Source organism: Paramesorhizobium endophyticum, assembly GCF_014640615.1.
GTDB classification, from domain to species: domain Bacteria; phylum Pseudomonadota; class Alphaproteobacteria; order Rhizobiales; family Rhizobiaceae; genus Paramesorhizobium; species Paramesorhizobium endophyticum.
Map to the genome: position 1 here is coordinate 57306 of NZ_BMHH01000014.1, position 57424 is coordinate 114729.

A 57424-nucleotide genomic window follows, 5' to 3' on the forward strand; every position below is an offset into this window, starting at 1 on the left:
TCAGCGAGTTGAGGAACGAGCGGCCAAGCCCTTCGGCGGAAAGCACCTCGCGATAATTGTCGAGCGTGAAATGCGGCGGGACCGAGCGGGTGTAAAAGATGCGCTCGCCACGGCTTCCTTCCATGCGTTGCGGGGAGGAAATGGTGAAGTCGCCGTTCTTCGCCACGGTCAGGGAGGCCCCATCGTCGAGCGGCGCGGTCTCGCCGGCTTTGAACTCATCGGGCGATTGCACCGTGTCGCCAAAGGCAGCCACGGTGCCTGTGCCTCCGTCGAAGACGTTGCCGCGAATGACGTAGCGGCCATTTTCCGCCATTTGTGTTTCCGGAGACGGCGCGCGGTAGACGGCGTTTTCCTGCGACGGACTCAGCGCCGTCCACCAGCCGGAAACCGCGATCTGCTGCTTGTCGCGGATCGAGGAGATCAGGAGCCCCGCCGTTGGCAGCGTCCATAAAAGGACGATGGCCAGAACCGCGAGATGAACGGCGATGGTGAGCGGCGAGCGTCGGCTGGATGTGATCATGTCAGCGCCCCTCCATCTCTTTGGCCGCGTTGCGGATGTTCCAGATCATGATCGGCACTACGAGCACCATGATGACGATGGCGATGGCCGCGCCGCGTCCGAAATCGCCGCCGCCCCGGAACATCCAGTCGAACATGAGGTTGGCGAGCACCTGCGTGTTCCATTGGCCGTTGGTCATTGCCAGCACGATGTCGAAAACCTTGAGGACGAGAATGGTGATCGTGGTCCACACCACGGCGATGGTGCCCCAGATCTGCGGCACCATGATCTTGAAAAAAATCTGCAAGGAATTCGCGCCGTCGATGACGGCGGCCTCGATGGTTTCCTCCGGAATTCCGCGCAGCGCCGCCGCGAGGATGACCATGGCAAAGCCGGTCTGGACCCAGATGAGGATGACCATCAGGAAAATGTTGTTCCAGAAAGGCAGTGTGATCCACGCCTCGGGTGTGCCGCCGAAATAAGTGACGACCGCGTTGAGAAGGCCGATCTGCGCCGTTCCTTCCGGGCGATAATCATAGACGAATTTCCAGATCACCGACGCGCCGACGAAGGAGATCGCCATCGGCATGAAGATCAGCGATCGGGCGATGTTACCCCACCATATCCGGTCCGTCAGCGCGGCGATGATCAGGCCGAGAAAGGTGGCGGCGGTGGGGACGATGAGAAGCCAGAGGAAATTGTTGAGGATCGACTGGCGAAATTCGCTGTCCCTGACCATCCACTGGAAATTGGCGAGGCCAACGAATTCCTGGCCATTTTTGCCATGGAAGCTGAGCCAGACCGATTCGATGACGGGATAGACGAGGTACAGGCCCAGCGCGAGAAGGGCGGGACCGAGGAACAGCCAGGGCCTCACCATATTGGCGATGCGCAAATTGCGAACTTGGTTTTTGCCGCCGCGGCCCCTGGACGGAAATATCCGGTCGAGAGCCCAGTTGCTGGCGAAAAAATAGAGGGCGCAACCGGCGACCCCGGCTGCCATGGTCATGAGGGCGAAGAGAAGCTGCTGCATTCGGGTTGCTCCCTCCCGGTTGAGCGTCTTCCCTCCCTCTTGCGGGGAGGGTGGCCCGAAGGGCCGGGTGGGGGTGGTGACGGCTATACGCTAACGGCATGATCACAGCGCACTGCCTTTACCGCCCCCATCCGCCCGCTGATGCGGGCACCTTCCCCGCAAGGGGAAGGAGGGCGCCTTACTTGATCGCGTCCCAGGAGGTCTGGACTTCCTTGGCCGCATCCTCAGCCGACTTGCCGCCGACATAATCGACCATGCCTTTCCAGAAGGCGCCCGCGCCGATCTTGCCTGGCATCATGTCCGAGGCGTCGAAGCGGAAAGTGGTCGCTTGCAGGAGGATATCGCCCTGCTTCTTCAGGGTATCGTTGGCGTACGCCTCCGGATTGACGGTCTTGAGCGGCGTCAGGAAGCCGGATTGGGCCATCCACACTTCATGCGCGATGGGTGTTTTCAGGAAGTCGATAAAGGCTCGCGCCGCGGGGCTGTCCTTGGTGATCATCGCCAGCGTGCCGGCGCCGAGGACCGGCTTTCCGAGATTTTCGCCGGCATAGGGCGGGAAATAGAAGAAGTCCGCGTCTTCTCCCAGCTTTGTGCCCTCGGGGAAAAAGGACGAGATGAACTGTGCCTGATGCATCATGTAGCATTTGGGCGGCAGCGCGAAGAGGCCGTTCGCGCCCTCGCGGAAATCCGTGGTCAGCACGCCTGCGGTGCCCCCGGCGACGAATTTCTCATTCCTGGCGAACCAGCCGAATTCCTCGATGGCCTTGATCACCGCCGGATCGGTGAAGGGAATCTCGTTGCTGACCCACTTGTCATAGGTTTCCGGCGAGGCGGTGCGCAGCATCATGTCTTCGACCCAGTCGGTTGCCGGCCAGCCGGTGGCGCCGCCTGAGCCGAGCGCGATGCACCAGGGCGTTTCGCCATTGGCGGCTATCTTCTCGGTAAGCGCTTTCAACTCCTCCATCGTTTTGGGCACTTCATAGCCCGCATCCTCGAAATTCTCCGGGGAATACCAGACGAGCGATTTCAGATCCGCCTTATAAGGGAAGGCGTAGAACTGCGTCTTGCCGTCCTTGCCCTTGTACTGTCCGAGCTGCGTCCAGGAATCGCCCGCCGCGTAGTTGTCGCGGACGAATTTCTCCGTCTCCTCGCCGAGCGGCGTCAGCAGGCCCTTGGCGGCGAGATCGGCGATGAGGCCGGGCTGCGGCAGGACGGCGACATTGGGCGGGCTGCCGGCCTGCGTGTCGATGACGATCTGCTGTTCGTAATTTTCCGACGAGGAATAGTTGAGTTTCGCGCCGGTCGCCTCCTCGAAATAGGCAGCGACGGACTTGAACAGCGTCTCGTCCTCCCCGCGCCATGGGCCGAACACGGTCAGGCTCTGGCCTTTGAGATCGTGGGAGGATTTGAACTCCTCATAACTTTTCCAGTTGAACCGCTGGTCCTCGCCAGGCTTGAACTTCAGGTCTGCCGCATGAGCGGAAATGGCGGTCATGAGAGCCGCAGCAACACCCCAGAGAATTGTTCTTCGCATCGAATGTCCTCCCCTCTTCGATCCACAAGATTAAGGACATATTGTCCGCAACCGAAAGTCAATGCAACGGCCGAAGAATGGTTCCCAAGCGAAGCCGACATTTTGCTACGCCGCAAAAATCTGTAACGTTACAGATTCAGGAGCAGCGCATATGCAGCAAATTGCCTTGGAAAATTTATTCAATAATTTCAACATATAATGGGAAAATTGCGTTCAAAACGCCTTTCAAAGCCAATTCTTCCCTTGCATGTGCGGCTGTTTTCAATACGATAACCTGAAACGTTTCAGATTTTGGGAGGATCATCGGATGCGTTATGGTTTGATTGCGGCTTTGTCCGCTTCGGTTGCATTTTCCAGCATTTCGCTTGCGCAGGCGGCCGACCTTGAGGTCACCCATTGGTGGACCTCGGGCGGTGAAGCCGCTGCTGTTAAGGTGTTGGCGGAAGAGTTCAACAAGCTCGGTGGCGACAAATGGGTGGATGGCGCGCTGGCCGGCAGCGGCAGCGGTGCGCGTCCGATCATCGTCAGCCGTATTCTCGGGGGCAACCCGATGGGGGCTACCCAGCTTAACCATGGCCGCCAGGCAGAAGAACTGGTGCAGGCGGGCCTGATGACTGACCTTACCGAACTTGCGGAAAAGGAAGGCTGGCGGAATTTCATTCGCCCCTCCAGCCTGCTCGACTCCTGTACCTTTGAGGGCAAGCTCTATTGCGTGCCACTCAACATCCATTCCTGGGACTGGATGTGGACCAATCCGGAGGCCTTTAAGAAGGCGGGCGTCGAGCCGCCGAAGAACTGGGAGGAGTTCGTCGCCGCCGCGCCGAAGCTCAAGGAAAAAGGCATCACGCCGTTGGCGACCGGCGATGGCTGGCAGGTGAGCGGCATGTTCAACGTGATGACGGCTTCCCTTGGCGGCAAGGACCTTTATTTGAAGGTCAACAAGGACAAGGACCCCGAAGCCTTGCGCGGCCCGGAATTCAAGAAGGTCATCCAGGCGCTCGCCGATGCGCGTTCCTTCGCCGATCCCGGTTATGTCGGACGCTCGTGGAACGAGGCGACCAACATGGTCATGACCGGCAAGGCAGGCGGCCAGATCATGGGCGACTGGGCGCAGGGTGAGTTTACGTCCGCCGGCAAGGTCGCGGGCAAGGATTATGACTGCCTCCCGGGACTCGGCGATCACCCCGTGGTGGAATCCGGCGGCGATGCCATCTATTTCCCCAAGAACAAGGATCCTGAAGTCACCAAGGCGCAGCTGAAGCTCGCCAGCATGCTGGTTTCGAAGCAGGTGCAGGTTGCCTTCAATCTTGCCAAGGGATCGATCCCGATCCGAGGTGATATCGACATGGCTTCCGCCAGCTCCTGCATGAAGAAGGGCATCGAGCTTCTCAAAAACCAGGACAATATCATCCCTTCCGGCGATCAGTTGCGCGCGCCGGACACGCAGGGCCAGATCGAGAGCCTGATGGCGGAATTCTTCTCCAATCCTGACATGACCGTCGACGACATGCAGGAGCGCTTCGCCGAGATCATGGAATCCGCTCACTAAGGTGAAGGACGGGCGCGCGTTTCCGTAATCGCGCCCCCAAGCATTTCGGGGAGACCGCCGATGGCTGGCAGAAGCCTGCTTTTCCGCAATCTTAACGCCAAGGTGGCCGCGCTGCCGATGATCGCGACGGTGCTCGTGGTCTTTATCGGCTGCACGCTGTGGACCGTGCTCTATTCCTTCACGTCCTCGCGCTCGCTGCCGATGCTGAATTTCGTCGGCTTCGACCAGTATACGCGGCTGTTCGGCGCGTCGCGCTGGGAAGTTTCGATCAAGAACCTTGCGATCTACGGGATTTTGTCACTGATTTTTTCCCTCGTCATCGGGTTCCTCCTCGCTGCGTTCATGGATCAGAAGATCCGCTTCGAGAACGCCTTCCGCACGATCTTCCTCTATCCCTTTGCGCTGTCGCACATCGTCACCGGCCTCGTCTGGCAATGGATATTGAACCCGCTCGGCATCGAGAAGGTTGTGCGGGATTTGGGCTTCGAGAGCTTCAGCTTCGCGCTTCTCTCCAACCGCAATCTGGCGATCTATGCCATCGTCATCGCGGGGCTGTGGCAGGGAACGGGCCTCGTCATGGCGCTGATGCTGGCGGGCTTGCGCAATATCGATGAGGAAATCTGGAAGGCCGCGCGGGTCGACGGTATTCCCACATGGAAGACCTATGTCTTCGTCGTCATTCCGATGATGCGCCCGGTCTTCATCACAACACTGGTGTTGATCGCGACGGGCATCGTCAAGCTCTACGACATAGTCGTCGCCATGACCAATGGCGGGCCGGGCATCTCCACGGAAGTTCCGGCGAAATATGTCTACGATTTCATGTTCGGCTGGGCCAATCTCGGCCAGGGGCTCGCCGCCTCTACCGTCATGCTCACCACCGTGCTGATCATCCTCGTTCCCTGGGCGATGCTGGAGTTCGGCGGAAAGAAGGGTGAACGCCGTCAGATCGCCAGGTTTCTCCCTCGACGGAAAGTGGTGCTAGAGCTAGGCGCCAAGAAAGCAGGGAGGGCCTGAGATGGCGAACGCAACAATGGTTCAGGAACATACACGCTCCCATGCGGAGCCGTGGGGCACGCGACCCAAGCGGATGTTCTCGCCCCGGACCGTCATGGTCTATGGCGTCCTGATCGTATCGGCGCTCTATTACCTGCTGCCGCTCTATGTGATGGTGATGACCTCGCTGAAGGGCATGCCGGAAATCCGGCTCGGCAATATCTTCGCTCCGCCGGTCGAAGTCACCTTCGAACCGTGGGTGAAGGCGTGGAGCCAGGCCTGCACCGGCCTTTATTGCGAGGGCATTCGCACCGGCTTCTGGAACTCGGTGAAGATCACCATTCCAAGCGTGATCATCTCCGTCCTCATCGCCTCGGTGAATGGCTATGCGCTCTCCAACTGGAAGTTCAGGGGATCCGAAGTCTTCTTCACCATCCTGCTTTTCGGCGCGTTCATACCCTATCAGGTGATGCTCTATCCGCTCGTCATCATCACGCGTGAGTTGGGCATTTTCGGCACGCTCTCCGGGATCGTCGTCATCCACACCATCTTCGGCATGCCGATTCTGACGCTGCTCTTCCGCAATTACTTCGCAGCGCTGCCACCAGAACTGTTCAAGGCTGCGCGGGTGGACGGGGCGGGCTTCTGGCGCATCTTTCTGCAGATCATGCTGCCGATGTCGCTGCCGATCTTCGTCGTCGCCATCATCCTGCAGGTGACCGGCATATGGAACGACTTCCTGTTCGGCGTGATCTTCGCGGGCACGCAGAATTTCCCGATGACCGTGCAGCTCAACAACGTCGTGAACTCGGTTCAGGGCGTCAAGGAATACAATGTCAACATGGCCGCGACGATCCTCACGGGCGCGGTGCCGCTTCTCATCTATTTCTTCTCCGGCCGCTATTTCGTCCGGGGCATTGCGGCGGGAGCGGTGAAGGGATGATGCTGATGAAGACCGATACAAACTCCGGCACGAGCGTTTCGATCCGGGACCTGTCGCTGAATTTCGGCACGGTCAATGTGTTGAAAAAGCTCGATCTCGACATAAGCGAAGGCGAGTTCCTCGTGCTGCTCGGGCCCTCCGGCTGCGGCAAGTCCACATTGCTGAACTGCATCGCCGGGCTGCTGGACGTTTCCGAGGGGCAGATATTCATCAAGGGCAAGAACGTCACCTGGGAGGAGCCGAAGGACCGTGGCATTGGCATGGTGTTTCAGTCCTATGCGCTTTATCCGCAGATGACGGTGGAGAAGAACCTTTCCTTCGGCCTGCGCGTCGCGGGCGTGCCGAAGGATGAAATCAAGAAGCGCATTGCCCGCGCCGCCGAAATCCTGCAGATCGAGCCGTTTCTGCAGCGCAAGCCCTCAGCGCTTTCCGGCGGCCAGCGCCAGCGCGTGGCGATCGGGCGCGCACTGGTGCGCGATGTGGATGTTTTCCTCTTCGACGAACCGCTGTCGAACCTCGATGCGAAATTGCGCTCCGAGTTGCGCGTCGAGATCAAGCGCCTGCACCACAAGCTCGGCAACACCATGATCTACGTCACGCACGACCAGATCGAGGCGCTGACGCTTGCCGACCGCATCGCCGTCATGAAAGGCGGCGTGGTGCAGCAATTGGACGACCCGCTGACGATCTACAACAAGCCGCGCAATCTTTTCGTCGCAGGCTTCATCGGCTCACCGTCGATGAATTTTATCTCCGGAGTACTTGGCGATAAGGACGGCAAGCCGGTCTTCCGGTCCGACGCGCTTGAAATTGGGCTCGACGGCTATGAGGCGGGCGAGGCGCTGGCGCCGCGGCGCGAGGTGGTGTTGGGCGTGAGACCCGAGCATATCCGCATCGGCGGGGAGGGGGACGGTCACGATGCGACTGTCGATCTCGAAGAACCTATGGGGGCGGACAGCCTCGTCTGGCTGAAGGCATCAGGCAAGCCGCTCTCCGTGCGCGTCGAATCCGGCAAGCGCTACCGCGCGGGCGATCAGGTCAAGCTGCATTTCAACGCGGGGATGGCTTCGCTGTTCGATGCGAAGACTGAGGAGCGGATTTGATGGCGCTGCGTACCCTTCATCCGACCGCGCTACGCGCGGCCACCTTCTCCCACAAGGGGAGAAGGCCGAAGCACTGCATTTACCGCTCCCGCCAATCGCAGAGGCTTGTGGCTGGCAGTAAGGGCCGTGCCAAGCACCACCCTTCTCCCCTTGTGGGAGAAGGTGGCCGCGAAGCGGCCGGATGAGGGGTAGTGAGCAAGCCGCCTCGATGGCGGCGCAGCGAACTGGTTGATTATCGTGAACATACCCGCCCACCCAAACGCCAAAAACACCATCGACCTCGCCGGCGAGTGGCGCCTGCGCGATGCGAGCGGTCGCCATGGCCTGTCCATGGCGTTGCCGGGCGATGCTATATCGGCGCTCCACGCGGCGGGGGCCATCCCCGACCCCTATTTCGGCCGCAACGAATATGATCTGCGCTGGATTGCCGAGGAGGATTGGCTGGTCAGCCGTACATTCGAAATACTGGCGGATGCGCCGCTTGATGAATGGGTTCTCGACCTCGACTATCTCGATACGGTCGCCGAAGTCAGGATCAACGGCAAAACCGTGCTGGAGGCTGCGAACAGTTTCCGGCGGTTCCGCGTGGACGTCTCCCATGCGCTCCAGCCGGGCGAAAACCGCATCGAAATCCTCTTCCGCTCCAATGTCCGGGCTGGACAGGCACTGCAGGAGGCGCAACCATTCTACGTGCCGTATCATGCGGGAAACTCCCCGATCCCGAACGGCAATATGCTGCGCAAGGTCCAGTGCCATTTCGGTTGGGACTGGAACATCGCCCTCGCGCCCTTCGGCCTTTACGGGGCAATCCGGCTCGAGCGTGTCGAGAATTTCCGTATCGCGCGGGTAGAGGTACAACAGCATCATGAGGATGGCGCTGTAAGGTTGGCCGTCGAGATAGAGGTGGATGCCCGGCGGGGCGAGACGATCCCCTATGTCATAACCTTTGATGGGCAGGCGATGTCGGGCCATCTGGATGGTTCTCCCGGCACGAACTGTCTGAGCGAAACCTTCACCATCCACGAGCCGAAGCTCTGGTGGCCGGCGGGGAGCGGCGCGCAGCAGCTTTATCCGCTCAAAATTCACCTCGGCGGGCTGACCGAAACCCGCCGCATCGGCCTGTGCCGGATCGAACTGGTGACCGAACCCGACGAGGCGGGCCATCGTTTTCTCTTCCGCGTCAACGGGCGGGAAATCTTCTGCCGGGGCGCGAACTGGATTCCGCAGGACGCGTTGCCGTCCCGCATAAACCCTCAGGCGACGCGCGATCTCCTCCAATCGGCCGTTGACGCCAACATGAACATGATCCGCGTCTGGGGCGGCGGGCTCTACGAACCGGATTGGTTCTACGATCTTTGTGACGAGCTGGGATTGATGGTCTGGCAGGACTTCATGTTCGCCTGCAATCTCTATCCCTTCACGCCGGAATTCCTCGCGGAAGTGGATGAGGAAGTGCGCTATCAGGCGGCGCGGCTTTCGCACCACGCCTGCATCGCCCTCTGGTGCGGGGATAATGAGCTGATCGGGGCGCTCAACTGGTTCGAGGAATCGCGCAAGAACCGCGACCGTTATCTCGTCAGCTATGACCGGCTCAACCGCACCATCGAGAGCGCGCTTAAAGAAACGCTGCCCGACGCCATCTGGTGGCCGTCCAGCCCGTCGCCGGGGCCGATGAGCTTCGGCGATGCCTGGCATGACGATTCCTCCGGCGACATGCATTTCTGGAGCGTCTGGCACGAAGGGAAATCCTTCCACGAATATAGGAACATCAATCCGCGCTTCTGTTCGGAATTCGGTTTCCAGTCCTTCCCGTCCATGTCCGTCATCCGCAGTTTCGCGGGTGATGACGATCTGAACATCGCCTCGCCTGTCATGGAGGCGCATCAGAAGAATGCGGGCGGCAATGCGCGCATCGCCGAGACGATGTTCCGCTATTTCCGCTTTCCGGAAGGGTTCGAGAATTTCGTTTATCTGAGCCAGATCCAGCAGGGTCTGGCGATCCGCACGGCGGTCGAATATTGGCGCTCGCTGAAGCCACATTGCATGGGCGCGCTTTACTGGCAATTGAACGACACCTGGCCGGTGGCCTCCTGGTCGAGCCTTGACTATGGCGGCGGCTGGAAGGCGCTGCACTATATGGCGCGGCGCTTCTTCGCGCCGGTGACGATCAGCGCCATTCCCGATCCCGATGGACGGGAGGTGGTCTTCCATGCGGTCAACGACACGGCGCAGCCTGTCGATCTCGATCTGGAAATCCTCGCGCTCGACATGGCGGGCAGGGCGACGCCCTTGCAGCGCGCGCATCAGACGGTGCCGACCGACCGCGCGGTGGACATTGCCCGTGTCGCGCTCGATGCTATCCCCGAAGGCGCGATCCTGTTCTACCGCTGGTCCGCCTCTGATGGCAACGCTGGCTCGGATCATTTCGCGCCGGTTCCCTATAAGGCGCTGGCGCTGGAAAATCCCGGCATCAACATCTCCGTGACGCCTATCGGCGAAGGGCTGTTGATCAGCCTTGAGGCATCGGCCCTTGCGCTCTTCGTCATGCTCGAATGCGAAGCGCAAGGCCGGTTCTCCGACAATGCGCTCACCCTTTATCCCGGCCACGGCGCGACGGTGAGCTTCACCGCCTCTCCGGAGGAAGCCGCCAAGGCGGCGGCGACGCTCGTGGTGCGCGATCTCAAATCCAGTTCATCGAAAAGGACGTGAAAAATGGCAGAATTTTCCTATCAGCTTTATAGCTCGCGCAATTTCCCGCTGGGCGAAACCTTGTCCATGCTCGCCAAGGCCGGCTATCGCAATGTCGAAGGCTATGGCGGGATTTACACCGATCTGGCAGGCCTCAAGAAAGGCCTCGACGATAATGGCCTTGCCATGCCGACCGGCCATTTCGGCATCGACATGCTGGAAAACGAGACGGACCGCGCGCTTGAAATCGCCGAAACGCTCGGCGTGAAGGCGATCTATTGCCCTTATCTGCTGCCGGATCTCCGCCCCACCGATGCGGCGGGCTGGAGCGCCTTCGGCGAGCGGCTGCAAAAGGCCGGGGAGCCCTTCCGCAAGGCGGGTTATATTTTCGGCTGGCACAATCATGAATTCGAGTTCCTGCCGCTTGCGGACGGCTCCGTCCCTCAGCAGCGCATTTTCGACGCCGCGCCGGACCTTTCCTGGGAGGCGGATATCGCCTGGATCATTCGGGGCGGCGCGAACGCTCTCGAATGGATCGCCGCCTATGGCGACCGGATCACGGCTGCCCATGTCAAGGATATCGCCCCGGCAGGCGAGAACACGGATGAGGATGGCTGGGCCGATGTGGGCTACGGCACCGTCGACTGGGCCGGCATCATGAGGGTGCTGCACAAGACGTCAGTGCAATATCTCGTCATGGAGCACGACAACCCCAGCGACGCCACGCGCTTCGCCACGCGCTCGCTCGAAACGGCGAAGCGCCTCTGGGCGGCGCCTCACTGAACTGAAGACCGGAGCGGTTCTCACAGAAGGCAGGGCCGTTCCACTATTTTGTGAATCTGGAGAGTTAAATGGGAAAGACCCTCGGAGTCGGCATTATCGGCTGCGGTAATATCTCGACCACCTATCTGAAACTGGCGCCGCTGTTCAAGCGCATCGAAATGCGCGCCTGCGCCGACGCAAACCCCGCCGCGGCAGAGGCGCGGGCGGAGGAATATGGCATCAAGGCGCAGAGCGTCGATGAGCTGCTTGCGAATGATGACATCGACATCGTCGTCAACCTCACCATCCCCGATGCGCATTATGCGGTGACGAAACGCATCCTCGAAGCCGGCAAGCATGCCTATTCGGAAAAGCCGCTGGTGCTTTCACTGGAGCAGGGGCTGGAGTTGCAAAAGCTTGCCGACGAGAAAGGCCTCAAGGTCGGCTGTGCGCCGGACACCTTCCTCGGCGGCGCGCACCAGCTTGCCCGCAAGGCGATCGATGAGGGCAAGGCTGGCACGATCACGTCAGGCACGTGCCATGTGATGAGCCATGGCATGGAGCATTGGCATCCCAACCCCGACTTCTTCTTCAAGCCGGGCGGCGGGCCGATCCTCGATCTCGGACCCTATTACATCGCCAATCTCGTCAACCTGCTCGGCCCGGTGAAGCGCGTGGCGGCAGTCACCTCCATGGCCACGCCGACCCGCACCATCTCCTCCGAGCCGCGCAAGGGCGAGACGATCACGGTCGAGACGCCGACCACCATCCACGCGATTCTTGAGTTCGTGGAAGGCGCGACGGTCACGCTTTCGGCAAGTTGGGATGTCTGGGCGCACCGCCATGGCAATATGGAGCTTTACGGCACGGATGGTTCGCTCTACCTGCCCGATCCTAATTTCTTCGGCGGCGATGTGCTGTTCGTCGGCTCCGACAAGGCTGAACCTGCGCCGCTGGAAACCTGGGAGCATCCTTTCGGCGTGCCCAACCAGGAGCATCCGCAAGGCGCGATGGCGAATTACCGCACGGCAGGCCTCGCCGACATGGCCGCGGCAATCGTGGAAGGCCGCGACACGCGCTGCTCGCTCGACCGCGCGCTGCATGGGGTAGACGTGATGCTCTCCATCCTGCGCTCCGGCGAGGAAAAGCGCTTCGTTGAGGTCGAGACAACCTGCACCCGGCCCGAGGCGCTGGGGATCGAAGAGGCGCAGGCGCTGCTGCGGTAATAAAAGCTGGGGGCGCATCGGGCAACGCCGGCGCGTCCCTTCATTCCTCTTCAGTACGCTCAATCCCAATAATCAGTTTCCGCAATAGCCCGGCCAGCGTCTCACGCTCCTCTGGATCGAGCGCCTGCAAAAACCGCAATTCGCTCGCCATGTCCGCGCGGAAAGCCTTTTCTGCGAGCGCCGCGCCCTCTTCCGTCAAAACCACTTGAACGCTGCGTCCGTCGCTTGGTGATTTCTCGCGCCGTATCAGCCCTGCCTTCTCCAGCCGGTCGAGCCGGTGGGTGAGGCCGCCGGACGAAATCATCAGCGACGAATACATTTCCGTTGGGGTCAGGCTATAGGGCGGTCCGGAACGCCGCAAGGTTGAGATGACATCGAATTCGCCACGGTCCAGGCCGAAGCCGGCGAAGGTTTCCTCAATGCTGGGGCGCACGAGGTCTGTCAGGCGCAAGGCGCGGCCCAGGATCGTCATCGGTTCCGTGTCGAGGTCAGGCAATTCCCGCGCCCATTGCCGCCGGAGCCGGTCCACATGGTCTTCTCCGGTGCGCTTCCCATTTTCATCGGTTTCGTTTGTCATTCTCTCCTCGATAGTCAGCAGGCGGACCATACAGAACGCGGCGGTCTTCGCAAAGATGTCTTGGCATGAAGATATTTATCTTGACGAGAAGACAATCGTCTGAGATATCTTCTCAAGAAGATAGTTTTGCAGGTGAGGAGCGCAGCCATCATGTTCAGGATGCTTCGTCATAAGGGGTTGCCGCCACTTCAAAGCGGAGCAGTCCGCTTCGAGGGGCGCGAACTTGGTGGCCCCGTATCGTTTTTCCTCATCGATGCAGCGCCGGGGCGGGGATCGGCGCTGCATGTCCACCCCTATCAGGAGACATGGGTCGTGCGGAAAGGCGAGGCGGAATTCACCGTGGGTGGGGACAAGACCCATGCCTATGCGGGGGATATCGTCGTCGCGGCGGCCAATGTCCCGCATCGTTTCGAGAATGTCGGCATCGGGTGGCTGGAAATGATCTGCATTCATCCCAGCGACACGATCAGGCAGGAAAACCTGTAATTGAATTCAACCCAGGGACCCAAAGGAGAGCCCAATGTCAAAGATGATTTTTGTTAATCTGCCGGTGAAGGACCTCGCCGCCGCGACCCGCTTCTACGAGGCGATCGGCTGCACGAAGAACGAGCAATTCAGCGACGAGAAAGCATCCTCGATGATGTGGTCCGATACCATAATCTTCATGTTGCTGAAGCATGAGTTTTTCGCGACCTTCGCCACCAAGCCCATTGCCGACGCGCATGAGGCCACGGGTGTGCTGATCGCGCTTTCATGCGACAGCCGCGAGGCTGTGGACCAGATCACCGAAGCTGCTGCCGCCGCCGGAGGCAAGGCCGATCCGCGCGCGCCGCAGGAATTGGGCTTCATGTACGGGCGTTCCTTCGAGGATCTCGACGGCCATGTCTTCGAGCCGGTGTGGATGGACATGAGCGCGGCACCCGCACCCGCGGCGGGAGAGTAGTCACACTCCCCAGACACATTGCAGTGGTCGGGGTCAGTGTCGCCGGACCGTACCACTCCTGCCGTAGAGATTGCCGACCACGGTGGGTTGTGGCTTAGCCCTTGATTATATCGGATTGTCTGATACGGATCAGCTAAATGATCCAAGGACAGTCCGATGAGCAACCGGTTCCTGCTGCTGACGCCCGAGAGCGGGAGGGAGGTTTTGAAGTGCCTTTCCGCCCCGGCACGCCTTTCCATGCTGGAACTGCTGCATGCGCGGGGGCCGCTCAACGTCAATGAAATCGCAGACCTTCTGGGCCTGCCGCAATCGACGACGTCGAGCCATTTGAACCATCTCGAAGAAGCCGGGCTCATCCGTACGGAAGTGCAGAAGGCGAAGAAGGGCAGCCAGAAAATCTGCCACGCCGTGCATGAGGAAATCGTGCTCTCCTTCGCCAGTCCGGCCCGTGCAGCTGACGAAGCCATCGAGGTCGCGATGCCTGTCGGGCTTTACAGCGGCTATGATGTCGCTGCGCCCTGCGGAATGTGCGCGCAGGACGGCATTATCGGCTATCTCGACAATCCCGACACCTTTCTCACCCCGGACCGGATGAAGGCCGGGCTGCTCTGGTTCACGAGGGGTTATGTAGACTACCAGTTCCCCAACAATGCCCGCATCAAGGGGGCGGAAGTGCGGGAACTGGAATTGCTCCTTGAGCTCTCCTCCGAAGTGCCCGGCACCTCCGACAACTGGCCCTCTGATATCACGCTCTCGATCAATGGAAAGCCGATCGCCACCTGGACCTCGCCCGGCGATTTCGGCGACCGGAGGGGGAAATATACGCCCGACTGGTGGAAGCTCCGGGGCAGCCAATATGGTGTGCTGAAAAGTTTCCGCGTCACGCCGGCCGGCACGTTCATCGATGGCGTGCGGGTGTCCGATACGCGCCTCGAGGATATCGATCTTCTCGGCCACCGCTCGATCCGCCTGCGCATCGAAGTGCCGGAAACGGCGGAGCATCCGGGCGGGATCAATATTTTCGGGCGCGGATTCGGCAATTACGATCAGGATATCATCCTGCGGCTGAAAATCTGACGCAGTGCTTTGGTATGACTTTAGCGTTGGACCTGGTTGACGCCTGTTCGCTTACGTGTATCATATCCTCAATAATGATATATATCTGAATTTGAGATATAATGGGAGGACAGCATGCGGGCAGCCGGAACCGTTCACAGCGGCTACGTCATCAGCACCATCGACCCACGCCTTTACGGCTCGTTCATCGAACATCTGGGCCGGGCGGTTTATACGGGCATCTATGAGCCGGACCATCCGACAGCGGACAGCAACGGCATGAGGCGAGATGTCATCGATCTGGTGCGCGAGCTCGGTGTGCCCATCGTGCGCTATCCCGGCGGCAACTTCGTTTCCGCCTATGATTGGGAGGACGGTATCGGCCCGCGCGACCAGCGTCCCGTGCGCCTCGATCTTGCCTGGCATAGTTCCGAATCCAATCATGTGGGCATCCATGAGTTTGCCGATTGGGTGGAGGCGGCGGGCGCGGATATGATGCTTGCGGTCAATCTCGGCTCGCGCGGTCTCGATGCGGCGCGCGCCTTCCTCGAATATGTCAACCATCCGGGCGGCAGCTATTGGTCGGACTTGCGTCGCAAGAACGGCCGCGAAGCGCCCTGGGGCGTGAAGATGTGGTGCCTCGGCAATGAGATGGACGGTCCCTGGCAGATCGGCCAGAAGACCGCCGACGAATATGGCCGCATCGCCTTCGAAACCGCCAAGGCCATGCGCGCCTTCGACAAATCCATCGAGCTTGTCGTCTGCGGCTCGTCATCGCCGAAAATGCCGACCTATCCGGCCTGGGAGGCGACGGTTCTCGACTATACCTATGATTCTGTCGACTATATCAGCCTGCACATGTATTTCGACAATCATGCGGGCAACACGGCGGACTATCTGGCGCAGAATGCCCGTCTCGACGATTATATCGCGACGATTGCCGGGGTGATTGCTTATACCAAGGCGAAGAAGCGCTCGAAGAAGAACGTCTATATCAGCTTTGACGAATGGAACGTCTGGTATCATTCCCGCGAGGCCGACCGTAAGGTTCTGGAAGGCAAAGAGGGCTGGCCTCATGCCCCTGCGCTGCTGGAGGACATCTACAATTTCGAGGATGTGCTGCAGGTCGGCTGCATCCTCAACACCTTCATCCGCCGGTCCGACGTGGTGAAGGTCGGCTGCCTCGCCCAGCTCGTCAATGTCATCGCGCCGATCATGACCGTGCCTGGCGGTCCGGCCTGGCGGCAGACGACGTTCTTCCCCTATCTCTTCGCCTCGCGTTACGGGCGTGGCAAGGCGCTGCAACTGGCGCTCGACTGCCCTGCCTATTCCACCAGCTTCGCGGACGATGTACCTTATCTCGATGTGGCGGCGGTGGAGAGCGAGGCGGATGGGGCGCTGACGTTCTTCATCGTCAACCGGCATGAGACGGAGGCAATCCCGCTGGACCTTGCCTTGCAGGGCTTCGGCGAGCGCAGGGTGATTATGGACAAGGTAATTGAGGGCCATGGACTGCGTGATGTCAACGGGCCGGGAGAGGAGAGGGCCGCGCCGCGGGACGGAACGGGCGCGGCAATTTCGCATGGCAGGCTCAGCGTGACGCTCGCGCCGCTGAGTTACCGGATGATCCGGCTCGGCACGTAAGACGTGACGGACGGCAGGGAGGAGGGACCATGTCGGCATCGATTGAAATAAACAATGTCACCAAGCGCTACGGCACGGTGTGCGTGCTCGACGATATATCGCTTACCATACAGCCGGGGGAGTTCGTCGTCTTTCTCGGCCCGTCAGGCTGCGGCAAGTCCACGCTGCTCAGGATGATCGCGGGGCTGGAGGATGTGACGGCGGGGACGATCTCGGTCGGGGGCGAGCGGGTCGATACGCTTCCGCCGGGCAAGCGCGGCGTCGCCATGGTGTTCCAGTCCTATGCGCTCTATCCGCATATGACGGTGCGGGAAAATATGGCCTTCGGGCTTGAGAACATCAAGGTACCGAAGCCGGAGATAGACCGGCGCATCCTGCTTGCTGCCGAGACGCTTGAAATCGCCCATCTCCTCGACCGCAAGCCGCAGAAGCTCTCGGGCGGCCAGCGGCAGCGCGTGGCAATCGGGCGCGCCATCGTCAAGGAGCCGAAGGCTTTTCTCTTCGACGAGCCGCTCTCGAATCTCGACGCCGCCTTGCGCGGGCGCACCCGGCTGGAACTGGCGCAACTCCACGCGCGTCTTGGCAGCACGATGATCTTCGTCACCCACGATCAGGTGGAGGCCATGACGCTGGCCGACCGGATCGTCGTCATGCACGACCGGAAGATCGAGCAGATCGGCACGCCGATGGACATCTATCATCGTCCGGCGACCCGTTTCGTTGCGGGTTTCGTGGGCTCCCCGGCGATGAATTTCCTGCCCGTGCGGGGTGTCGTACGGCAGGGGGGCGGCATTTCCATCGACATTGCCGGGCTTGGAGCCATCGATGCAGCCAATCGCCTCGCGCCCACCTTTTCACTGGATGGTGCGATGCTTGGCATCCGTGCGGAGGATGTGTCCATCCTTCCCGCGGGCCAATCCGGCATTCCGCTTCATGCGGAGGTGATCGAGCGTCTCGGTGATCGCTCGCTGATCCACGGCCGGCTTGCCGATGGCGAGAAATTGACGGTGGAGGCCGATGGCCGCCGCGAGGCCCGGCCCGGCGACCGGCTGCAAATCGCGCTCGACCCGAAGGCCATCCACCTCTTCGATGCCGGCGGCACTGCGCACCATGCGGAGGGGCACTGACATGGCCGAAAGCTGGCGTCGCAGCCAATGGAGCAACGCGCTCTTCATCCTGCCCTATATGGCGGTGTTTGCCGCGCTGCTGGTCTTCCCGCTGTTCTGGAGCATCTGGCTCAGTCTTCACAAGGTCGATCTGTTCGGGCCGGGTCGGTTCGTCGGCCTCAACAATTATGGACGGGTTCTGGCCGATCCGGTCTTCCTGCAGGCGCTCCGCAACACGGTCGTGTTCGTCGCGGTGAGCGTGCCGGTGCTGGTGGCGCTCGGGCTCTTTCTCGCCCTTGCCTTGAACCGGGCCACCCGCGCTACCTCCTTCCTGCGCGGGCTGTTCTTTTCATCCTCCGTGCTGTCGGTCGCGATCGTCACGCTGATCTGGCGCTTCGTCTTCGTGCCGGGCGATGGGCTCATACCGGTCCTTGCAGAATATCTCGGTGTACAGCCCATCAATTTCCTCTCCACCGCCGGCTGGTCGATGTTCTCCGTCGGCGTGGCGACGGTGTGGTGGTGCCTGGGCCTGCCGATGATGCTGTTCCTGGCGGCGCTTCAGCAGATACCGGCGGACCTCTATGAGGCCGCGGCGCTCGACAATGCCAGCCCCTGGCGGGTCCTGACGCGGATCACCCTGCCGTCGATTGCCCGCACGGTCATGCTGGTGACGGTCATCCAGATCGTCATGCAGTTCCAGCTTTTTGGTCAGGCGCATCTGATGACCAATGGCGGCCCGAACGGCACGTCCCGCCCGCTCGTCATGTATATCTACGAAACGGGCTTCGTGCGGTGGGATGTGGGCAAGGGGGCCGCGGCGTCGGAACTCCTGTTCCTGATCATCCTCTGCGCGGCCATGGCCCAATATGTGATATCGAGCAGGAAGCCGGGGGTGGCGGGATGAGCCGGGACGAAACCTACAAGCCGGAAAGTTTGAGAACCAACCGCCCGCTTCTGTGGATCGCCGCGCTGCTGTCCGTCGTGATGATGGCGCCCGTCGCCTGGCTGATCGGGCTTTCGATCAAGCATAATGACGAGCTGATGATGGGCACGGAATCGGTGTTCCGCTTTCCTTACACGCTCGTCAATTATGCCAATATCCTGCATTCCTCGCAGGCCTTCGGCTGGTTCTTCAACAGCATGGTGGTCGCCATCGGCCAGACGCTGAGCGTCCTCATCCTGTCCTCGCTTGCCGGATATGCCTTTGGCCGCCTCGAATTTCCGTTCCGGCGGACGATCTTCGTCATCGTGCTGTTCGGGCTGGCGGTGCCGGAGCAGGCGGTCATCATCGCGCGCCACCAAATGTTCAACTGGTTCGGCCTTCACAACACCCATCTCGGCCTGATGCTGCCGGGCATGGCGTCCGCCTTCGGCGTCTTCCTGATGACGCAGTTCTTCAAGGCGATCCCCAAGGAGATCGACGAGGCGGCGCTGCTCGACAATGCCACGCAATGGCGCATCTTCTGGAAGGTGATGCTGCCCCTGACCCTGCCGGCGCAGGCGACGCTCGGCATCTTCACCTTCCTCCATGCGTGGAACGATTACTGGTGGCCGCTGATCTCGGCCACGAAGAAGGAAATGTTCACGATCACCATCGGCATCGCGTCGTCGCAGGAGAATTTCGCGCAGAGCGAAGGCCTCGGCTTCCTCAGTGCGCAGGCGGTCGCCGCCAGCCTGCCGGTGGTGATCGTCTATATCCTTTTCCAGCGCCATATCGTGACCGCGGTTTCCGGCGGCGCTGTGAAATGACTACCGCCCCAAGCCGGAAGAGGAGCCGGCGAGGCGGATTTTACGATCATGACTTAACGGGAGAGAGGCATATCATGCGACGTTTTCTACTTTGTACCGTAGCAGCAGCGGCCTTGAGCTGGGCAGGTTCCGCCGAGGCCAAAACGACCATCGAGCTGCAGCGCTTTTTCGGAGCATGCGAGGCGGATTATGGCAAGGCGACGGACGTTTCCGCCGCTGTCGGGGAATGCGGCATCATCACCTCGCTCATCAACAAGTTCGAGGCGGATAATCCGGACATCGATGTCAATGTCACCACGGTCGAATGGCCTGGCTATGACCAGTTCAACGCCCAGCTTGCCTCGGGCGCCGCGCCGGATGTGGTATCCATGCATTATTCGGCGATTTCGGACTACCAGGCGCGCGGGCTGATCGAGCCGGTCGATGAAACCTTGAAGTCGCAGGGCATCGATCCGGCCAGCTTCACCGACGCGGCGCGGGGCGGCGTTACCAAGGAAGGGCAGATGTATGGCCTGCCCTTCGACAACTGGACCATGCTGTTCCATGTCAATTTGAACCTGATGAAACAGGCCGGCCTCGTGAAGCCGGACGGCACGCCGGTGCTGCCCGCCTCGGTCGATGAGTTCTTCGCACAGGGCAAGCAGTTCAAGGAGAAGACCGGCAAGCCCTATCTCGTGCAGATCCTTGCCAATGAGACGGCGGCCTATGCCCGCATGCTCTATACCTTCCTGCAGCAGCAGAATTCAGATTTCTTCGCCGATCCGACCAATCTCAAGCTCACCACGCCGGAAGCCAAACGCGTTGTGGAGTTCATGAAGCGGATCAATGACGAGGGCCTCACCACGCTTGGGCTCGATTATGCCTCGGCGGTTTCCGCCTTTGCCGGCGGAGCGGGCGGCATCGCCATCAACGGCACATGGCTCATCGGCGATTTCGTCGCGCAATCGCAAAAGAGCGGCACGGCGCTGGCGGGCGGCTACACGGTCTATCCCGTTCCACAGCTTTTCCCCGGACGCGACAGCACCTATGCTGACGGCCATAGCTGGGTGCTGCCGAAGAAGGATCGCACGCCGGAACAGGTCGCAGCCATCGGCAAGCTGTTCAAATACCTCGCGGACAATGATTATCAATGGGCGCACACCGGGCACCTGCCGGCGGTCAAGGCCGTCTTCGATACGCCGGAATTCAAGGCGCTGCCCTTCCGCGACAATATCGCCAAAATTGCCGAAACGGGCCATTCGCTACCCGGCGCCGTGCAGCGCCAGTTCGCCATACAGGATATTATCGGCGAGGAAGTCGGTGCTGCGGTCAATGGCGACAAGTCGATCGATGACGCGCTTGGCAGCGCCGAGAGCCGCATCAACGATCTCCTGGCCAACCTTTGACGAGACGCCTCGGGGATGGGCTATTTCGTCAGCTGCCGGTAAATTGCCGGCAGCGCCGAAGGCAGCCGCCCGATCTGGCCGACGATGGCGAAGCCGCCCGGGCCGAACAGCGCCGGGAAATAGGCCTGGGCCTGCGCATCGATGGTGACGCCGAAGACGCCGATGCCCAGCCGCCGCGCCTCGGCCACAGCGCGGCGCGTGTCCTCGATGCCGAACCGGCCTTCATAATGATCGACATCGTTCGGCTTTCCGTCCGTCAGCACGACCAGCAGCCGCTTGCGGTTCGGCTGGGCGGCGAGCCCCGCCGTGGCATGGCGAACGGCCGCGCCGATGCGGGTGTAATAGCCGGGCTTCAGCGCGCCGATGCGCCGCTCAACCTTCGCGCTCATAGGCTCGCCGAAATCCTTCACCGCCTCGACGCGCACCCATGAGCGGCGGCGCGAGGTGAAGGTGAGGATCGAACTGTTGTCGCCACAGGCGGCAAGGCCATGCGCAAGCGTCAGCAGCGCTTCCTTCTCCACATCGAGCACGCGGTGGCCGTTCACCCAGGCATCGGTCGAGAGCGACACATCGACGAGCAGCGTCACCGCAAGATCGTGGCGCAAGGGGCGGCTCGCCTGATGCACCCGGTCAGAACCGGCCCCTCCGGCGCGGATTTCGCTCAAATGACGCACCAGCGCGTCCATGTCGATTTCCTCGCCATCGGCCTGCGCGCGCAAAGTCTCGCGGCGGGGCCGCAGCGCCTCGAACTGCCGCCGCACGCGCCGGATACGCTGCAGCGCTACGGCATCGGGCGACCATGCCTCGCCTTCCTCGCCCGCCAGCGAAGCAAGCACACGGCAATGGGCAGGCAGATAGGCTTTGCGGGTGTAGTCCCATTCGGGATAGGTGAGAAGGCCGGTGAGGCTGGTCGTATCCACCGCCTCGGGCGGTAGGTCGAGGTCAAATTTCAGCCGCGCCGCAGGCCTGCCGGGCTGGCGGCGGGAAATGGTCAGGTCTTCAAGATCGTCGGCGGCCTTCTGCGCGTCCTCGTCCTCTTCGTCATCGGACGGGCGGTTGACATTCACCATCTCGGCGAGGCTCAGCATCTTTTCGAAGCGGTTGAGCACGAACGGGTCCCGCCTCTGCGCCTGATCCGCTTCCCGGCGGTGAGCGAGGCGCTTGCGCCTATCAACCACCGGCGCGAGCTTGCCTGACTCCGCCGGCTCATCCTCATCAGCCGGTGTTTCGGATGCGCGGTGCGCGGCGTCGACCCATAGCGGCACGGGCAGGAAGGGCTGGTAGCCGAAGGGAGCGGTGAGGCGCCCGTCGCGCACGGCTGCGGCGAGTTCATCGAGCCTTTGCGTGTCCGCACCTTGCAGCAGCGCGGACACGATGTCCTCAATGTCCCGTTCCACGCCCGGCAGCTTCCGTAGAGGCCGCGCGGCGGCAAGCGCCTTGGCGAGCTGACGGTAGGAGGGGTCGAGGCCGGGATAGGCGGTAAGAATGTGGGCGACCGTGTCCCGCGCGCGGACAAGCGCCGCCACGTCGCGCCGCAGCGGATCAGCCTCCTCGCTCGCATCCAGCGGCACATGGGCCGCATAGACCCCGAGCCAGAAATAGAAAAGCCGGTTCAAGCGTTGCGAGGGGAAAATATCGATCTTCGCAGGCAGGAACAGTGTTCCAAGATCGCGGCGCGGCTGCTCCAGCCGCTCCTCCGCCATGCCGATGCGCTGGCGGAAGTTGAGACGATGACGGAACGAGCGCCCGACGCTTGCAGCAAGCTGTACGCCCGCTTCGCCGCCCATGCCGCGAAAGAAGACGCCAAGCGGCCCCCGCACTTCCTCCAGCACTACCGCTTGCTCCGGATGGCGCGGATAGCTCGCCGCATCGCCCACGACACGATGCCAGGCACGACCGACGGTTTCTTCCAGTTCGAGGAAATCAAGCATGGCTACCCCACCACCGCCCGCGCAATTTCCGTCAGCGCCTCTCGCACATCCGGCTCGTCCGTCAGCGGCTCGATCATCGCCGCGCGGACGGCTTCCCCCATGGGCAGCCCGGCGGCAGCGAGCGTCGCGCAGTAGACGAGGAGGCGGGTAGAGACGCCTTCCTCCAGATCCTGCCCCTTCAATGCACGTAAACGCCCCGCCAGCCGTACCAGCGGGTACACCTTGTCTTCCGCAAGCCCGCTCTCGGCGGCGACGACAGCCACTTCCTGCTCCGGTGGCAGGAAATCGAAATCGATAGCGATGAAACGCTGGCGAGTGGAAGGCTTCAGCGCTTTCAACAGGTTCTGATAGCCGGGATTATAGGAGACGACGAGCATGAAGCTTTCGGGCGCATGGAGTTCCTCGCCGGTGCGCTCCAGGGGCAGGATGCGCCGGTCGTCGGTGAGCGGATGGAGCACCACTGCCACGTCCTTGCGCGCCTCCACCACCTCGTCGAGATAGCAGATGCCGCCCTCGCGCACCGCCCGGGTGAGTGGGCCGTCCATCCATGCCGTTTCGCCGCTCTTCAGAAGATAGCGCCCGGTGAGATCGGCTGCCGTCATATCGTCATGGCAGGAGACGGTGGTGAGCCTCAAGCCCAGCCGCGCCGCCATATGGGCGACGAAGCGGGTCTTGCCGCAGCCCGTCGGGCCTTTCAGGAGAACGGGCAGATTCCGCCGCCACGCATGCTCGAAAAGCACGCATTCATTGCCGGCCGGGACGTAATAGGGAATATCCGGTACTGGACTGTTCATAAGTCTCTCCTATTCCGCCGGTTGCAGGGCAGGGGTCTGTCGCGCAGAAGCCTTGCCGGGAACAAACAAGGCCCAGAGGAACATTAGCACCGAAAGGAGCACCGCCACGCCGGAGCCGAGCCTGATCCAGTAGAACAGCGCCAACTGGTCCTGCACGTCCATGTAGCTCTCGCCCAGCACGCGCTGGAGATGCACCTGCACCACGCCGGCGAAGGTCAAGGCGAAGGTCATCACCATCATCGCCGTGCACATCAGCCAGCAGCTGGCCATGGAAAGCCACTGGTTATAGGGCGCGCGGCCTTTAAGTTCCGGCCAGGCATAGGCCATGACAGCGAGGTTCAGCATCACATAGGCCCCGAAGAAGGCTAGGTGGCCATGGGCGGCGGTGACCTGCGTGCCGTGGGTGTAGTAATTAACGGACGAGAGCGTGTGCAGGAAGCCCCAGACGCCCGCGCCGAGGAAGGCCATGATCGAGCAGCCGACCGACCAGAGCAGCGCGGCGCGGTTGGGGTGGCGGCGTCCGGCTTTCCATGTCGTCGTCACGGCGAAGGCGACCATGGTGAAGAATGGGGCGACCTCAAGGGTGGAGAACAGCGAGCCGATCCACTGCCAGTAGCCGGGCGCGCCGATCCAGTAATAATGGTGGCCGGTGCCGAGAATACCGGAGAAGAGCGCCAGCCCGACGATGACATAGAGCCACTTTTCCACCACCTCGCGGTCGACGCCGTTAAGCTTGATGATGAGAAAGGCGAGGATTGAGGCCATGATCAACTCCCACACGCCTTCGACCCAGAGATGAATGACATACCACCAGTACATCTTGTCGAGCGCGAGGTTGGCCGGGTTGTAGAAGGCGAAGAGGAAGAACAGCGCCATGCCCCAGAGGCCGAACAGCAGGATATTGGTCACCGTGGTCTTGCGGCCCTTCAGCGCCGTCATCGTCACGTTGAAGAGGAACATCAGCGCCACGACGACGATGCCGACCTTGATGGCGAAGGGCTGTTCCAGAAACTCGCGGCCCTCATGGATGCGGAAGAGATAGCCCACCACCGCGACGCCCGCGGCGGCGAAGAACAGCCAGAATTGCAGGATCGCGAGTTTCGGGCTGTAGAGCTCCGTCTCGGTTTCCTCGGGCAGGAGATAATAGGTCGAGCCCATGAAGCCCATCAGCAGCCAGACGACCAGCGCATTGGTGTGGATCATGCGCACGATGTTGAAGGGCAGGAGCTCGGAGAGCGTGTTCGGCAGGACATAGATCGTTCCCGCCACCACGCCGAACAGGATCTGGGCGACGAAAAGAGCGAGGGCGCCGTAAAAATAGAGAAGCGCGATCCGTTGGGTCTTGTATTTCATGATAGTTCCTCCATCAGCCCGCGTTGTTGGGAGGCCATTTCTGGGTGTTGATGCGGCTCGTCCATTCGAGGAAATCGGCGAGATCGGAAACGTCGCCGTCCGTCAGATGGAACTGCGGCATCTGGCGCCGGCCCTCGATTCCGGAGGGCTGGGATTCCATCCATGCCTTGAGCATGTCTCGTGCCGCCGCCGGGTCCTTGTCGCCGCCCCAGCGCACCCAGAGATTGCCGAGTTCCGGCGCGAAATAGGCGCCTTCGCCCAAGAGTGTATGGCAATTGATGCAGGAATGTTTTTCCCAGACATGCTTGCCGCGCGCCACCGAGGCGCTCAGGGTTTCCTTGTCGGTGGAAGTGTTCACCATGTAGAAATGGCTGTGCGCGGTGAGCGCCACGAATATGATGAAGAAGAACAGCGAGCCGCCATAGAAGACGTTTCTCGCCGCGGATTTGGTGAGGCTTTCCGCCATCGCGACCCTCTCCCGGAGATGAAGGATTAAATTGCTGCCAAAGGGCTAGAGAACGGTAGCCGCCGCGTCGTCCGCGCTCTTTGTTGGGGAACAACCACGCTGAGAAAAGGCGTCAGTTCGCGTATGCCGTCCAAAAGGAGGTGGCCAGTGCAGCGGCGCAGATCAGGCACAGCCACCACCAGAAGAGCGCGCGCCAGTAGGCGGGCACATGGCGCAGTTCCAGAAAATCGAGGAGGATGAACCGCGCCTTGGCAATAGCAAGCGCGAGAATCACGATATTGGCCACCGGCACAGGCCAGCTGGAAAAGCTGATCGTCAGGGTGAAGAGGCTCAAGGCGACGAGAAGGCCCCAGACGCGCGCGAGATCGAACGGCATCGCCTCACTCCACCAGATAGACGAGCGGATACATGACGATCCAGACCAGGTCGACCATATGCCAGAAGGCGGCGCCGGTCCTGATATTCTCGGCTTCGGCGGAAATGGCCACGACGCCCAGGATGACGATGCCGAGGGCCACATGCATGAGGTGGAACCCCGTCATCAGGAAATAGAGCGTGAAGAAGATATCGGTTTCGATGCCGATGCCCGCCTCGAACTTGGCCATGTATTCGAAAAGCTTCACACCCACGAAGAGGAGACCGAACAGCATTGCGCCCATTAGAAGAAGCCGGGATGTTTTGCTCGGTTCAGCCTCTGCCGCCCGTACCGCCCATGCCGCAAACCAGCCGCTGGTTACCAACACCATCGTATTGAGGCCACCTATGGCGGGATCGAGCCTCGCCTGTCCCGCCGCGAAGACCTCCGGATAAGCCGCGCGTGCGACGCAGAAGGCGATGAGCATCGCGCCGAAGGCGACGATTTCGCTGAAGATCAGGATCCACATCATGGGGTGGCCGGGCAACTCCGAAAGCGCGCCCCAGCTATCCGTCACGCCGGCCCCCGCCGGGCTCTCCGTTTTCATCCGTTTGCTCATTGCGCCCTGATAATCCCCGGCAGCCGCGCCTTTCATTGTCGGGGCGCAAATAGTCCGCAATTGCTTCCAGGCATATTAGCGGCGTGAAAACAGCAGGAGGCGCGTTCGTTCGTGAGTGACGCACAGTTAGGACTGGCGGTGGCAGCGCCGCTCATCATCATCTTCGCCTTGGCGATGCACCGCATGGGCGTGCTGCGTCCGAGCGCCACGCTCACCGCTGTGGTCTTGTCGGTCGCGATTGCCGCCGTTCTTTTCTTCACTCAGTAAGAAGACGTTCCGGCAGCGGATTTCCCTTCGCCAGCGCATCGGCGAAGGCGTGATTGATGTCGCGGTGGATCGCTTCATCCTCGCGCATGGCCTTGATGACATCGGCGAGGCGCGCTTCTGGCTCCAGGTCCCAATAGGCGATTGCTGCGGATGGAGCGGGAATATCCGCCTGCTCCCCCCGTTCGATAGAGCCGAGCAAGTGTGAATAGCCACGCACCGCCGCTTCCGAAAGATAGCCCGCCAGCCGGTGGGCGGTGCGGGGGGAGAGAAGATAGAGCAGGAAGAAGGCGTTGTAGAACGCGCCCTGCGCGAGGACGATCAGCAGCCGCTCCAGAGGGCTTGGACGGCGAATCGCGACAAAGACCATCAGATGGGCGCGCTGGTTTTCGGCTTCTTCCATGAACACCCGGACCCATCCCCGGTCGTCGATCATCCGGCGCAGGCATTTCAGATGCAGCAATGTCGCCGCCACCATTCCCGGCACGGCGGAGATCGTCTCCAGAACGATGGCATGGCCGCCATAGCGCCGCCCGAATAACGCGCGTGCGGCGGCGGACATCATCCGTGAAATTCTCGCTGCCGCCCGGTCGGCGAAGGTCGCCGGTTCGCGATGGCGGACAAGATCCAGCTTGTTGATGTCCAGCATCATGGCACTCCGTTCGGATCGAGGTTTACGAACGAACCTATCCATCTTTTCATTCGAGTCTTTGGCCAGGGACAAAGAGGAAGCCCGGCGCCGGTGCCATGTGTATGCCGAACCCTGCCGGTGGGGGCAGACATGGGTATATGGGGCGCAAATGGAGCGTCGTTCAGCTCTCGACATCCTAAGAGAGGCGGAGCTCTTCCGGAATGTTCCGGAGGAAGCGCTTCAACGCCTGCACACGCTCGGCTTTGCGGTTCACGTCGCGCAGCATGAGCCGCTCTTTCACCAGGGCGACGAAGCGGCGAGCCTATATATCGTGCTCGATGGCTATTTGCAGACGACACAAATGACATCCTGCGGTCATCAGATGATCCTGCGCTATCTCGGCCCCGGCGGCCTCGCCGGCCATGCCGCACTGAGCAGCGATCCGCATCACCCCGCCACCGTGGTGGCCGTCCGTGAAAGCCATCTCATCGGCTGGTCGCGCAAGGCCATCCGCCAGATCATGGCCGATCATCCGCCGATCGCCATGAACGCCCTCAATATCCTCAACCAGCGCTATCAGGAAATGCAGCAGCGCCTGACGGAACTTTCCATCGAGGGCGTCGAGCAGCGTATCGCCCGCACTGTCCTGCGGTTGATCCGCCAGGCGGGACGGCGCACCGCGCGGGGCATCGAGCTGGCCTTCCCGCTCTCCCGGCAGGATCTGGCGGAGATGACGGGGACGACGCTCTACACCGTCAGCCGCACCTTCAGCAGTTGGGAGGAGAGGGGCTTCGTCGCCAGCGGCAGGCGGCGGATGATCGTGCGCGAGCCGCACCATCTCGCCACCATCGCGGGCGAGGACGCCTGACCTATTCGATCCTCGGCCAATCATGCCATGAGCGGCTACTCCTTATGCTCGCCAGCAGGCGCGAGAAGAGCGAGCCTTCGCTATCGTCCCGCACCAGCCTGAAACCGAGATTGGCCGGCGGCGTGCCGACCGAGCAGCCGCCCGAGCGCGGGTCGCGGATAAAATCGGGAACGTAGGAGCGATGCTCGCCCGCCACGACACGCACGCCGCAATTGACCGTCAGCTCGCCCTTCGGCACGCCGGCTGGCCCGAGCGCCTGGCGGGTGAAGCAGCTATCCGTCCATTCCCAGACATTGCCGGCGATATCGTGCAGGCCATTTTCGTTCTTCCCGAAGGAGCCGAAAGAGCGCGGCGCTTTTTCCGCATTGCTCTTGCGCAGCGCTTCCTGATCGTATTTCGCAAGCCAGCGCTCGGCGAAGCCGCCATTGGCGCTTGCCCCAAGCGCTTCGTCCTTCGCCCGCGAGCCGGCGGCGAGCCACCATTCCTCATCTGTCGGCAGACGCCAGCGCTGGCCGGTTTTCCTCGACAGCCACTCTGCATAGGCATTCGCATCCTGCCAATTGACGCCGACGGCCGGAAAGTCTGGGCGGCTCCCACCGCCCTCCCGCGCCTCACATGCCGCATCCGCGACGCAGCGATCATAATCCGCCTCGCTCACCTGCGTTTCCATGATCGAGAACGGACGCGTTATCTTCATGCGGATGAGAGGGCCATCGACCGGCTGCCCCTCCACCGTGAACTCGCCCGCGACCCGGTAGCGGAATTCGCCCGGCTCGATACGCACCAGAACAGGCGCTAAAGGCGCTGCGGTCGTGGATTTGCCTTGACCGGATGGAACGCCTGCACCGAGCAGTGCTGCCGAGGCGAATATGTGCACCGAAACGGAAATTACACGCATTTTGTCGCTCCACTGGCGCGCAAGGCGTAATCTGCCCTTCACCCTTCACCCTTACCCCTTTCCCCGCGTGCGGAGAGAAGGTGCCGGCAGGCGGATGAGGGGCATTCCACCACATCCGCCGTTGCCGTTACTGCTCCTACATCGTGCCGTTTTTTCCTCCGATCGGGCCAGCCGGGCGCACCTGCTTCATCAGGTCGTCGTTCCAGGTGCCCTCCACCTTGAAGTGCGCCGCCGCGCCAAGCTCGAAGGCTTCGATGAGGTTGTGGTTGACATAGGCGTAGACGCCGGGCTGGAGGAACGTATAAAGCGCCGCCCCTGCCGAGCCGCCGCGGATGAACCAGGTCTCCAGGTCCTTCTCAGGCGAATTGGCGAATTTGCCGGTCTCCCATACATAGTCGCCATGGCCGCCGATCAGGTGCGGGCGCGTGTCCCTGTTAGCCTGCGAATGGACGATCAGCACCGTCTCGCCGACCTTCGCCTTGAGCGCGTTCTCGCCGGTCAATGCTCCAACCTTGCCGTTGAAGACGACATGGGTCGGCGTTAGCTTGCGCATCACCTCCAGCGTGTCCTCATAGGCCTCGCCAGGCGAGCCATAGGCCTTGTACTTGCCGTTCTCGTCCTTCGGGACATAGAAGTCGTTCTCGCCGACATAATAGACGCGGTCATAGCGCAGCGGGTTGCCCTTCTCGTCCTTGAGGCCGTCCCGTGGCAGCACCATGACGGTTCCGCTCATGCCCGAGACCACATGCCAGGGCACCATGCCTTCTGGCGCACAGTGATAGACGAAGGTGCCGGGCCGCGTCGCTTTCCAGCGCAGCACCACCTGCTCGCCCGGATGGACGACCGTCAATCCGCCGCCCCCGAGCGCGCCGGTCGCCGAATGGAAGTCGATATTGTGCGGCATGGTGTTGGTCTCGGGGTTGACGAGGGTAAGCTCGACATAATCCCCCTCATGCACCACCATCATCGGGCCGGGGATCGAGCCGTTGAAGGTCATGGCCTGAAGCTTCGTGCCCTCCTTGTCGATGACGATTTCCTTTTCCTGAACCGTCATCTTGAACTCCACGATCTTCGGGCCTTCCTTCGCCACCTGTTCGTGCGGGTGGACGAAAGGCGGGACGGCCAGCTCGACCTTCTGCCGCGGCAGGCTGTCCACCGCCGTAGGCGTTGCTTCCGCCATGGCGGGCAGGCTCCCAGCCACGAGCGGCGTTGAAATCGCCAGGGCCGCGAGTGCCGAGCTTGTCAGTAGATTGCGCCGGTTTAACATGGGTCGCCTCCAGTCGTTGTTGATGACCTGAGGATGCGCCGATGCCGATGCCGTATTTTGCGGGCCAGCAATTAACGCGGACGAATGGCTGTTTTTTTGAAGGGCGCGGAGATAATGTTCGTTGCCTCCAGGCTCGGAAATCAGCGCTGCAAAAAAATCGGTTTTGACGTGAGGTAAGATTCTCCATAAACACGGCCTATAAGAAAGCAGCCTGTCGGAAAGCAGTGAGCAAAAATAAATGAACATATCGATGATCGGGACGGGGTATGTCGGGCTCGTCTCGGGTGTGTGTTTTGCCGAATTCGGCTTCTCTGTAAGCTGCGTCGATTTGAATGAAGCGCTGATTTCGCGGCTTTCGGCAGGCGAAGTGACGATCTTCGAGCCGGGGCTGGACGAGTTGATGGCCCGTAATATCCGCGACGGCCGTCTGTCGTTCACCACCGATCTGGCCGCCAGCGTGGCCGATGCCGATGTCATCTTCATCGCGGTTGGAACCCCGTCGCGCCGTGGCGATGGCGAGGCTGACCTGCAATATATCGAGGCGGCGGCGGATGCCGTGGCGGCGGCGATGAAGCCCGGCGCGGTGATCGTTATCAAATCGACGGTCGTGGTCGGCACCAATGCGCGCATTCGGGACCGCATTCGCGCCGCGCGGCCGGGCGTCGAATTCTCCATGGTTTCCAACCCGGAATTCCTGCGTGAAGGCTCGGCTATCGAGGATTTCATGCGGCCTGACCGTGTTGTGGTCGGCGTGGAAGATGCGCGTGGGCGCGATGCGATGCGCCGTGTCTATCGTCCGCTCTACCTGCGCGAGACGCCGATGGTCGTGACGACGCTGGAAAATGCGGAGATCATCAAATATGCCGCAAACGCCTTCTTGGCGATGAAGGTGACCTTCATCAATCAGGTCGCCGATCTTTGCGAGAAGGCAGGCGGAAATGTTCAGGAGGTGGCGAAGGCCATCGGCATGGACAATCGTATCGGCTCGAAATTTCTCCATGCCGGTCCCGGCTTTGGCGGCTCGTGCTTTCCGAAGGATACGCGCGCATTCGCAGCGACCGGCCGGCGTTTCGGCGCGCCGCAGAGGCTGATCGAGGAGGTGGTGGCGGTCAACGAAGCGCGTAAGCAGGCCATGGCCGCGCGTATCATCGAAGCTGCGGCAGAAACGGGAGCCAAGAGCGTTGCGATTCTCGGCATTGCCTTCAAGCCGAACACGGACGATATCCGGGAGTCCCCGGCGCTCGATATCGTGCCTGCGATCCAGAAGGCGGGGCTGACGGTCCGGGCGCACGATCCCGAGGCGATGGGAGTGGCGAAGAGCGCGCTTCCGGGCGTAGTCTGGTGCTCTTCGGCCTATGAGGCCGCGGAAGGCGCCGGCGTCGTGGCGCTCCTGACGGAATGGAACGCCTACCGCGCTCTCGATCTCAAAAAGATCGCCCGTCTCATGGACGGAAACGTGTTGATCGATCTGCGCAACGTTTACAAGCCCGAAGATGTGGCCGATACGGGCCTTGATTACCGGTCGGTAGGCAACGGGGCCGCCAGGCAAGCGGAGATGCAGCCATGAGCGGCTTGAAATTTGGAACCAGCGGCCTGCGCGGCCTTGTCACCGAACTGAGTGACGATGTCTGCGCGGCCTATACGGTCGGGTTTTTGCGTCATCTGAAAGATTGTCACGCCCTGCCGGAGAAAGGCCTCCTTCTCGTCGGCCATGATCTGCGTGCCAGCAGCCCGCGCATCGCGGCAGCCTGTATGAGCGCCGCCAAGGCTTTCGGCATGTGCGTTGAAAATTGCGGGGCCCTGCCGACCCCGGCGCTGGCCCTCCGGGCATTGGAATTGCGCGTGCCCGCCATCATGGTGACGGGCAGCCACATCCCTGCCGACCGCAACGGCCTGAAATTTTATCGCCCGGATGGCGAGATCGACAAGGCGGACGAGGCGGGCATTCTGGCGCATCTCGATCCGCACCAGCGCGTATCCGCCGCCGGCAGCAACGTCGATGTGTCCAACAAGGCTTTGCGGGCCTATGTCGAGCGTTATGCATCATTCTTCCCTGCCGATATGCTCGCAGGCAAGCGGATCGGGGTGTATCAGCATAGCTCCGTTGCCCGCGATATGCTGATAGAAATCTCGGAAATGCTGGGGGTGGAGGCCATACCAATGTGGCGCTCCGATGTTTTTGTCCCCGTCGATACTGAGGCGCTGCGCCCGGAAGATATTGCCTTTGCCAAGGAAGGCTGCCGCGCCATAAAGGTCGATGCACTCGTCTCGACCGATGGCGATGCCGACCGTCCGCTCATCGCCGACGAGAATGGCGATTTCCTGCGCGGCGACATGGTAGGTCTCCTGACTGCCCGCTTCCTTGGCGCCGATGCGGTGGTGACGCCGGTCACTTCCAACACGTCCATCGAGGAATGCGGGTTTTTCGAGCGTGTCTACCGCACACGCGTCGGCTCACCCTATGTCATCGAAGGCATGGAGAGGGCTCGCGCCGAGGGTTGCCGCCGCATAGTCGGCTTCGAGGCCAATGGCGGGGTCCTGCTTGGTTCGGCTGTAGAGATGGAAGGCAGAACAGTCGCTGCCCTGCCGACGCGCGATGCTATGCTGCCAGTCCTTAGCGTGCTTGGCGCGGCGGCGAAGGAAGGGGTATCCCTTTCGCAACTCGTGGCGCAATTGCCCGCCCGTCATACCGGCAGCGGGCGGTTGGAACATATACCTGCCGAAAAGAGCGCCGCCTTTCTGAAAAGCCTCGAAGACGATCACGCTGTGCAGGAATTCTTCGCAGATGTGGGTTCCGTGCGTGACAGCGACCGTATCGACGGCACGCGCATCGTCCTCGAAAGCGGCGAACTCGTGCATTATCGTGCCTCGGGCAATGCGCCGGAATTGCGCTGCTATACGGAAGCCGGCTCGCGCGAACGCGCCGCCGAGCTTCTCTCATGGGGGCTGGAAAGGGCGGCGCGTGCGTTGGGCGGCTCAATTCTTTCTTAGTTGCCTGGTCTTATTCGTAGGTCAGCAATTGTTCGGGACCACGCCTAGGGAGTTCCACGATGACAAAGATCATACCCGCGATCATGAGCGGCGGCGTCGGCGCCCGGCTGTGGCCCGTTTCGCGGGAGGCGCATCCCAAGCCCTTTATCCGTCTTGCTGACGGACAGAGCCTTTTGCAGCATACGTTTTTGCGTGCGGCCGCTCTTTCCGGCGTCGAGCAGGTGCTGACGGTCACCAATCGCGAACTCTTCTTCAAGACGGAGGATGAGTATCGTGAACTCGACGTTGCCGATGTCGGGTCGACCTACCTCCTGGAACCGGTAGGGCGCGATACCGCCGCAGCGGCTGCCATCGTTACACGGCATGTGCAGGAGGTTTACGGGGACGAAGCCATCATCGTGCTCTTTCCGGCCGATCACATGATTCAGGATGTAGCGGCTTTCCGCGTGGCGGTGGAAAAGGCGGTCACGCTTGCGCAAACCGGGCGGCTGGTCACGTTTGGCATTGCTCCTGAATTTCCGGAAACCGGCTATGGGTATATTGAAGCCGATGGCGAGGATGTCATCCGCTTCGTGGAGAAGCCCGATCTTGAACGCGCCAGGGAATATCTCGCCTCGGGCCGCTTCTATTGGAACTCGGGCATGTTCTGCTTTTCCGCCGGCACGATGGCGCGGCTCATGCAAGAGCATTGCCCCGATATCCTCGCCGGAAGCGGTGAAGCGCTCGCGCGGGCGCGGCAATCTTCAGTGGCTACCGGCACGCGGATCGAGATCGACACGAAAGATTTTTCGCAGGTGCCGAAGAAATCGATCGATTATGCGGTTCTGGAAAAGGCCGGCAACATCGCCGTGGTCGGTTGCGATATCGGCTGGAGCGATATCGGCTCATGGAATGCGATCGCGGAACTGACTGCGCAAGACGGGACGGGCAACCGGATCATTGGCGATGCAGTACTTCATGATGTGGAGAATTGTTACATCGACAGCACAGAGCGGCTCGTCGGCGCTGTCGGTGTGAAGGACCTGATCATTGTCGATACGGCAGATGCCTTGTTGGTTGCGCACAAAGATGAAGCGCAGAACGTCAAGCAACTCGTCACACAGTTAAAGGCAACTGGCCACGAGGCGTACAATCTCCACCGGACCGTGCATCGGCCTTGGGGCACTTACACAATCCTGGAAGAAGGCGAGCGCTTCAAGATAAAGCGCATCGAGGTGAAGCCCGGCGCAAGCCTGAGCCTGCAGATGCATCACCACCGTTCGGAGCATTGGGTGGTGGTGAGCGGCACGGCGAAAGTCGTCAATGGCGAGCGTGAACTCATTCTGGCGACAAACGAATCCACTTATATCCCCTGCGGAACGAAACATCGTCTTGAGAATCCCGGGATCATGCGCCTTGTGATGATCGAGGTGCAAAGCGGGGAATATCTGGGCGAGGATGATATAGTTCGCTTTGAGGACGTTTACGGACGTCGCTGATCGATGCGAGGGTTTTTTCTTTGGCGAAAAGATTTTTATTGGTGTATTTCGGTGTATTTCACTAGCAATTCCCAATTGCATCGATTGAGTCGACGGAAAAATACATCGATATTATTTGCCGTGTAGAGTTTTTATTATGTGGTTACTTTATCGTTGCGGTCGTGGCCAAAATTGTGTTACGCGTTAATGTTGTGCATTAAGCTATTTCAAGACTCTCGTGAGCGTGATAGTTATAAGTTCCCCTGGCAGGAAATGAGGGTACTGCTAGGGGCTGGGGACAGGCCGGCCTTGCGCAAGACTGGATATGGCGGGGATACCATGTGGCAAGAACGGAGTATATTTTGATGCCGACTCAGAGCTTCGTGCTTTCAGTGCTAGCCCTTCCCCGATTGGCGAAACGTTTGATAGCACTGATGGTCGATGCCAGCCTATGTGTGCTCACCGTCTGGCTGTCCTATTGCTTCCGGCTCAATGATTGGGTCATCCTCGAAGGGGTGCGCTGGCTTCCGGTCTTCATCTCGCTTTGTCTGGCTCTTCCTATCTTTGTGATCATGGGGCTCTACAGGGCCATTTTCCGTTATGCCGGCCTATCTGCCTTCATAGCTGTCTTAAAGGCCGTCGCCATCTACGGCGTGGCTTTCATGGCCGTGTTTACAGCTATCAGCATCCCGAACATTCCCAGAACGATCGGCATTTTACAGCCGCTGCTTTTGCTGACCGCTATCGGGCTTTCACGGCTGGGTATCCGGTATTGGCTAGGAGATGCTTATCAGCGCATCCTTCGGAAAAATTCGCTTTCCAAGGTGCTTATCTATGGTGCCGGCCTGGCAGGACGACAATTGGCGGCTGCCCTGGCGAACAGCGCTGAATTGAACGTCGTCGGCTATCTCGACGACGACCCCAAGCTGAAGGGCGGCATTATGGGGGGGTTGCCTATTTACGATCCCGCCGATTTGCCGGATCTTGTGGCTACGCGCGGCATTCGCGATGTGCTGCTCGCTCTACCCGCAGCGAGCCGGCAGCGGAGAAACGAAATCCTCGAAGAAATGCGCAAGGCAAGGGTCACGGTCCGGACGCTGCCGGATTTGACGGCGCTGGCGCAGGGACGTGTGACGGTCTCCGATATCCGTGAACTGGAGATTGACGACTTATTGGGACGTGATGCCATCGCGCCATTTCAAGGCTTGCTGGTCAAGAACATACGCGACAAGGTTGTCGTCGTGACCGGGGCTGGCGGGTCGATCGGCAGCGAGCTGTGCCGGCAGATTTTAAAGAGCGGCCCCTCGCAGCTCATTCTCATAGAGCATAGCGAATTCGCGCTGTATACGATTGACGGCGAATTGGGCAAACTGGCGAAAGTTTACGAACTCCGGCAAACGCAAATTGTGCCGATCCTGTGCTCGGTTCGCGACGGCCGCCGAATGGCACAGATCATGCGCAGCTGGCGCCCACACACCGTTTATCATGCCGCCGCGTACAAGCATGTCCCGCTCGTTGAACACAATCCGGCGGAAGGAATCCGCAACAACGTTCTGGGAACAATGGAGACGGCGCTCGCGGCGCAAGCTTGTGGCGTTTCCGATTTCGTGCTGATCAGCACGGACAAGGCCGTGCGGCCGACAAATGTGATGGGCGCGAGCAAGAGGCTGGCCGAAATGGTGCTGCAGGCGCTCGCGGCAGAGCAGCCCGCCGGTAGGGGACTCACGAATTTCTGCATGGTCCGGTTTGGTAATGTGCTCGGATCTTCCGGATCGGTGGTGCCCCTGTTTCGTCAGCAGATCCGGGACGGCGGTCCCATCACACTGACCCATCCGGAAGTAACCCGCTATTTCATGACGATTCCAGAGGCCGCCCAACTTGTCATTCAGGCTGGAGCCATGGCCGAAGGAGGGGATGTTTTCCTTCTCGATATGGGCGAGCCCATCCGTATCGCAGATCTGGCCCGGCGAATGGTCGAACTTTCCGGCCTGACGGTGCGCGACGAAGCCAATCCGGATGGGGATATCGAACTTGCCATCACGGGGCTGCGGCCTGGCGAAAAGCTTTATGAAGAGCTGCTAATCGGCAATAATCCCAAGCCGACGGAACATCCCAGAATCATCAAGGCCAAGGAAGATTTTCTCCGCTGGCCCGAATTATCGCAACGGCTGAAACTGCTCGATGCGTCGCTCGACCGCAACGACATGGCCACTGTCCGCAGTACGCTGGCTGATCTTGTGTCCGGTTTTACCCCCGCCGCCATTATCGAAGACAACGCGCTCCGCGAGTCGCAAACCGATGTGCAGAGCGCGTTTGTCCTCGATGCGCGAATAGTGGCCTAACGCCTGGCGATCCGCCTCATGCATGCAAGGCAGATCTCGCTCCACCTCATGATGGGATGGAGCCGATGGCGGCTGGGCTGACTCGATTTCAGCACACCTGCCGCCGACAGAATCACCGCGCCGCCCAATTGGCTCCCCGGCGGAAGATGGTGCGCATCTGCGGCACGTCGAACTCGCTCGCCACATGGCCGAGCGAGGAATAGAAGACCCGCCCCTTGCCGTGCCTGCGCTTCCAGACGACAGGCATCACCACACCGTCGATCCACCAGGCATGGTCGCCGTTGAAGGTGGTCGTTGCCAGCACTTCGTTCGAGGGGTCGACATGCATGTAATATTGCTCTGATTTATAAGGGAAATCGCTGATCCCCTCCATCAGCGGATCGTCCGGGCGGGTGATGTTGACGGTGTAGTCGATAATATTGCCGGGATGGGCGACCCATTGGCCGCCGATGATGAACTGGTACTCCACGCTCTCGCGGAACGCATCGCCCGCGCCGCCATGATAGCCGGCGATGCCGACGCCGTTCTGCACGGCCTCGGAGAGGTTCTTCACCTCTTCCTTCTCGATCTTCGACATGGTCATGATCGGCACGATCAGCGAGAGGTCGTGGATCGACGGATCGGCGAAGGCTTCTGTCGAGTGCTCCAGATAGACCTTGAAGCCGTCCTCCTCGAGCATGTCGCGGATGATATGGGCGCATTCCTGCGGCTCGTGTCCGCTCCAGCCGCCCCAGATGATAAGTGCTTCACGCATGGTTTCCTCCTCCTGATTTAGAGCATGATCCCGAAAAGTTGCAGACTTTTTGGTCAAGATCATGCGGCGAAAACAAAGAGTTAGAGCAGGATGCCTGATCCTGCTCTAACGTGCGATGCGCCCGTCTTCGAGCGATTCCGCCAGCGGCGCGGGGCGTTCCGTTTCGGTGGCGATACGGATCGTTGTTCCGGTTTCCGCCGCCTTGTGGACCGCTTCCATCACTTCCAGCACATGCAGCGCAAGGCTGCCATTTGCCCGGTGCGGGCGACCTGCGCGGATGGCATGGGCCATGTCGGCGACGCCGAGCGAGCGGTAATTGCCGTCGGCATAGGGTTCAGTTGTTTCCTGTGGCTCGAACGCGCCGCCTTTTTTGAGCAATTGGATTTCGCCGCCGAAATAATTCGGGTCCGGGACGATCAGCGTTCCCTCAGTGCCGTAGAGTTCGAGCGGCACATGCTTGTGGCCCGCCACGTCGAAGCTCATACTGATCTGCACCACCGCGCCATTCCGGAAAGCCATGACGCCCGCGACGTGGGTGGGCACATGCACGGGGATGCGCTCGCCATTGCGGGGCTGGCTGGTGATGATGCGCTTGTTGCGTGGCGTGGTGGCGAAGCCTGCCACTTGCGCGACCGGGCCCAGCAGGTTGACGAGATCGGTGATGTAATAGGGGCCCATGTCGAGCATTGGGCCGCCGCCGATTTCATAGTAGAAATCCGGGTTCGGGTGCCAACGCTCATGTCCGGGGCACATGAAGGTGGCCGTGCCGCCGACGGGGATGCCCAGCGCACCGGAATCGACGATGGCGCGCGCCGTCTGGTGCGAACCGCCAAGGAAAGTATCGGGCGCCGCGCCGATGCGTAAATTCCGCGCGGCGGCGAAGTCGGCAAGTTTCTTGCCCTCCGCGAAAGTGATGCCGAGCGGCTTTTCCGAATAAGTATGCTTGCCCGCCTCCAGCGCCTGCATCGCCACCGCCACATGAGCCTTCGGCACGGTGAGATTGACGATGAGTTCGATTGCAGGATCGGCGAGAAGCTCGCTCACCTCGCGGGCGGGCACATTGAACTCCGCCGCGCGCTGTTCAGCCAAGCTGCGGTTCAGATCCGCAACGCCCCTGATGTCCAGAATGGGAAAGGACGCCATCGCCTTCAGATAGGCCGACGAAATATTGCCGCAGCCGATAATGCCTATGCCTAGTTTTTCCATCAGTCTCCTCCACTGGAATGCTTCAGTTTTAAAATGTAAGCGTCGGCGTGACAGTACCCCCTCTGTCCTGCCGGACATCTCCCCCTCAAGGGGGGAGATTACGCCGTTATGAGCGCTCGGTATCAATCGCATACGTTGCAGAATGTGCAGGGAGAGGCGTATCAGCCAATCTCCCCCCTTGAGGGGGAGGTGCCCGGCAGGACAGAGGGGGTGACCGGGCCGATGTGTTCATTTCATCCTGACTCGCCTAAACCGCCGGGGCCGGCCCGGTCGTCCCCCAGGGCGACTCGTAGAGCTCGCACAGCGCCACCACCGCCGCCCCTTGCGCCCATGTCCCATCAGCGGATTCGTCAAAAACGAGTTCCGCGACCGTCTGGATCGATGGGGGAATCGCGCGGCGGTAGGTGTCACGCAGGCTGTCGAGAAACACTTGTCCCAGCGACAGGCTGGACCCGACGAGGATGACGCGCGGCGGCCCGAACAGCGTGACGATATTGGCGACCGCCAGCCCCACCGCCTCGCCCGCGCGGGTCGCAGCTGTGATGAGCGTGTTGTCATCCGCCGCGATCAGCGTCTGCGCCATCGCCATGCCACGCCCGAGCCGCATCGCTTCGGCGAGGCGCCCGCCGCTGTCCGGCTGGTCGCCGAGTATGGCGCTTTCGCCCGCAAGCGCGGAAAGGCGCACGATGTCCTGCGGGCCGATACCCAGCACGAGGTCGCCGAGATTGTGGCTGAGGCCCCCCGCGCCGCGAAAAAGCTGGCCGTGATGCAGGACACCGAGGCCCAAGGTCTGCTCCAGCGAGACCAGCACCATGTCGTCGAGGTCGCGCGCCTTGCCGAACCAATGATGCGCCAGCGCGATAGCATGGGCGTCGCTCTCCACAATGGTCGGGACATTAAGGCGGCTGGTCATTTCACGCGCGAAGTCCACATCCGTCTCGCGGAACACCAGGCTCGAGCGGACAATTCCGGTGCGGTGCTCGATGACGCCGGGCAGGCCGATGCAGATGGAATCGATGTCGCCGAGCGCCAGCCCGGCATCGACGACGCAACGCCTGACGCCATCCTCAATCAAATCGGTGATGACGGAAATCGACTGGCGGTTAACCCGGATGGGCAGTGTCAGTTGCGACAGCACTTCGCCGCAAAAATCGGTGACGACGAAAACCATCGAATGGGCGGCAATCTTGACGCCGACGACGCGCGCGGCGTCGGGGTTCAATTCCAGCATCACCCGTGGCCGCCCGCGGGCGGCGGCATTGCGCAAATCGCCCTCATGCCGCGTCAGGATCAGCCCGTCATCGAGCAGCGCGCCTGTTATCGCCGAGACCGTGGTGGTGGAAAGCTCCGAACGCTCGCTGATCTCCACGCGCGAGATCGGCCCATGCCGGCGGATCGTGTCCAGCACGTTGAAGCGATTGATCGCGCGCATGAGTTCGGGGTCGGCTGTCTTCATCGGGCTGATTAAGGGAGTAGGGGAAATCGGGAGTAAGTGAGTAGGGATGAGTTATTCTCTTATCCCCTTTTAAGCAGGGGTGCGAATTAAATAGCCGATATGGACGGCCGCCTGTCAAGCGGATTTGCTGAAAATATCGATTTACCGTTGACTCTTGCGAAAGTGTCAGGTGAATTAATCCGCATTGGGGAAAAATTGGTTGGAGGAATTTCCCCTAGGGAGGAAATCGCAATGAACCATATAATTGGGGAGGCGCCCCGTCGCGCCAGGAATTTGTGTGCCCTTGCGGGCATGACCGGCATGGCCTTTCTCTTCTCGATTGCCGGCGCCAGCGCGGCCCAGACGGTGGTCAAATGGCTGCATCTCGAAGTCGTGCCGGCGCGGGTCCAGATGTGGGAGGATATCGCCAGGAAATACGAAGCCGAGCATCCGGACGTCGATATCCAGATGCAATTCCTGGAAAACGAGGCTTTCAAGGCCAAGCTGCCGACACTGCTTCAATCCAATGATGCGCCGGATTTCTTTTATTCCTGGGGCGGGGGCGTCCTTAAACAACAGTCCGAAACCGGGGCGCTGATGGACCTGACGGACGCGATGAACGCCGATAATGGCGCCTGGGTGAACAGCTACAATCCCGCTGCCGTGAAGGGCTTTACCTTTGATAACAGAATTTATGCGGTTCCTTTCAAAATGGGAACGGTCAGCTTCTTTTATAACAAGGCGCTTTTCGAAAAAGCGGGCGTGAAGGCCGAGGATATCAAGACCTGGGATAATTTCCTCGATGCGGTCAAGAAGTTGAAGGCGGCGGGGATTACGCCTATTGCCGGGGGCGGTGGCGACAAGTGGCCACTGCATTTCTACTGGAGCTATCTCGTCATGAGGAATGGCGGGCAGGAAGTGTTCGAGGCGGCCAAGAACAAGGAGGGCGAGGGTTTCCTCGATCCCGCCATCATCAAGGCCGGCGAGCAGCTTGTGGAGCTTGGCAAGCTGGAGCCTTTCCAGGGTGGCTATCTCGGGGCCGGCTGGACGCAAACGCTCGGTGTCTTCGGCGACGGCAGGGCGGCGATGATCCTGGCGTTTGAGCAAACCGAAGGCGACCAGCGCGCACAAGCGTCCGACGGCAAGGGGCTCGCGCCGGAAAATCTCGGCCGCTTCGCTTTTCCCATTGTCGAGGGTGGCAAGGGCAAGGCAACCGACACGCTGGGCGGTCTCAATGGCTGGTCCGTCACCAAGAAAGCGCCGCCGCAGGCGGTCGATTTCCTGCGTTACCTGACGAATGAAGAAAATGAGCGGCTTCAGGCGGCTGCGGGCCAGATCATTCCCGCGGCCAAAGGCGCAGAGGATGCAATCACCAACCCGCTGATGCGCGCCTCGGCGGACCAGCTTGCCGCCTCGACCTGGCACCAGAACTTTTTCGATCAGGATCTGGGACCAGCGGTGGGACGCGTCGTCAACGACGTCTCCGTGGCGATCTTGACCGGGCAGATGTCGCCGGAAGAGGGGGCGAAGATGATCCAGGACGCGGTGGAACTGGAGTAGGCGCCCTTTCCCTCCCCCTTGCGGGGAGGGTGGCCCGGAGGGCCGGGTGGGGGTGGTGACGTTTACAACCACGGTCTTCGGCAAAAGCGCAAACGTCAGCACCCCCATCCACCCGCTAGCGCGGGCACCTTCCCCGCAAGGGGGAAGGAAGGCGCCATTCCTCCAATGCAGGAGCCAACGGCATGACCGACGCAACCGCCACGATGCCAGCCTCACCGGCCGCGACGGGACGAGCGCGCCACACCAACCCGATGGCGCAGGGGCGTCTGCCGGTGCTCATTCTCTTCCTGCCGCCGGCGCTGCTGCTGTTCACGCTCTTCGTCATCCTGCCGATGGGGGAGGCGGCTTGGTACAGCCTGTATCGCTGGAACGGCTATGGCTCGCCCGAAAATTTCATCGGATTGCGCAATTTCCAGGTGCTGTTCAACAACGCCGCGTTCTCCCGCGCGCTGGTCAATAACGGCCTCATCATCCTCGCCTCGCTGCTGCTGCAAATCCCGCTGGCGATCTGGCTTGCCATGATGCTGGCGCACAGGATCAAGGGCGTCGTCACCTTCCGGCTCATCTTCTTCCTGCCCTATGTGCTGGCGGATGTCGCCGCCGGGCTTATCTGGCGCTTCGTTTATGACGGGGATTACGGTCTCTTCGCCGTCATCGCGGGATTTTTCGGAGTCGCTACTCCCTATGTGCTCGCCGACAAGGACCTCGCGATCTACGCGGTTCTCGCTGTGGTGATCTGGAAATATTTCGGCTTCCACATGATGCTGTTCATCGCCGGTCTGCAGTCGGTGGACAGGAGTGTGCTGGAGGCTGCTGAAATCGACGGGGCGACGGGCTGGCAGAAGTTCCGCTATGTGACGCTGCCGATGCTGGGGTCCACGGTGCGGATTTCCGTCTTCTTCGCCATCATCGGTTCCCTCCAGCTTTTCGACCTGGTCATGCCGCTGACCGGCGGCGGCCCGCTCGACGCGACGCAGACCATGGTCACTTTCCTCTACACTTATGGCGTGATGCGCATGCAGGTGGGGCTGGGCAGCGCGGTCGGCGTCGTCCTTTTCGTCATCTGCGTCACGCTCGCCTTCGGTTACAAACGGATTTTCATGCGCCATGACTGATGAAAGCACATCGCTCCGCATGAGTGCGGCCACACGTCTTTACCTTTATGTCTCGCTGTCGCTGGTCGCCGCGCTGGTGCTCGTGCCCCTCATCGCTACCGCCCTCGGCGGCTTCAAGTCGCTGGGAGAACTGCGCGTCAATCCCTTCGGCCTGCCGCGGGAATGGCTCTGGTCGAACTATCTCGATATATTGTTCGGAGACCGCTACTGGCGGCAGATGGTCAACTCGCTGTTCATCGCGGTCATGACCGTGTTCCTGACTGTCGTGGTTTCATCCATGACCGCTTTCACCCTGGCGCATGTGCGGTTCTTCGGGGCCAGTTTTCTGCTCAATTATTTCCTGATCGGGTTGATGTTCCCGGCAGCGACAGCCATCCTGCCGCTCTTCATCCGTATCCGCGATTTGGGGCTGCTCGATACCTATTGGGGCGTGATCCTGCCGCAGGTCGCCTTCGGCCTGGGCATGAGCATCCTTCTCTTCCGCAATTATTTCCGCAATCTGCCGGGAGAATTGTTCGAGGCGGCTTTCGTCGACGGCTGCGGTTATATCCGCTTTTTCTGGCATGTCTCGCTGCCGCTTTCGCGTCCGATTATCGCTACGGTCGGCATCATTTCCTTCGTCAACAGCTGGAACAGCTACATCGTGCCGCTGATTATGCTTAACTCGGAGTCGAAATATCCTTGGCCGCTCGGCATCATGGTCTATCGCGGCGAGTTCGGCACACAGTGGCAACTGGTCCTTGCCTTCATCACGCTGACGATCCTGCCGACCGTCATTGTCTTCTTCATCGCCCAGAAGCACATCATCGCGGGCCTGACCGCAGGTGCGGTGAAAGCCTGAGAAGACCTGCCGCCCCCGCGGGCTGCCTGCTTCATAGTTCCCGACACTCCAGCCTCCTGGCGCCCTCCGGCGCCGGGCGTTTGGCGCATGCCGATCTTTTTGGATTGACAGGTCCCCCGGCATTTGTTCTTATTCCATTATAAAACATAATATTCCGTTATTATGTAATAAAAGGGGAACTGTCATGAAATCACTGAAGGTCGCGCTGCTTCTCGGTTCTGCATTGGTTGCCTTGTGTCCCGCCGCATTCGCCCAGACGAAAGGCGGGGTCATCAATGTCGCGACGATCGGCGAGCCGCCGACGCTCGACGCCATGGCTTCGACGGCCGATCTCGTCGGTATCGTTTCGCAGCATATTTTCGAGACGCTCTATACGTTCGACAAGAACTGGAACGTCACGCCGCTGCTGGCCGCCGGCCTGCCGGAAATCACGCCCGATGGGAAAACCTACACGATCAAGCTTCGCACCGGCGTCAAATTCCATGACGGAACGGATATGGATGCCGCCGATGTGGTGGCTTCGCTGAAGCGTTGGACGGAGGTCGCCTCGCGCGGCAAGCAAACGGCGTCGATGATCACGTCCATCGAAGCGGTCGATCCAGCGACGGTCAAGATCACGCTCAACGCGCCTTACGCGCCGCTCGTTTCGCTGCTTGCCTTCAACAATGCCGCCGCGATCATCCTGCCGAGCGAGAAGCAGCAGAACCCGATGACCGATCCGGTCGGCACCGGCCCCTATAAGCTGAAGGAGCGCAAAGCGGATCAATATATCCAGCTGGTGCGCTACGACGGCTATAAATCGCCCGAGGGCGAGGAGAACGGCTATGGCGGGGCGCGGCATCAATATCTCGATGAAATCCGCTTCGTTCCCGTGCCCGATCCCAATACGCGCGTGGAGGGCGCTATTTCCGGCCAGTTCGATTATGTGGACAGCCTGCCGGTGGAAGCTTTTGAACGCTTAAAGGGTCAGAATGCGGCGGAACCGGTGATATTGAAGCCGTTTGGATGGCCAGTTTTTGTCATGAATATGGCCATGGGCATCACCAAGAACCAGGATATCCGGCTGGCGATCCGCGATGCGCTCAGCATGGAAGACATGATGGCGGCGGCCTTCGGCAGTCCGGATTTCTATTCGCTCGACCCATCCATGTACCCTGACGGCTATGTCTGGAAGACGGATGCCGGCACCAAAGGCGCTTATAATGTCGCGGACCCCGAAAAAGCCGCCGAGCGGGCAAAGAAAGCCGGCTACAATGGCGAGCCGATCCGCATCCTAACCAGCCGCCAGTACGAGTTTCATTATAAAATGGCGCAGGTTGCCGCGGAATATCTGAAGGCGGCGGGCTTCAAGGTGGATATGCAGGTGGTGGATTGGGCGACGCTCACCCAGCGCCGCGCCGACCCGAAGCTTTGGGATATCTATATCAGCCACAGCCCCTTCCTGCCGGAGCCCGCGCTGATCGGCGCGATGTCGACGAGCGCGCCCGGCAATTGGGACACGCCTGCCCGCAAGGCGGCGGTCGATGCTTTCAATGCCGAAGTCGATCCGAAGAAGCGCGTCGCCCTTTGGGCCGAGGTGCAGAAGGTGATTTACGCCGAGGTCCCCATCATCAAGATCGGTGATTTCAACGCTCTCTCGGCCAAATCGCCTAAGCTTGAAGGCTTCACGCCCGCGCCGTGGCCGTATTTCTGGAACGTATCGCTGAAGCAGTGACGGTCTGAACCGTTCGGACGCGGGCGGCTTTTCGTCCGCGTCCATTTCCCGATAACCGGAACGATTCCATTTAGATGCTCCGCTATATCCTTCAACGTTTCATTGGCATGATCGTCGTGATGTTCCTGGTGGTGACGATCGTGTTCGTCATCGTCCGCGTCACGCCGGGCGATCCGGCGGCGGTGATGCTCGGGCCGGAGGCGACCGCTGCGGATATCGCAGCTCTGCGCCAGCAATTGGGGCTCGATCAGTCCATCCTGCTGCAATATGTCTACTACATCGGCAATCTTCTGCGGGGGGATCTGGGACAGTCCATCTTTCTGAACCAGCCGGTCCTTGAGGCGCTGGCGCAGCGCGCGGAACCGACCTTCTTCCTCACGATCTTCTCGCTCTTCATCGCCAGCGTCATCGCCATCCCCATCGGTGTTTATGCCGCGTATCGGCGCGGTTCGGTCTTCGATCAGGCGGCAACGGCGGTCGCGATGCTGGCTGCAAGCATTCCAAGCTTCTGGCTCGGCCTTATCCTCATGCAGATATTCGCCGTGCGGTTCGGCCTGTTCCCGGTTTCCGGCTATGGCGGGCCGGGCACGTCGCTGATGGAACGCCTCGGCTATCTTGTCCTGCCGGCCTTCGCGCTCGGCATCGTCTCCTCGGCGCTGATCATGCGGTTCACCCGCGCCTCTATGCTCGATGTGCTCGGCGACGATTATGTCCGCACCGCACGCGCCAAGGGCGTGGATGAGCGCCGCGTCGTGCTGAAACATGCCTTCAAAAACGCGCTGATCCCGATCCTGACGGTGCTCGGCCTGACGGCGGCCGTGCTCATTTCCGGCGCGGTGGTGACGGAAACGGTGTTCGGCCTTCCCGGCGTCGGCAGTCTCGTCGTGTCGGCGGTGCTGCGGCGCGATTATCCCGTCATCCAGGGCGCGCTGCTTGTCATCGCAGCGCTCTACGTGCTCATCAATTTCGCCATCGACATGCTTTATCTCGCTGTAGATCCAAGGGTGCGCTATTGATGACCGGAACCACGGCCACTATCTCTCCGCGCGCCAGCGAGCGTTTCAGGTTCTTCCGGGTGCTGATCCGGCGCAAGACTGTTCTGTTCGGGCTCATCGTGCTCGCAATCTTCATTGCCCTTGCGGTCTTCGCGCCGTTGATCACTCCCTATGCACCAGGCAAGCTATCGGTCGTCAACCGGCTGAAGCCGCCCAGCATGACATGGTTCTTCGGCACGGACGAATTCGGGCGCGATGTGTTTTCGCGCACCATCTATGCGGCGCGCCTGTCGCTGCTTGTCGGCTTCTCGGTCGTGGTGCTCGCCTCTGTGATCGGCGTCACGCTCGGCATCCTCGCCGGCTTTTTCCAGAAGCTCGATGCGCCGATTACCCGGCTCATCGACGCGATGATGGCCTTTCCCGATATTCTGCTTGCCATCGCGCTCGTTGCGGCGCTCGGTCCCTCGCTCACCACGGTCATCGTCGCGCTCAGCATTGTCTATGCACCAAGGCTCGCGCGTGTCGTTCGCGCCTCGACGCTGGTCGTCCGCGAGCTTCCCTATGTCGAGGCCGCGACCTCGCTCGGCATCTCCACGCCGCACATCATCACCAGGCACATATTGCGCAATCTGCTCTCGCCCATCCTGGTGCAAGGCACGTTCCTGTTCGCCAATGCCATGCTGGCGGAAGCGGGCCTGTCCTTCCTCGGCCTCGGCGTCAGCCCTGAAGTGCCGACATGGGGAACGATGATTGCCTCCGGCCGTCAATATATCGGCACGGCCGACTGGATGACCCTCTTTCCCGGCATGGCCATCGTGCTTGCCGTGCTTTCCCTCCAGATGGTCGGCGACGGTTTCCGTGATCTTCTGGACCCCCGCCTCAGAAAGGACCTTTGATTATGCCTGCCTCATCCCAAGGGCGTTTGCTGCTGACCAACGTCAAGCCGGTTTCGTTCGGACCGGGAACGCCCGCGAATGCCATCGACGTTCTGATCGATGCTGACGGAAACATCGCCGATTTCGGCCCGTCGCTTCAGGTCGAAGGCGATATCATCAGGATAGACGGCAAGGGCGCGTGGATTTCGCCCGGCTGGGTCGATCTGCACACCCATATCTGGCACGGCGGTACGGATATTTCGGTGCGCCCGCAAATGTGCGGCGCGGAACGCGGCGTCACCACCATTGTCGATGCGGGTTCGGCAGGCGAAGCCAATTTTCATGGGTTCCGCGAATATATCATCGATCCGTCGCGGGAACGCATCAAGGCGTTCCTCAATCTGGGCTCCATCGGCCTTGTCGCCTGCAATCGCGTCAGCGAACTCAGCGACATCCGCTCCATCGACATCGACCGCACCGTCGCCTGCGTCAATGAGAACCGCGACCATATAGTGGGTCTGAAAGTGCGGGCGAGCCATGTCATCACGGGTTCCTGGGGCGTCACGCCCGTCAAGGTTGGCAAGAAGATCGCCAAGATCCTGAAGATTCCGATGATGGTTCATGTCGGCGAGCCGCCTGCGCTCTATGACGAGGTGCTCGAAATCCTCGGCCCCGGCGACATCATCACCCACTGCTTCAACGGCAAGATCGGCAGCAGCATCATCGAGGATGACGATCTCTTCGAACTGGCTGCGCGCTGCGCGGGCGAGGGGATACGGCTCGATATCGGCCATGGCGGCGCGTCGTTCTCCTTCCGCGTCGCGGAAGTGGCGATCGCGCGGGGCCTGCTGCCCTTTTCGATCTCCACGGATATTCACCTGCGCAGCCTGAACTTCGCCGTGTGGGACCTCGCCACAACCATGTCGAAGCTATTGAGCGTAGGCATGCCGTTCGAAAAGGTGGTGGAAGCGGTGACGCTCTCGCCCGCTTCGGCCATCGGCCTGCCCACGGACAATCTGCTCGCCGTTGGGACGCGCGCGGATTTCACCATTTTCGAGCTGGGCGATGCCGATCTGAGGGTTATCGACTCCATGGGCTACGAGGCGAAGCTCGACAAATTGTTCGAGCCGCGTTGGGCGATCCTCGGCAACGAACCCGTCGCCGCCAGCCGCTATCAGCCGGAAAAGCCCGAAACCTCAGGCGCCATCGCGTCTTATTCCTATCGCTGAGGATCAAGCCTTGAGCCATCTTTCAAGCCCGGCGCTCGATGCCGCTTCTTCTCCCTATGACCGTCTTAAGGCGCTAAACATCGTTCTGCCGCCTGCTCCCAGTCCCATCGCCAATTTCGTGACCCATATCCAGGAAGGCAAAATGCTCTACCTGTCAGGGCAGGGGCCACGCGAGGACGACGGCTTCATGCATACGGGCAAGGTCGGCGGCGCCGTAAGCGTCGAGGACGCCTACAAGCACGCTCGCCTCACCGGCATTAATCTGCTTGCAGTAATGCAGGCAGCGCTGGGTGACTTGAGGCGGGTGAAACGGGTTGTGAAGCTCCTCGGCATGGTCAATGCCGTGCCTGACTTCACCGACCATCCGCAGGTCATCAACGGCTGCTCGGACCTACTCATCGAGGTGTTCGGCGAAATCGGCAATCATGCCCGCTCCGCCGTCGGCTTCGGCTCGTTGCCGGGTAATATCACCGTCGAAATCGAAGCAATCATCGCGGTGAAAGATTGAGCTCACGAATGGCCGCGCCAGCCCATCACGGTTTCGATCCGCTCCGCAGCGGCTTTGACCTCGTCTGCGTAGCGGCCGGGATTGTCCGTGATCTTCTGTTCCGGCAGGACGATGGAAATGGTGGCGATGCACGCGCCCTTGTCGTCGCATATGGGCGAGGCGATACAGGCGACGGCATAGTCGGATTCGCCGGCCTGGATGGAGATGCGGGCCTCGAGCGCCTCTTTCGCCGAGGCGGAAAGGACAGCCGGATCGACCACCGCCCGGCCGGTCGGCGAGGATTTGGCGCAATGCTCGAACAGGGCCAGCCTTTCCTGCTCCGGCAGATGGCCGGCGAGAAGGCGTCCCGACGCCGTCCAGTTGAGGGGAACCCGCGTTCCCACGCGCGACGTCACCTGGAAATGCCCGGGACCATCGGCCATGGCGAGCACGATCATATGGTCGCCCTCGCGTCCGCATACCTGCACCGTCTCGCCCGAAATGCGGCTGAGATTGTGCATCTCATGCGTGGCGACGTTGAGGAAGTCCAGCGAGCGGGCATAGGCAAGGCCATAGTGATAAAGCCGCGCGCCAAGCCAGACCGTGCTGTCGCCGGCGTTGCGCGACAGGAGGTTCTTCTCCACCAGATCGTCGATGATCACATAGACAGTGGAGAGCGGCGCTTCGATCGCCTTGGCGATGGCATAGGCGCCAGCCGGATTTCCCGTTTCATAGAGATAGTCGAGCACCTGAAGGGCGCGGTCCATGCCGCTGACCCGCGAGCGTTTCGCAATCGCCGCGCGTGGCTGATCCATGTCCGATGTCTTCGCGTCCACTTTCGGGCTCCTGCAATGGGGGTAAGGTCTCTCGACTCCCTATTACATTATAATGGCACATAGGCCAATAAACTGGAACCTCACGAGGAGAATAACAATGGCCGATTCACTTCCCCCTTTCGATATACGCGCAGAGCGCGGCTTGCGTCCCGTCATCAATGTTTCAGGCACGATGACAGCGCTCGGCGCATCCATTGTGGTGCCGGATGCAGTCGCCGCCATGAGCGCCATTCTGCCGCAATTCGTGGAGATCAACGACCTGCACAAGAAGGCAAGCCCGGTCATCGCGAGACTGACCGGCGGCGAGGCGGGCTTCGTTACCGCCTCCTGCTCGGCGGGCATCACGCTTGCTGTTGCCGGGACAATGACAGGGGACGATCTGGCCGCCATCGAACGGCTGCCGGATGCGACGGGGCTGAAGAACGAAGTCATCGTCCAGACCGGCCATGTCGTCAGCTATGGCGCGCCGGTGGATCAGGCGATCCGGCTTACGGGCGCCAAGGCGGTGCTTATTGGCCAGGCCACCTCCTGCTATCCCTATCATCTTGACGGGGCGATCAATGAGCGGACGGCGGCGGCGGTCTTCGTCGTCTCCCACCATACGGTGCAGTACGGCCTGATCGCGCTCAAGGCGTTTGCCGAAATCTGCCATGCGCGGGGCGTGCCTGTTATTGTCGATGCTGCGTCGGAATATGATCTGAAAATTTTCCTCGCGCAGGGCGCCGACATCGCGCTCTATTCCTCGCACAAATTCCTCGGCGGCCCGACCGGAGGTATTGTGGCCGGGCGAAAGGACCTGGTTCGCAGCGCCTTCCTGCAGAATATGGGGATAGGCCGCGGCATGAAGGTCGGCAAGGAAAGCATCCTCGGCGCCATTGCGGCGCTTGAAGTCTGGGAAAAGCGCGACCATGCGGCCATTCGCGAAAAGGAAACCGGCTACCTTCACCTGTGGAAGCAGACGCTGGCCGACAAGCCCGGCATCACCGCCCAGATCGAGCCGGACCCGACCCACAATCCGCTGGATCGCCTCAGGGTGACTGTGGATACACAGGAAGCGCACATCACCGCATGGAATCTCGCCGATGCGCTGGCGCGAGGGCCTCAACCGGTCATCGTGCGCGACCATGAGGCGGAGCATGGGTATTTCTACATGGACCCCTGCAATCTCCATCCGGGCGAGGAAAAGATCGTGGCGCGCCGCTTGGAAGAGGAACTTTCCAAGGCCCGCGCCTCCAACGAGATCATCGCCACGCCGTTCGAGGAGCGCTATGCGCGGCGCATCGCTGGCCTGATGCGTTGGCCGGATTAAAGGGGGAATAGATGGAAGCTGCTGCCGCCCCCGTTCTTTCCGTTTCGAACCTGACCACGTCCTTCCTCGCCGATGGGAGCTGGCGCCCGGTCGTGCGCAATGTCTCGTTCGATGTCGCGCCCGGCGAAACCGTGGCTGTTGTCGGCGAGTCCGGGTCCGGCAAGAGCGTGACCTCGCTCTCGATCATGCGGCTTCTGCCCAAGGACAAGAGCCGTATCGAGGGCAGGATTGTGCTTGATGGCAAGGACATTCTCGCCCTGCCGGACAGGCAGATGCGCCATGTGCGCGGCAATGATGTCGCCATGATCTTCCAGGAGCCGATGACCAGCCTCAACCCGCTGTTCACGGTAGGACAGCAGATCAGCGAGGCGCTGCTGTGCCACCAGAATATTTCGCGGGCGGAGGCGAGGGCCGAAACCATCCGGCTTCTGGAGAAGGTGCGCATTCCGGAAGCGAGGGCGCGGTTCGACGAATATCCGCACCGCTTTTCGGGCGGCATGCGCCAGCGCGTCATGATCGCGATGGCCCTGGCGAGCAGGCCGAAGCTGCTGATCGCCGACGAGCCGACAACGGCGCTCGATGTCACCATCCAGGGCCAGATTCTCGATCTCATCAAGGTTCTTCAGGAGGAAGAGGGCACATCCGTCCTCTTCATCACCCATGACATGGGCGTCGTCGCCGAAATCGCCGACCGGACGGTGGTGATGTATAATGGAGAGGCGGTGGAGACCGGCGCGACGGAAGATATCTTCGCACGGCCCAGCCATCCCTATACCCGCTCCCTGCTATCGGCTGTTCCGGTTCTGGGCTCGATGCATGGCCATGCGCGGCCTCTGCGCTTTCCGGTGGTTGACCGCGCCACCGGCACATCCGACATGCCGGAGGAAACCGCCGATACGGTGCAAACGGACAAGTCGCCGCTGCTCGAAGTGCGCAATCTCACCACGCGCTTTGATATACATTCAGGAATGTTTGGCCAGCTTGAGGGGCGCGTCCACGCGGTCGAAAACCTCTCCTTCACCCTCCAGCCGGGTGAGACCCTGTCGCTCGTCGGCGAATCCGGCTGCGGCAAATCCACGACCGGGCGCTCCATCATGGGGTTGGTGAAGTCGCAGCAGGGCGAGGTTCTGCTCAATGGCCGGAACGTGCTGGCCATGGACAAGCAGGAACTGCGCGAAATGCGCCGTACCATGCAGATGATCTTCCAGGACCCGTTCGCCAGCCTCAATCCCCGCATGACGGTCGGCGCGGCGATTGCCGAGCCGTATCTCGAACATAAGCTGGGTACCCGCGCCCAGGCGTGCGAGCGCGTGGCCGAACTCATCGAGCGCGTCGGGCTCACGGCGGATATGGCCGCCCGCTATCCGCATGAATTCTCGGGCGGCCAGCGCCAGCGCATCTGCATTGCGCGCGCTCTGGCGCTCGATCCGAAAATCATCGTGGCGGATGAATCGGTTTCCGCCCTCGATGTTTCGATCAAAGCGCAGGTCATCAATCTGCTGCTCGACCTGCAGACGAGCCTCAACCTCGCTTATCTCTTCATTTCGCATGATATTGCGGTCGTGGAGCGGGTCAGCCACCGCGTCGCGGTCATGTATCTGGGCGAAATCGTTGAAATCGGACCGCGCGCCGCCATCTTTGAAAATCCGCAACATCCCTATACGAAGAAGCTTCTTTCGGCGGTGCCGGTGCCCGACCCGTCGCGCCGCGGCATAACGCGCCCCGTTTCCAACGACGAAATCAAAAGCCCGGTCCGCCCGCCCGACTTCGTTGCTCCTGTCCGCCAATATACGGAAATCACGGCGGGCCATCTGGTTCAGGTGTAGGTGCTGCAGGAATACCCAATCAGGCTGCATCGCCGTCTCCTGTCGAAGACATCGTGCGTATCTTGTGGCCTGGCTGCTGCTTTTAAAGCCGCTTCGACGTGGGTGTGGCTCATATTCCAATTAGCTAACGACGGCTCGGAGTTGGTTCGCGCCCGGGGAGCATTTCCAAACCTGTTGCGAAATGATCGGCGTCGCGGCAATCATCCGCATTTTATCTTCAAATGACTGACTGGGAGAAGTGGCTCAAGCCTATCCCATCTATCCAGGGATCATGAATCTTTACTTGGAGGTGATGAGTGAATCGTCTTTGTCCAAGCCTCCGGAATGTCGCATCCCGTCGGTCCAAAGCTTTACATCTTGGTTCGAACGTTGATAAAAGAGTGCGGGACATTATACGGCGGCTCTAGAGGATCATGGAAGTATATCAAGTATTAGTGAGAAACCAGAAGGATATAGCTATTTTTGCGTCGGTATCCATGTTTTGTTTACACGTCCTTCGCAATTTATCGCCAATTTTTCCGACGTTAACGTGGTTGGTTGCTATTTGGGTAATCATATTATTTAAGTCATATAAGGACATAAATATATCAGGGGGGGTGGTATTTCTTCTGTTCATTCTGTCTATGGCGTATTCTGTTGTTATTTCATTTATCCAAGTCCAGGATGAGGAATACATTGGTGCTATATTGCGATATTCTTTTATGATTCCGTATGTTACAATTTTTGCTCTTGTAATAAATGACGCGCGGTCTCTTAATCTGGCCATTAAGGTTCTTGTATTATGGGTGGCTATTAGTTCTATTACCATTTTGGCTCAGACACTAACTGGGCCGGTATCGTGGTTTGCCGCACCAGCCGAGCGTTCAGGTTCGATAAGATATGCAAGTTTGGCAGGAAGCCTCACGATCATTGGCGTAGTTGGCGGAATCGCTTTACCGCTCGCCTTTTGCCTGTTCCGCACCAGCCTTCTTCAACGCAGCTTGCTCATCGGGATTATCGCAGCGGGAATGCTCGCTAGCCTGCAGAAAGCATCCATCATTAATCTGGTGATATGTTTGGTCGCTGTCTTAGTTTATTATGCATATGTATTAGTTAGAGGGGATAAAAGGGAAATATTGCTTGAGACTCGCGCTCTTTTAGGGATTGTTTCGGTGTTTTTGTTTATTTCTGTCCCGTTTTATTTTATTCCGCCAAAGAGTGGCGCGGTTTTTGCCTCGAGTATCGGAGTAGGCCAGGAGGTAGAAACATCGATAAGTGCGGGAGAGGACAGAGTTTATCTTCCACCCATGAAGGTCGCCTTCGACAGCATCTATGCGAAAGCCGAATCTGGTACGCGCCGGGCAAAGGAGATGTTGATCAGCCTGTATGACGGCACGCCGTCTACCCCCCCACAGCAGAATTCCCAATCGGCTCAACCCATGTCGGATATTGATCCCAGCAATACAAAGTCGGTTACCGCTGAAGGAGAATCGAAGGCCAACAAACCGATCTTTGCGGGCGACGTATCGATTGGGCAAAGTATCCATGACCGCTTTTTTCAGTTGCCGGGAAAATTGTTTGAAAAATATGGAACGCGCTCTATGCTGGTCGGCGTAGGCTTGGTAGGTGGAGCTGGCTCATTGGGCTTCCTGGCCTCTATATGTCCGCCCAACGGCATTGACGCCTGCACGTACAAATATCCCATGGCGCATAACGGTCTGGTTGAACTGATCGCAATGGGAGGCGTACCTCTGCTCCTCTCTTTCCTGCTGGTTTGTGGTTTGTCAGTTGTCAGGCTAACGGCTTTCACTCTTAATGGTGGCGGCGGGGCCGAGCGTACCGGAGTACTTTTCGCACTCCTCCTTCTTCTCATTAACATTCCCATGACCAGCGCAGTTATCATGCAGCCTTATATTGCAGGTTTCCTGTACGCATTGTCGCTCCCCGTCATTTTAAGGCCGCAGATTTTCAAGCCATAGAACTTGCGTCGCGGAGCCTGACGGTCCGCGGCGGGCGCCGTCGTTAGCCGCTGCCAGCGTTAGGAGGGTTTAGAGCCCGTCATTGTTTTGATGAAACCGTTTGGAACTATTCATGCCGTCGTGGTGATTGAATGGGTCGCGGCGTAGCCCTGTGCCGTGAGTGCTCACAGAATCCCCACCTTGAAGGTATGCAAAATCTGGAATTATTTGTAACTACCGCAACTGCCCTGTCTTCGCTTCCACGGCATTGCCAGGAACGGCGACGGAGGCCTCCTCGACAGCGTCATCAAACAAAATGCGTTCAGCGGCGCCGTCGAGATCGTCATACTGGTTGTTCTTGAGCGACCACAGGAATGCGAGGAGACCAAGGCCGCCGAGAAAGAGCGCGATGGGGATAAGAACGGCGAGACTGGTCATTTGGAAGCCTTCTGGGGCATGGGCGCCGGAAACGCCTGGGTGAGTTCCGCCAGCATGCCCGAATCTTTCCGTGCGTGGCCGGGCTTTGCCCACAGCCGCATGGCGTTGCCGACGACGATGATCGACGAGAGCGACATGGCGAGCGCGGCGACGAGCGGCGTCACATAACCCATGACGGCAATGGGCACGGCGAGGAAGTTGTAGCCGATGGCGAGGGCGAAATTCTGCCGGATGAGTTTCTTCGCCTGCCGCGAGACCTCCATGGCGAGCGGCACCGCGCCGAGGCTTTCGCGCAGGAAGACGAAATCGGCGGCGTTGCGCCCGATATCCGCGGCGGTGGCCGGCGCCATGGAGACATAGGCGGCGGCGAGGGCGGGGGCGTCGTTGAGCCCGTCGCCCACCATCAGCACCTTGCGGCCTTGCTGCGCCAAGGCTTCAATGCGTGCCACCTTCTCGCCCGGCAGCGCGCCCGCGATGAAGGCCGGGACGCCGAGCCGGGCAGCAAGATCGGCGGCGGCGTCATAGCGGTCGCCTGAGATGATTTCCATTTCGACGCCGCGGACCTTCAGTTCGGCCACGGTCTCCGCAGCGTCCTTGCGTGGCCGGTCATCGAAGCGGAAGGCGGCCATGAGACGTCCGTCAAGGGAAAGAACGGTTTCGAGCCCGCCATGGGCCGCATCGGCGGCGGTGTTCCCTTCCACCGCCCATTGACGCCGTCCGAGACGCCAGGTCTTGGCCCCTGAAACAGCTTCCATGCCGCAGCCCGGCACTTCTTCGAAATGGTCGAACCGTATGCCTTCGGCGCGCACACTCTTGCCCGCCTGCGCCAGCGCCTTTGCCAGCGGGTGGCTGGAATAGGAGGCGATGAGGGCCGCCTGCGCCAGCATCTCTGGGTCCACATCGCTCGCATTGTTCAATTGCGGCTGGCCCAGGGTCAGGGTTCCCGTCTTGTCGAAAACGACCGTATCGGCGTCGGCCAGCCGCTCCAGCCCGGAGCCATCCTTGACCATGATGCCGTTCTCGAAGAGCCGGCGCGCGGCCATCACCTGAACCATCGGCACGGCGAGGCCCAGCGCGCACGGGCAGGTGATGATGAGAACGGCGATGGCGATGAAAATGGCGCGGTACCAGTCGCCCGTCGCCACGATCCAGCCCAGCGCCGAGAGGAGCGCGATTATGTGTACGGCGGGGGAATAGAATTGCGAGGCCCGGTCCGCGAGGCGGCGATAGCGCGCCCGCCCGCCTTCGGCGGCTTCCATCAGCCGCACCATATCGGCGAGGAAGGATTCGTTCGGCGTCGCGATGGCGGAAAGTGTCAGCGGCGCAGTCAGATTGAGCATCCCTGCGCGGATGACCGAGCCTTGGCGGACCGCCTGCGGCGCGCTTTCGCCCGATACGATGGAGCAGTCGAGCTCCGATGCGCCTTCCTCGACGCGGGCATCCACCGGAGCCCGCTCGCCGGCGGCCAGGATGAGCCTGGTGCCGACCCTGATCTCCGAGACGGGCCTGTATTCCCGTTCACCGTTTTCAGCAATGATGAGCGCACCGCGCGGCACCAGACGCGACAGGCCCTTGACCGCCGACCGCGCCCGCTCCCGCATCATGTGATCCAGCGTGCGCCCGATGAGCAGGAAGAAGAGCAGCGAAACCGAGGCATCGAAATAAGCGTGCTGGCCGTGGTGAATGGTCTCGTAGAGGCTCATGACGAAGGCAAGCGTCACGGCGAGCGAGATCGGCACATCCATGTTCATGTGCCCGCCCTTGAGCGCCGCCCAGGCCGAGCGGAAGAAGATGCGCCCGGAATAGACGAGCGTGGGAGCCGCGATCATGCCTGATAT

At 60.7% G+C, this 57424-nt stretch carries 50 protein-coding genes and 1 pseudogene (2 of these 51 only partly in view); 32 read left to right on the forward strand and 19 right to left on the reverse strand.

The features are described from left to right. The 3 genes from IEX53_RS16185 to IEX53_RS16195 all read right to left on the reverse strand — a co-directional run. Nucleotides 1–517, reverse strand: the 5' portion of a protein-coding gene (locus tag IEX53_RS16185) for a carbohydrate ABC transporter permease (protein ID WP_188825275.1). 629 nt of this gene lie to the left of the window's left edge; 517 of the gene's 1146 nt are visible here — the first part of the coding sequence; its start codon is at nt 515–517; its stop codon lies off the left edge, out of view. A 4-nt stretch (nt 518–521) separates the two neighbouring features. Beyond that, the gene (locus tag IEX53_RS16190) at nt 522–1532 is read right to left on the reverse strand and encodes a carbohydrate ABC transporter permease (protein ID WP_188825219.1); all 1011 of its coding nucleotides are present in this window, start codon (nt 1530–1532) and stop codon (nt 522–524) included. 178 nt (nt 1533–1710) lie between these two features. After that, nucleotides 1711–3066 carry an ABC transporter substrate-binding protein gene (locus tag IEX53_RS16195; RefSeq protein ID WP_188825220.1) on the reverse strand — a complete coding sequence of 452 codons (1356 nt, stop codon included), beginning with the start codon at nt 3064–3066 and terminating at the stop codon, nt 1711–1713. 307 nt (nt 3067–3373) lie between these two features. Here IEX53_RS16195 and IEX53_RS16200 point away from each other — a divergent pair, with 307 nt between their 5' ends. The 7 genes and pseudogenes from IEX53_RS16200 to IEX53_RS16230 all read left to right on the forward strand — a co-directional run bounded on the left by IEX53_RS16200 (nt 3374) and on the right by IEX53_RS16230 (nt 12333). Next, nucleotides 3374–4615 (forward strand): ABC transporter substrate-binding protein, encoded by a 1242-nt coding sequence (locus IEX53_RS16200; RefSeq protein WP_188825221.1) that lies wholly within the window; start codon nt 3374–3376, stop codon nt 4613–4615. Between the two features lie 60 nt (nt 4616–4675). Beyond that, nucleotides 4676–5548, forward strand: a pseudogene (locus tag IEX53_RS16205) (carbohydrate ABC transporter permease); the annotation flags it as partial. 85 nt (nt 5549–5633) lie between these two features. Next, entirely contained in the window at nt 5634–6554 is a 921-nt protein-coding gene (locus IEX53_RS16210; protein WP_188825223.1) for a carbohydrate ABC transporter permease, read from the forward strand. Nucleotides 6555–6559: 5 nt separating this feature from the next. Then, entirely contained in the window at nt 6560–7657 is a 1098-nt protein-coding gene (locus tag IEX53_RS16215) for an ABC transporter ATP-binding protein (RefSeq protein ID WP_188825224.1), read from the forward strand. A gap of 237 nt (nt 7658–7894) precedes the next feature. Beyond that, on the forward strand, nt 7895–10366 hold the full coding sequence (locus IEX53_RS16220; RefSeq protein WP_236016230.1) for a beta-mannosidase: 2472 nt from the start codon (nt 7895–7897) through the stop codon (nt 10364–10366). Nucleotides 10367–10369: 3 nt separating this feature from the next. Continuing rightward, nucleotides 10370–11128 carry a sugar phosphate isomerase/epimerase family protein gene (locus tag IEX53_RS16225; protein ID WP_188825225.1) on the forward strand — a complete coding sequence of 253 codons (759 nt, stop codon included), beginning with the start codon at nt 10370–10372 and terminating at the stop codon, nt 11126–11128. 68 nt (nt 11129–11196) lie between these two features. Then, nucleotides 11197–12333 (forward strand): Gfo/Idh/MocA family protein, encoded by a 1137-nt coding sequence (locus IEX53_RS16230; protein ID WP_188825226.1) that lies wholly within the window; start codon nt 11197–11199, stop codon nt 12331–12333. A 40-nt stretch (nt 12334–12373) separates the two neighbouring features. Here the strand turns inward: IEX53_RS16230 and IEX53_RS16235 are convergent, their stop codons facing one another. Further along, entirely contained in the window at nt 12374–12910 is a 537-nt protein-coding gene (locus IEX53_RS16235) for a MarR family winged helix-turn-helix transcriptional regulator (RefSeq protein ID WP_236016231.1), read from the reverse strand. A gap of 150 nt (nt 12911–13060) precedes the next feature. Between IEX53_RS16235 and IEX53_RS16240 the strand changes: the two genes are divergently transcribed. The 8 genes from IEX53_RS16240 to IEX53_RS16275 all read left to right on the forward strand — a co-directional run bounded on the left by IEX53_RS16240 (nt 13061) and on the right by IEX53_RS16275 (nt 20793). Continuing rightward, nucleotides 13061–13396 (forward strand): cupin domain-containing protein, encoded by a 336-nt coding sequence (locus tag IEX53_RS16240; protein WP_188825228.1) that lies wholly within the window; start codon nt 13061–13063, stop codon nt 13394–13396. Nucleotides 13397–13430: 34 nt separating this feature from the next. Continuing rightward, nucleotides 13431–13853 (forward strand): VOC family protein, encoded by a 423-nt coding sequence (locus IEX53_RS16245; protein WP_188825229.1) that lies wholly within the window; start codon nt 13431–13433, stop codon nt 13851–13853. 156 nt (nt 13854–14009) lie between these two features. Further along, entirely contained in the window at nt 14010–14930 is a 921-nt protein-coding gene (locus IEX53_RS16250; protein ID WP_188825230.1) for an ArsR/SmtB family transcription factor, read from the forward strand. A gap of 114 nt (nt 14931–15044) precedes the next feature. Beyond that, the gene (gene arfA, locus IEX53_RS16255) at nt 15045–16553 is read left to right on the forward strand and encodes an arabinosylfuranosidase ArfA (protein WP_188825231.1); all 1509 of its coding nucleotides are present in this window, start codon (nt 15045–15047) and stop codon (nt 16551–16553) included. A 29-nt stretch (nt 16554–16582) separates the two neighbouring features. Continuing rightward, nucleotides 16583–17680: an ABC transporter ATP-binding protein gene (locus IEX53_RS16260; RefSeq protein ID WP_188825232.1), complete on the forward strand. Its 1098-nt coding sequence runs from the start codon at nt 16583–16585 to the stop codon at nt 17678–17680. A gap of 1 nt (nt 17681) precedes the next feature. Beyond that, a complete protein-coding gene (locus IEX53_RS16265) occupies nt 17682–18563 on the forward strand; it encodes a carbohydrate ABC transporter permease (RefSeq protein WP_188825233.1) in 882 nt (293 codons plus the stop codon). Continuing rightward, nucleotides 18560–19408: a carbohydrate ABC transporter permease gene (locus IEX53_RS16270; protein ID WP_188825234.1), complete on the forward strand. Its 849-nt coding sequence runs from the start codon at nt 18560–18562 to the stop codon at nt 19406–19408. Before IEX53_RS16265 ends, IEX53_RS16270 begins: the two co-directional genes overlap by 4 nt. A 74-nt stretch (nt 19409–19482) precedes the next feature. Then, nucleotides 19483–20793, forward strand: a complete 1311-nt coding sequence (locus IEX53_RS16275; RefSeq protein WP_188825235.1) for an extracellular solute-binding protein — start codon at nt 19483–19485, stop codon at nt 20791–20793. Nucleotides 20794–20813: 20 nt separating this feature from the next. Here the strand turns inward: IEX53_RS16275 and IEX53_RS16280 are convergent, their stop codons facing one another. From IEX53_RS16280 to IEX53_RS16305, 6 genes are all read right to left on the reverse strand, one after another. Then, nucleotides 20814–22724, reverse strand: coding sequence for a nitric oxide reductase activation protein NorD (locus IEX53_RS16280; protein ID WP_188825236.1), 1911 nt, complete (start codon nt 22722–22724; stop codon nt 20814–20816). Between the two features lie 2 nt (nt 22725–22726). Beyond that, the gene (locus IEX53_RS16285; RefSeq protein WP_188825237.1) at nt 22727–23518 is read right to left on the reverse strand and encodes a CbbQ/NirQ/NorQ/GpvN family protein; all 792 of its coding nucleotides are present in this window, start codon (nt 23516–23518) and stop codon (nt 22727–22729) included. A gap of 9 nt (nt 23519–23527) precedes the next feature. Continuing rightward, nucleotides 23528–24871 (reverse strand): cbb3-type cytochrome c oxidase subunit I, encoded by a 1344-nt coding sequence (locus tag IEX53_RS16290; protein ID WP_188825238.1) that lies wholly within the window; start codon nt 24869–24871, stop codon nt 23528–23530. A 13-nt stretch (nt 24872–24884) separates the two neighbouring features. Next, nucleotides 24885–25337: a c-type cytochrome gene (locus IEX53_RS16295; protein WP_188825239.1), complete on the reverse strand. Its 453-nt coding sequence runs from the start codon at nt 25335–25337 to the stop codon at nt 24885–24887. 112 nt (nt 25338–25449) lie between these two features. Beyond that, complete coding sequence (locus tag IEX53_RS16300; RefSeq protein ID WP_188825240.1) at nt 25450–25713, reverse strand: cytochrome C oxidase subunit IV family protein; 264 nt, start codon at nt 25711–25713, stop codon at nt 25450–25452. 4 nt (nt 25714–25717) lie between these two features. Continuing rightward, nucleotides 25718–26299: a cytochrome c oxidase subunit 3 family protein gene (locus tag IEX53_RS16305; protein ID WP_236016232.1), complete on the reverse strand. Its 582-nt coding sequence runs from the start codon at nt 26297–26299 to the stop codon at nt 25718–25720. A gap of 123 nt (nt 26300–26422) precedes the next feature. Between IEX53_RS16305 and IEX53_RS16310 the strand changes: the two genes are divergently transcribed. After that, the gene (locus tag IEX53_RS16310) at nt 26423–26578 is read left to right on the forward strand and encodes a hypothetical protein (protein ID WP_188825241.1); all 156 of its coding nucleotides are present in this window, start codon (nt 26423–26425) and stop codon (nt 26576–26578) included. Here the strand turns inward: IEX53_RS16310 and IEX53_RS16315 are convergent. After that, a complete protein-coding gene (locus IEX53_RS16315; RefSeq protein WP_236016233.1) occupies nt 26568–27227 on the reverse strand; it encodes an alternative oxidase in 660 nt (219 codons plus the stop codon). The two genes, IEX53_RS16310 and IEX53_RS16315, sit on opposite strands and share 11 nt — an antisense overlap. Before the next feature lie 148 nt (nt 27228–27375). Here IEX53_RS16315 and IEX53_RS16320 point away from each other — a divergent pair, with 148 nt between their 5' ends. After that, nucleotides 27376–28074, forward strand: coding sequence for a Crp/Fnr family transcriptional regulator (locus IEX53_RS16320; protein ID WP_188825242.1), 699 nt, complete (start codon nt 27376–27378; stop codon nt 28072–28074). Nucleotide 28075: 1 nt separating this feature from the next. Here the strand turns inward: IEX53_RS16320 and IEX53_RS16325 are convergent, their stop codons facing one another. Together IEX53_RS16325 and nirK are read right to left on the reverse strand one after the other, a co-directional pair. Further along, complete coding sequence (locus IEX53_RS16325) at nt 28076–28972, reverse strand: SUMF1/EgtB/PvdO family nonheme iron enzyme (RefSeq protein WP_188825243.1); 897 nt, start codon at nt 28970–28972, stop codon at nt 28076–28078. A gap of 136 nt (nt 28973–29108) precedes the next feature. Next, nucleotides 29109–30239 carry a copper-containing nitrite reductase gene (gene nirK / locus IEX53_RS16330; RefSeq protein WP_188825244.1) on the reverse strand — a complete coding sequence of 377 codons (1131 nt, stop codon included), beginning with the start codon at nt 30237–30239 and terminating at the stop codon, nt 29109–29111. Nucleotides 30240–30477: 238 nt separating this feature from the next. On the opposite strand from nirK, the gene IEX53_RS16335 reads away from it, so the two are divergent. From IEX53_RS16335 to IEX53_RS16350, 4 genes are all read left to right on the forward strand, one after another. After that, nucleotides 30478–31806 (forward strand): UDP-glucose dehydrogenase family protein, encoded by a 1329-nt coding sequence (locus IEX53_RS16335; protein WP_188825245.1) that lies wholly within the window; start codon nt 30478–30480, stop codon nt 31804–31806. Further along, nucleotides 31803–33230: a phosphomannomutase gene (locus IEX53_RS16340; RefSeq protein WP_188825246.1), complete on the forward strand. Its 1428-nt coding sequence runs from the start codon at nt 31803–31805 to the stop codon at nt 33228–33230. Before IEX53_RS16335 ends, IEX53_RS16340 begins: the two co-directional genes overlap by 4 nt. A 59-nt stretch (nt 33231–33289) precedes the next feature. Continuing rightward, nucleotides 33290–34708 (forward strand): mannose-1-phosphate guanylyltransferase/mannose-6-phosphate isomerase, encoded by a 1419-nt coding sequence (locus IEX53_RS16345; RefSeq protein WP_188825247.1) that lies wholly within the window; start codon nt 33290–33292, stop codon nt 34706–34708. A 344-nt stretch (nt 34709–35052) separates the two neighbouring features. Beyond that, complete coding sequence (locus IEX53_RS16350; RefSeq protein ID WP_188825248.1) at nt 35053–37029, forward strand: polysaccharide biosynthesis protein; 1977 nt, start codon at nt 35053–35055, stop codon at nt 37027–37029. 112 nt (nt 37030–37141) lie between these two features. Here the strand turns inward: IEX53_RS16350 and IEX53_RS16355 are convergent, their stop codons facing one another. The 3 genes from IEX53_RS16355 to IEX53_RS16365 all read right to left on the reverse strand — a co-directional run bounded on the left by IEX53_RS16355 (nt 37142) and on the right by IEX53_RS16365 (nt 40445). Beyond that, nucleotides 37142–37783, reverse strand: coding sequence for a ThuA domain-containing protein (locus IEX53_RS16355; protein ID WP_188825249.1), 642 nt, complete (start codon nt 37781–37783; stop codon nt 37142–37144). A 105-nt stretch (nt 37784–37888) separates the two neighbouring features. Further along, nucleotides 37889–38989 (reverse strand): Gfo/Idh/MocA family protein, encoded by a 1101-nt coding sequence (locus IEX53_RS16360; RefSeq protein ID WP_188825250.1) that lies wholly within the window; start codon nt 38987–38989, stop codon nt 37889–37891. Between the two features lie 247 nt (nt 38990–39236). Further along, entirely contained in the window at nt 39237–40445 is a 1209-nt protein-coding gene (locus IEX53_RS16365) for an ROK family transcriptional regulator (protein ID WP_188825251.1), read from the reverse strand. A 231-nt stretch (nt 40446–40676) separates the two neighbouring features. Between IEX53_RS16365 and IEX53_RS16370 the strand changes: the two genes are divergently transcribed. The 8 genes from IEX53_RS16370 (at nt 40677) to IEX53_RS16405 (ending at nt 49261) form a co-directional block, all read left to right on the forward strand. Continuing rightward, a complete protein-coding gene (locus IEX53_RS16370; RefSeq protein ID WP_188825252.1) occupies nt 40677–41984 on the forward strand; it encodes an extracellular solute-binding protein in 1308 nt (435 codons plus the stop codon). Nucleotides 41985–42166: 182 nt separating this feature from the next. Beyond that, nucleotides 42167–43099 (forward strand): carbohydrate ABC transporter permease, encoded by a 933-nt coding sequence (locus IEX53_RS16375; protein ID WP_188825253.1) that lies wholly within the window; start codon nt 42167–42169, stop codon nt 43097–43099. Beyond that, on the forward strand, nt 43092–43940 hold the full coding sequence (locus IEX53_RS16380) for a carbohydrate ABC transporter permease (protein ID WP_188825254.1): 849 nt from the start codon (nt 43092–43094) through the stop codon (nt 43938–43940). Before IEX53_RS16375 ends, IEX53_RS16380 begins: the two co-directional genes overlap by 8 nt. A gap of 184 nt (nt 43941–44124) precedes the next feature. After that, nucleotides 44125–45654, forward strand: a complete 1530-nt coding sequence (locus IEX53_RS16385; protein WP_188825255.1) for an ABC transporter substrate-binding protein — start codon at nt 44125–44127, stop codon at nt 45652–45654. Between the two features lie 74 nt (nt 45655–45728). Beyond that, nucleotides 45729–46670 (forward strand): ABC transporter permease, encoded by a 942-nt coding sequence (locus tag IEX53_RS16390; RefSeq protein WP_188825256.1) that lies wholly within the window; start codon nt 45729–45731, stop codon nt 46668–46670. Then, entirely contained in the window at nt 46670–47545 is an 876-nt protein-coding gene (locus IEX53_RS16395; protein ID WP_188825257.1) for an ABC transporter permease, read from the forward strand. The genes IEX53_RS16390 and IEX53_RS16395 overlap by 1 nt, the downstream gene beginning before the upstream one ends. Before the next feature lie 2 nt (nt 47546–47547). Continuing rightward, complete coding sequence (locus IEX53_RS16400) at nt 47548–48753, forward strand: amidohydrolase/deacetylase family metallohydrolase (protein WP_188825258.1); 1206 nt, start codon at nt 47548–47550, stop codon at nt 48751–48753. Between the two features lie 10 nt (nt 48754–48763). Continuing rightward, nucleotides 48764–49261: a RidA family protein gene (locus IEX53_RS16405; protein ID WP_188825259.1), complete on the forward strand. Its 498-nt coding sequence runs from the start codon at nt 48764–48766 to the stop codon at nt 49259–49261. A 2-nt stretch (nt 49262–49263) separates the two neighbouring features. Here IEX53_RS16405 and IEX53_RS16410 read toward each other — a convergent pair whose 3' ends face one another. Further along, nucleotides 49264–50055: an IclR family transcriptional regulator gene (locus tag IEX53_RS16410; protein WP_188825279.1), complete on the reverse strand. Its 792-nt coding sequence runs from the start codon at nt 50053–50055 to the stop codon at nt 49264–49266. A gap of 118 nt (nt 50056–50173) precedes the next feature. On the opposite strand from IEX53_RS16410, the gene IEX53_RS16415 reads away from it, so the two are divergent. The 3 genes from IEX53_RS16415 to IEX53_RS16425 all read left to right on the forward strand — a co-directional run bounded on the left by IEX53_RS16415 (nt 50174) and on the right by IEX53_RS16425 (nt 55169). Next, a complete protein-coding gene (locus tag IEX53_RS16415; protein WP_188825260.1) occupies nt 50174–51385 on the forward strand; it encodes an aminotransferase class V-fold PLP-dependent enzyme in 1212 nt (403 codons plus the stop codon). An 11-nt stretch (nt 51386–51396) separates the two neighbouring features. Continuing rightward, nucleotides 51397–53211 carry an ABC transporter ATP-binding protein gene (locus IEX53_RS16420; protein ID WP_188825261.1) on the forward strand — a complete coding sequence of 605 codons (1815 nt, stop codon included), beginning with the start codon at nt 51397–51399 and terminating at the stop codon, nt 53209–53211. Nucleotides 53212–53807: 596 nt separating this feature from the next. Beyond that, on the forward strand, nt 53808–55169 hold the full coding sequence (locus IEX53_RS16425; protein WP_188825262.1) for a hypothetical protein: 1362 nt from the start codon (nt 53808–53810) through the stop codon (nt 55167–55169). 213 nt (nt 55170–55382) lie between these two features. Here the strand turns inward: IEX53_RS16425 and ccoS are convergent, their stop codons facing one another. Further along, nucleotides 55383–55586 carry a cbb3-type cytochrome oxidase assembly protein CcoS gene (gene ccoS, locus IEX53_RS16430; protein WP_188825263.1) on the reverse strand — a complete coding sequence of 68 codons (204 nt, stop codon included), beginning with the start codon at nt 55584–55586 and terminating at the stop codon, nt 55383–55385. Then, on the reverse strand, nt 55583–57424 hold the 3' portion of the coding sequence (locus IEX53_RS16435; RefSeq protein WP_188825264.1) for a cation-translocating P-type ATPase. Its footprint extends 450 nt past the window's final position; 1842 of the gene's 2292 nt are visible here — the last part of the coding sequence; its start codon lies off the right edge, out of view — the gene reads right to left on this strand; its stop codon occupies nt 55583–55585. Before IEX53_RS16435 ends, ccoS begins: the two co-directional genes overlap by 4 nt.

What these genes read in the sequence shown, in the direction of transcription:
- IEX53_RS16190 (WP_188825219.1), bottom strand. Translation starts at nt 1,532, where the DNA reads ATGCAGCAGCTTCTCTTCGCCCTCATGACCATGGCAGCCGGGGTCGCC.
- IEX53_RS16195 (WP_188825220.1), bottom strand. Translation starts at nt 3,066, where the DNA reads ATGCGAAGAACAATTCTCTGGGGTGTTGCTGCGGCTCTCATGACCGCC.
- IEX53_RS16200 (WP_188825221.1), top strand. Translation starts at nt 3,374, where the DNA reads ATGCGTTATGGTTTGATTGCGGCTTTGTCCGCTTCGGTTGCATTTTCC.
- IEX53_RS16210 (WP_188825223.1), top strand. Translation starts at nt 5,634, where the DNA reads ATGGCGAACGCAACAATGGTTCAGGAACATACACGCTCCCATGCGGAG.
- IEX53_RS16215 (WP_188825224.1), top strand. Translation starts at nt 6,560, where the DNA reads ATGAAGACCGATACAAACTCCGGCACGAGCGTTTCGATCCGGGACCTG.
- IEX53_RS16225 (WP_188825225.1), top strand. Translation starts at nt 10,370, where the DNA reads ATGGCAGAATTTTCCTATCAGCTTTATAGCTCGCGCAATTTCCCGCTG.
- IEX53_RS16230 (WP_188825226.1), top strand. Translation starts at nt 11,197, where the DNA reads ATGGGAAAGACCCTCGGAGTCGGCATTATCGGCTGCGGTAATATCTCG.
- IEX53_RS16235 (WP_236016231.1), bottom strand. Translation starts at nt 12,910, where the DNA reads ATGACAAACGAAACCGATGAAAATGGGAAGCGCACCGGAGAAGACCAT.
- IEX53_RS16240 (WP_188825228.1), top strand. Translation starts at nt 13,061, where the DNA reads ATGTTCAGGATGCTTCGTCATAAGGGGTTGCCGCCACTTCAAAGCGGA.
- IEX53_RS16245 (WP_188825229.1), top strand. Translation starts at nt 13,431, where the DNA reads ATGTCAAAGATGATTTTTGTTAATCTGCCGGTGAAGGACCTCGCCGCC.
- IEX53_RS16250 (WP_188825230.1), top strand. Translation starts at nt 14,010, where the DNA reads ATGAGCAACCGGTTCCTGCTGCTGACGCCCGAGAGCGGGAGGGAGGTT.
- arfA (WP_188825231.1), top strand. Translation starts at nt 15,045, where the DNA reads ATGCGGGCAGCCGGAACCGTTCACAGCGGCTACGTCATCAGCACCATC.
- IEX53_RS16260 (WP_188825232.1), top strand. Translation starts at nt 16,583, where the DNA reads ATGTCGGCATCGATTGAAATAAACAATGTCACCAAGCGCTACGGCACG.
- IEX53_RS16265 (WP_188825233.1), top strand. Translation starts at nt 17,682, where the DNA reads ATGGCCGAAAGCTGGCGTCGCAGCCAATGGAGCAACGCGCTCTTCATC.
- IEX53_RS16270 (WP_188825234.1), top strand. Translation starts at nt 18,560, where the DNA reads ATGAGCCGGGACGAAACCTACAAGCCGGAAAGTTTGAGAACCAACCGC.
- IEX53_RS16275 (WP_188825235.1), top strand. Translation starts at nt 19,483, where the DNA reads ATGCGACGTTTTCTACTTTGTACCGTAGCAGCAGCGGCCTTGAGCTGG.
- IEX53_RS16280 (WP_188825236.1), bottom strand. Translation starts at nt 22,724, where the DNA reads ATGCTTGATTTCCTCGAACTGGAAGAAACCGTCGGTCGTGCCTGGCAT.
- IEX53_RS16285 (WP_188825237.1), bottom strand. Translation starts at nt 23,518, where the DNA reads ATGAACAGTCCAGTACCGGATATTCCCTATTACGTCCCGGCCGGCAAT.
- IEX53_RS16290 (WP_188825238.1), bottom strand. Translation starts at nt 24,871, where the DNA reads ATGAAATACAAGACCCAACGGATCGCGCTTCTCTATTTTTACGGCGCC.
- IEX53_RS16295 (WP_188825239.1), bottom strand. Translation starts at nt 25,337, where the DNA reads ATGGCGGAAAGCCTCACCAAATCCGCGGCGAGAAACGTCTTCTATGGC.
- IEX53_RS16300 (WP_188825240.1), bottom strand. Translation starts at nt 25,713, where the DNA reads ATGCCGTTCGATCTCGCGCGCGTCTGGGGCCTTCTCGTCGCCTTGAGC.
- IEX53_RS16305 (WP_236016232.1), bottom strand. Translation starts at nt 26,299, where the DNA reads ATGAAAACGGAGAGCCCGGCGGGGGCCGGCGTGACGGATAGCTGGGGC.
- IEX53_RS16315 (WP_236016233.1), bottom strand. Translation starts at nt 27,227, where the DNA reads ATGATGCTGGACATCAACAAGCTGGATCTTGTCCGCCATCGCGAACCG.
- IEX53_RS16320 (WP_188825242.1), top strand. Translation starts at nt 27,376, where the DNA reads ATGGAGCGTCGTTCAGCTCTCGACATCCTAAGAGAGGCGGAGCTCTTC.
- IEX53_RS16325 (WP_188825243.1), bottom strand. Translation starts at nt 28,972, where the DNA reads ATGCGTGTAATTTCCGTTTCGGTGCACATATTCGCCTCGGCAGCACTG.
- nirK (WP_188825244.1), bottom strand. Translation starts at nt 30,239, where the DNA reads ATGTTAAACCGGCGCAATCTACTGACAAGCTCGGCACTCGCGGCCCTG.
- IEX53_RS16335 (WP_188825245.1), top strand. Translation starts at nt 30,478, where the DNA reads ATGAACATATCGATGATCGGGACGGGGTATGTCGGGCTCGTCTCGGGT.
- IEX53_RS16340 (WP_188825246.1), top strand. Translation starts at nt 31,803, where the DNA reads ATGAGCGGCTTGAAATTTGGAACCAGCGGCCTGCGCGGCCTTGTCACC.
- IEX53_RS16345 (WP_188825247.1), top strand. Translation starts at nt 33,290, where the DNA reads ATGACAAAGATCATACCCGCGATCATGAGCGGCGGCGTCGGCGCCCGG.
- IEX53_RS16350 (WP_188825248.1), top strand. Translation starts at nt 35,053, where the DNA reads ATGCCGACTCAGAGCTTCGTGCTTTCAGTGCTAGCCCTTCCCCGATTG.
- IEX53_RS16355 (WP_188825249.1), bottom strand. Translation starts at nt 37,783, where the DNA reads ATGCGTGAAGCACTTATCATCTGGGGCGGCTGGAGCGGACACGAGCCG.
- IEX53_RS16360 (WP_188825250.1), bottom strand. Translation starts at nt 38,989, where the DNA reads ATGGAAAAACTAGGCATAGGCATTATCGGCTGCGGCAATATTTCGTCG.
- IEX53_RS16365 (WP_188825251.1), bottom strand. Translation starts at nt 40,445, where the DNA reads ATGAAGACAGCCGACCCCGAACTCATGCGCGCGATCAATCGCTTCAAC.
- IEX53_RS16370 (WP_188825252.1), top strand. Translation starts at nt 40,677, where the DNA reads ATGAACCATATAATTGGGGAGGCGCCCCGTCGCGCCAGGAATTTGTGT.
- IEX53_RS16375 (WP_188825253.1), top strand. Translation starts at nt 42,167, where the DNA reads ATGACCGACGCAACCGCCACGATGCCAGCCTCACCGGCCGCGACGGGA.
- IEX53_RS16380 (WP_188825254.1), top strand. Translation starts at nt 43,092, where the DNA reads ATGACTGATGAAAGCACATCGCTCCGCATGAGTGCGGCCACACGTCTT.
- IEX53_RS16385 (WP_188825255.1), top strand. Translation starts at nt 44,125, where the DNA reads ATGAAATCACTGAAGGTCGCGCTGCTTCTCGGTTCTGCATTGGTTGCC.
- IEX53_RS16390 (WP_188825256.1), top strand. Translation starts at nt 45,729, where the DNA reads ATGCTCCGCTATATCCTTCAACGTTTCATTGGCATGATCGTCGTGATG.
- IEX53_RS16395 (WP_188825257.1), top strand. Translation starts at nt 46,670, where the DNA reads ATGACCGGAACCACGGCCACTATCTCTCCGCGCGCCAGCGAGCGTTTC.
- IEX53_RS16400 (WP_188825258.1), top strand. Translation starts at nt 47,548, where the DNA reads ATGCCTGCCTCATCCCAAGGGCGTTTGCTGCTGACCAACGTCAAGCCG.
- IEX53_RS16410 (WP_188825279.1), bottom strand. Translation starts at nt 50,055, where the DNA reads ATGGATCAGCCACGCGCGGCGATTGCGAAACGCTCGCGGGTCAGCGGC.
- IEX53_RS16415 (WP_188825260.1), top strand. Translation starts at nt 50,174, where the DNA reads ATGGCCGATTCACTTCCCCCTTTCGATATACGCGCAGAGCGCGGCTTG.
- IEX53_RS16420 (WP_188825261.1), top strand. Translation starts at nt 51,397, where the DNA reads ATGGAAGCTGCTGCCGCCCCCGTTCTTTCCGTTTCGAACCTGACCACG.
- ccoS (WP_188825263.1), bottom strand. Translation starts at nt 55,586, where the DNA reads ATGACCAGTCTCGCCGTTCTTATCCCCATCGCGCTCTTTCTCGGCGGC.